This window comes from Streptomyces sp. 63XJN7_1_ISO-PGPR-S23-121 (assembly GCF_056173025.1).
Window position 1 is genome coordinate 4,877,912 of the sequence record NZ_CM149653.1, and the last position, 57,671, is coordinate 4,935,582.

A 57,671-nucleotide genomic window follows, 5' to 3' on the forward strand; every position below is an offset into this window, starting at 1 on the left:
GGTCGGTCTCGCAGGTGGTCGGCCACCCGGCGGAACGCGTCGCTGCGGTCGAGGGAACCGTGCACGATCATCACGGGCCGGGCAGCCTCACCTGTCCCGTCTCCCAGAGCGCTGACCACTGGTCGCGCCCGGTCCGTGTCGGTCTGTATCGCTCTGCCGTTCACTGAGCCTCTCGCCCCTCGCTCACGAGCCGCACCAACCCGGCCAGGGTCGGTTGGTCGAGCAGTCGCTGTACGTCGAAGACCACGCCGAAGCGTTCCTCGGCGGCCGCCATGAACTCGGCCATGGCCAGCGAGTCGCCGCCTGCGGAGAAGAAGTCGGTGTCCAGCTTCACGCGGACCTGCGGCACGCGCAGGCACGACGAGAACAGCTGGGCCAGCTCCCATGTGATGCGGGTGGCCCTTCCGCCGGTGTCCGGCACGGGCGCGGCAGGTACGGACGCGGCGGGTTCGGACGCGGCAGGTACCGCGCGCACCGGAACCGGAGCCGCGGTACCGCCCGAACCCACGATCCGGACGGCTTCGTTTCCGGGCGTCGCCGTCTCGTGCTTCTCCCCCACCTTTCCGTTCGAGGTGAGCGGCAGCTGGTCCGTGACGGTGAACGTCGCCGGAATCATGCCGAGGTGCAGACGCTCGGCCAGGTGGCGACGTACCGCCGACTCGTCCCAGGAACCGGACTGCTCGGGTACGACGAAGGCGTGCAGCCTGTGGTCGCGCTCGACGGCGTGGCAGGAGGACACGCCGGGGGCCTTCTCCAGCACGCGCTCCACCTCGTACAGCTCGACGCGCTGCCCCCGGATCTTGACCTGGCGGTCGCGGCGGCCGACGTAGTCCAGAGAGCCGTCCTCCCGCCAGACGCACAGGTCACCGCTCCGGTACATCAGCCGTCCGGCCCGCCCCGCGAAAGGGTCGGGCACGAACGAGTCGGTCATGAGGTCGGGGCGCCCCAGATAACGGCCGACACCGATACCGGCGATGTACAGCTCGCCCGGGATTCCGGGCGGCAGCAGCCGGTGTTCGTCGTCCAGGACGTACACACGCTTGCCTGCCACCGGACGCCCGATCGGCGGGTCGTCCTCACCGGCGCACTCGTGCCAGGTGGACCAGACCGCCGTTTCGGCGGGCCCGTACAGGTTGAGAAGTCTGCGGCCCGGCGCCGTCCAGCGGCGGACCAGGCCGCCGGGCAGCCGCTCGCCCGCGAAGGCCGCGATGCGCAAGTCGGGCAGCGGATCGTGCGCGAGCACCGACCACACCGACGGCGTCATGATGGCGGCGCTCACCCGTCGCTCACGCAGCAGCCGTAGGAGCGGCGGGCCGGGGGTCAGATGTGCGGTCCGCGCGACGACGAGCGTCGCCCCGCACAGCAGAGCGAGGACGACTTCGGAGATGCAGCCGTCGAAGTTCAGCGACAGGAACTGCAGCACCCGGTCCTGGGGCCGGATCCGGAACACCTTGCGCTGGGCGATGTGCAGGTTCGACAGCGCCTCGTGGCTGTTGGCGATGGCCTTCGGCCGGCCGGTGGTGCCGCTGGTGAACACGACGTAGGCGGTGTTGCCCGGCGCAACGCCGGTGATCGGCGGAACGGAGGCGCGTACTGCCGGATCGAGTCGCACGACGCCGGCCCGGACACCCAGACCCGCGATCCGGTCGCCGGCGGCGTCGTCGGCGATGACGAGCCGGGCAGAGGTCTGCTCCAGCATGGTCTTGAGGCGCTCGCCGGGGCAGTCGGCAGCGGCGAGCAGGAAGGCGCCTCCGGCCTTGGCCACGGCGAGGATGGCGACGACGAGCCGCACGGAGCGTTCCATGCTGATCGCGACGACCGTCTCGGGCTCCACGCCCAGGTCACGCAGCCGGTGAGCGGCCCCGTTGGCCAGTGCGTCGATGTCCGCGTACGAGTAGGCGACGCCCTCGTCCTCGACCGCCGGGCTGTCCGGCGTCAGTCGGGCTCGCTCCTCGAAGAGCAGGTGCCAGCAGATCTGGGCGGCGCCGTCGTCGGCGCCGGTGTCGTTCCACTCGGTGATGATCTGGTGCCGTTCGAGATCGCTGACCGTCTTGGCTTCCGGCACCGCGTCGGCCACCGGGGCTCCCGTTGCCTCGGCTGCGGAGGGAAGGCCGGCCGACGGGCCGTCCTGTGTCTCGGCCTGTGGCGTACGGCCGATCCACACCGCTGCCCGGTGCCGGGAGCGGGTGTTGCAGTGAGGCCCCCATTCCACCGGGTCCGGGTCCACCGGCGAGAGCCCGAAGTGCTGGTAGCGCTCGATGAAGCCGACGATCGCCCAGCGCGCCAGGCGTTCGGCGAACGGCGCACCGAGGCAGTAGTGCGGGCCGGAGCCGAATCCGAGGTGGCGGCCCTCGCTGCGTGCTATATCGAAGGCGGTGGGGTCGGTGAACTTGCGGGGGTCGAGGTTGGCCGCGGCGAGCAGGACGAGGACTCCGTCCCCGGCCTTGAGCCGCGCCCCACCGATCTCGATGTCGCGCACGGCATGCCGGCCCACGTACTGGCTCGACCCGTCGATCCGCAGTGTCTCGGCCACGGCGGAGTCGACGAGCGCGGGGTCCTGCCGTAGCCGCCGCAGTTGCTCCGGGTTCTCGGCGAGCAGCAGCAGTCCGGTGGAGACGAGGTGCGTCAGGGTCTGGTAACCGCCGGCGACGAGGACCAGCGCGTTGGCGGCGACGAGGTGGAGCAGTTCGGCGGGCGGTTCCTTCGAGGGATCGGTCTCGAAGTCGTCCCGCAGGGCCGTCGCCAGGGTGGTGACGAGGTCGTCGCCGGGCGCCGCGAGGCGATCGGCGGCCAGCTCGCGCAGCCCGGCGAGCGCCTTCTCGAGGAGCGGGACCGTCTCCAGGTCGGCCCGGCTCGGAAAGGTGGAGACACTGCTCAGCAGTCGCTCGTAGGAGTCGGCCCACTCGGTGAGTTCCGCACCGCGGCCTGCCATGCCGAGCAGATGGGTCATCAGGTGCTCGGGCAGCCGTTCCGCGAAGTCCGCCACCAGATCGATGGTTCCGGCGTCGGGCAGCGTGTCCAGTACCTTGCCGGCGATCGCACGCAGAACCGGGTCGTGCCGGCGCATGCTGGCTGGTGAGAACTCGCCGCGGAGGGCGTTCCTGACCCGGGTGTGCTCGGGCGGGTCGTTGAAGAGGAACTGCGCGGACAGCATCTCTGCGGTTGGCGCGATGCCGCTCATGCCGCGTGCCGCCAGGTCGTCCGGGGCGTGGTGGCGCGCGGACGAGAACACCCGGTGGTTGGCGAGGATCTCGACCGACTCGGCGTATCCGGAACAGACCCAGACGCCTCCCACCTCGTCGTAGAAGACGGGCGGAAGCTCGGAAATCGCCTTCCAGTAGAGCCGGGGGTCGGCTATGACCTCGGCGCGGCGCAGATTGTGGATGCCGTGCCGCGCACGGTCGTAGCCGGCAGCGGAACGGGGGATCGGGGACCGCACGCTCTTCCCCATCTCCTTACTTGTCGGCCATGCGCTGCGCGAGGCTGCGCGGACGCATGTCGGTCCAGTTCTCCTCGATGAAGCGCAGGCATGCCTCGCGCGTGTCGCTCGGGTGCGCGATGGTCCAGCCCGCAGGAACGTTCACGGAGACCGGCCAGACCGAGTGCTGGTTCTCGTCGTTGACGAGCACCACGTACGTGCCGTCCGGGTTCTCGAAGGGGTTCGTCATGCCGGGCTCCTTGATGGCGTGATGGATGGGGGCTTGATGGATGGGGGCTTGCTCACGGGTTCTGGTTCCGAAGGGCGCGGGAGAGGATCCCGCCCACCGGCTCCAGGATGTGCGGCATCAACATGTCGTCGTGGCTGCACGGAACTTGGTGCTCGTCGACCCGTCCAGTGACGTGCGCCGTCCAGGCGTCGCGTCCCTTGCCGGGGGCGGTTCGGGCACCGTCCCGGCGTAGCGCCGCCGTCAGCAGGAGCAGGTCGCCGCGGAACACAGCCGGTGTGAACGCCGCGCCGATGCCGGCGTTGTGCCGCAGCGTGTGCGCGAACGTACGGAGGTCGTCCGCCGTCAGGTTGGCCATCACCGCACCGACCTGCTGGAAGAACGCGCTCAACGCGTCCGGTGTCAACGGCTCGTTCGCACCGACCGTGGGGATGGCGTCAGGATCGTAGCCGGCGTTCGCGGCGATCATCCTCAGCATCTTGTCCTCGTCCGCAGGCACCGGCTCGTCGCCGTCCTCTGCCGCGGCCGGGAAAGCGTCCAGCAGTGCGAGGAGTGCGATCTCCTCACCCTGTTGCTGGAGTTGAGTGGCCATCTCGAAGGCGACGAGGCCTCCGAACGACCACCCGACGAGGTGATACGGCCCCTTCGGCTGCACCGAGCGCAGCTGCTCGACATAGTCCGCGGCCATCACCGAAAGCGTGGCCGGGGGTTCCGCGCCCTGCAGCAGGGTGCGGGCCTGGAGGCCGTACAGCGGGTGGCCCGGCGGCAGATGATCCTTGAGGTGGTAGTAGCCCCAGCTGTGTCCACCCGCCGGGTGGACACAGAAGATCGGTGCCCGATCCCCGTCCAGGTGCAGCGGCAGCAGGACGTCGCCCTGTGCCTTCGTCGCCCCGCGCAGCCGCTCGGCGAGCCCGGCCACGGTGGGCGCCTCGAAGAAGTCCCTGGGCTGCAACCGCGCGCCGAGGGCGGCACGGATCCGCCCGATCAGGCGCATCGCGAGCAGGGAGTGCCCGCCGAGGGCGAAGAAGCTCGAGTCGCTGCCGACCCGGGCGACATCCAGTCCGAGGACCTCGGCGAAGAGGACGGCGATGATCTGCTCGCGCGGGGTGCTGGGGACACGGGTGGGGGTGGTGGTGCGGGTGTAGTCGGGTGCGGGGAGTGCCTTGCGGTCCAGTTTCCCGTTGGGTGTCAGTGGTAGTGCGTCCAGGGTGACGACGGCCGAGGGCACCATGTATTCGGGCAGTGTGAGCCTCAGCTGGTCCCACACGTTTCTCTGGTCGAGGTCCTTGCCGTCCTCGGGCACCACGTATCCCACGAGTCGGTGGTCGGTGGGCCGGTCCTCGCGGATCACGACGGCGGCGCCGGCGACGGCGGGGCATGCGGTCAGCGCGGCTTCGACTTCGCCGAGTTCGATGCGGAAGCCGCGCAGTTTGACCTGGTCGTCGGTGCGGCCCAGGTAGCGCAGGGTGCCGTCGTTGTTCCAGGAGGCGAGGTCGCCGGTGCGGTACATACGGGATCCGGCGGGGCCGTAGGGGTCGGCGACGAACCGCTCCGCGGTCAGTGCCGGCCGGTTCAGGTAGCCGCGGGCGAGTCCTGCCCCCGCGAGGTACAGCTCACCGGCCACGCCCGGCACGACCGGACGCAGCCCGGCATCCAGCACGTACACCCGTGTGTTCGAGATCGGACGGCCGATCGACGGAGCCGTTGCGTCATCGGCACGGTTCAGCTCGGCGGCCGTCGACCAGATGGTCGTCTCGGTGGGCCCGTACACATTCGTCACCGACCGGCCGAGTCCGCGGAGCGTCTCCGCCAGGGCCGCGGAGACGGCCTCGCCGCCCACCAGCACACGGCGCAACCCAAGGCCCGTCGCGCCGGACGCCGCCGACAGCTCCCGCCACAGCGAAGGCGTCGCCTGAACGACGGTGACCTCGGCCTCGGCGATCAGCGCGACCATGGCGAGCGGCTCGTTCGCCACCGTGGCCCCGGGCAGCACGACCCCGGCGCCGCACAGAAGCGGCAGGTAGATCTCGAGCCCGGCGATGTCGAATGCGATCGTCGTCACGGACAGGAACCGGTCCCCTTCCGTGACACCGATCCGGCTCTTCATGTCGTCCATGAAGTTGGCGAGGCCTCGGTGGGGGACGGTGACGCCCTTGGGTGTGCCGGTGGAGCCGGATGTGTAGATGACGTAGGCGGGGTGGGCGGGGTCGGGTGTGGTGTGCGGGTCGGTGGGGTCCAGTGTGGCTGTGCGGGCTTGGAGGGCGGGGTCGTCGAGGTAGACGGTCGGGGTGTCCTGGCTCCAGATGTCGGCGGTGGTGGTGTGGGTGAGGACGAGGGTGGGCTGGGCGTCCTGGACCATGAAGCGGATGCGCTCCACGGGGTAGCCGGTGTCGATGGGAAGGTAGGCCGCTCCCGCCTTGAGGACCGCCAGGAGAGCGGTGATCATCTCGGGTGAGCGGGGAAGGGCGAGGGCCACGATGTGTTCGGGGCCGACGCCCCGCTCGACCAGGAGCCGCGCCAGGCGATTGGCGCCGGTGTTGAGCTCGTCGTAGGTGATGTGGGTGCCGTCGCAGATCAGGGCGACGGCGTCCGGAGTGGCCTCGGCCTGAGCCTGGAACAGCTCCACAAGCGTGCCCGAAGGGAGAGGAGCGGCGGTGTCGTTCCACTCCTCCAGCAGGCGGTGCCGCTCCTCCTCGGACAGCACCTCGACCGCGGCGACACGCTGAGTGGGATCGTCCGTGACAGCGCGCAGCACCCGCAGCAACCGCTCCACCAGCGCCGTCATCGTGGCCCGCTCGAACAGGTCGGTACGGTAAGTGAGGGAGCCGACGACCCCGTCCGGCGAACCGTCCCCGCCGTACCGCTCAGCCAGGCTCAGCGCCAGATCCGTGCGCGCCGCATGGACGTCTGTGGGCCGCATCGAGGCCTGCGCCCCCGCGAACTTCAGTGTCGTGCGCGGGGTGTTGTTGAGGGCGAGCATGACCTGGAAGAGCGGGTGGTGGGCCAGGGACCGCGTGGGGTTGAGTGCTTCGACCAGACCCTCGAAGGGCACGTCCTGGTGGGCGTAGGCGTTGAGGTCCGTCTCGCGGACACGGTCCAGGAGTTCGGCGAAGGTGGGGTCGCCGGACAGGTCGGTGCGCAGGACGAGGGTGTTGACGAAGAAGCCGACCAGGTCGTCCAGTTCCTCCTCGCCGCGGCCGGCGACCGGCGTGCCGATGGGAATGTCGGTCCCGGCGCCGAGGCGGTGCAGGAGCACGCTCACAGCCGCCTGCAGCACCATGAACACCGTCGTCTGCCGCGACCGCGCCAGGCCGCTCAGGGCCTGGTGCAGCTCGGCGTCGATCCGCACCGGAACCGACCCACCGTCATACCCGGCCTGATCCGGATACGGGCGGTCGGTCGGCAGCTCCAGACGCTCCGGGATTCCGGTCAGAGCCTGCTTCCAGTGGTTGAGTTGGGCGGAGAGCAGGCTGTCGGGGTCGTGTTCGTCGCCGAGGAGTTCGTGTTGCCACAGGGTGTAGTCGGCGTACTGCACGGGCAGCGGCGTCCAGGCCGGAGCACGGCCCGTGCGCCGAGCCGCGTATGCCGTGCTCAGATCGCGGGCCAAGGGGCCCATCGACCAGCCGTCACCGGCGATGTGGTGGATCACCAGGACCAGCACGTGCTCGTCCACGGCCTCGTCGACGCTGAACAGGGCTGCGCGGAGCGGCAGTTCGGTCGCGAGGTCGAAGGGGTGGCGCACGGCGCGATCCACCGCGCCGGCCAGTTCCGCCTCGGTGACCGACTCGACGTCCATCGCCGGCCGCGCCTCGGCGACCGGGCGGATGTCCTGGTAGGGCTGGCCGTCGTTGTCCGGGAAGACCGTGCGCAACGCCTCGTGGCGCGCCACGACATCCTGGAGGGCGGCTCGCAGAGCATCGATGTCCAGGGCGCCGGACAGGCGCAGGACGACGGGAACGTTGTAGGTGGCGCTGGGGCCTTCGAGCCGGTGCAGGAACCACAGGCGGCGCTGCGCGAACGACAACGGCATCCGCTGCGGACGCACCCGGGGCGTCAGCGCGGGACGCTCGGCCGGGTTCGTGCTCGTTTCGACCGTGCGTGCCAGGGCGGCGACGGTCGGGGCCGCGAACAGGTCGCGGATGACGAGGTCCGCCCCGATCACGGCCCGGATACGGCCGATCAGGCGCATCGCGAGCAGGGAATGCCCGCCCAGGTCGAAGAAACTGTCGTCCACACCGATCCGGTCGACGCCCAGAACCTCGGTGAACAGCCCGGCCAGAATCTCCTCACGCGCATCGCGCGGAGCCCGCGACGATGCCGCCGCACCGCTGTACTCGGGTGCCGGCAATGCCTTGCGATCCAGCTTCCCGTTCGGCATCAACGGCAGCTCATCGAGGGCAACCACCACTGCGGGCACCATGTACTCCGGCAGCCGCACGCCAACGGCCTTCCTCACCTGAGCGACGTCGACGGACCCGTCGGCCACGACATAGCCGACCAGACGCCGGTCACCCGGCCGGTCCTCACGGATCACGGCGACAGCACCTGCAACACCCGGGCACGCCGCCAACGCCGCTTCAACCTCACCCAGTTCGATGCGGAAGCCGCGTAGTTTCACCTGGGCGTCGGCGCGGCCCAGGAACTGCAGCGTGCCGTCCCGGTTCCACCGCACCAAGTCCCCGGTGCGGTACATCCGCGACCCGGCAGGCCCGTAGGGGTCGGCGACGAACCGCTCCGCGGTCAGCCCCGGCCGGTTCAGATAACCACGCGCGACACCCGCCCCCGCCACATACAACTCACCCGGCACCCCCGCCGGCACCGGAGACAGAGACTTGTCCAGGACATAGGCGCGCACGTTCGCGATCGGCCGGCCGATCGGCGGCACCACCGCACCCGACAGCGCCTCGCTCAACGTCGCACAGACCGTCGTCTCCGTCGGGCCGTACGCGTTGACCATCCGCCGGCCCACGGACCAGCGCCCCACCGTATCCGGGTCACAGGCCTCGCCACCCACCACAACCGTCACCGACTCCGGGACCCGCGCCACATCCAGCACACCCAGCGCCGAAGGCGGCACCATGCAATACGTCACGCCCGCCTCGGACAGCACACGGGCAAGCGCGGCACCCGGAGCCAGCTCCCGCACATGCGCCACCACCAGCGCGGCCCCCGACAGCAACGCCAGGCTCCAGTCCCAGGTAGCCGCATCGAAACTCGGTGACGCGAACTGCAGCACACGGCTGCCCGGACCCACACCGAGACGGGGCCCCGAAGCCTGCACCAGATTCACCAGACCGGCATGCGTCACCACCACACCCTTGGGCACACCCGTCGACCCCGACGTGTAGATGACATAGGCAGGATGCGCGGGCTCAGGCCCGCCTGCAGCCAAAGCCGCCGAATCGGCGCCAGCCAACTCGGCCCGAACAGCGGGGTCGTCGAGCCGCACCACGAACGTACCCTGCTCCCACAGATGCGTCGTCGACGCGTCCGTCACCACCAGCGCCGGGCGGGCATCACGGACCATGAAACGGATCCGGTCCACCGGATAGCCAGTATCGACGGGCAGATACGCCGCCCCCGCCTTCCACACCGCAAGGACCGCCACCACCAGCTCCGGCGACCGCGGCAACGCAAGCGCCACCAACTGCTCCGGCCCCACACCCCGGTCCACCAGCAACCGCGCCAGCCGATTCGCCCGCACATCCAACTCACCGTAGGAGAACACGGTGCTGCCGTCCCCCGACACCACCGCCACCGCATCCGGCGCCTCCGCAACCCTGCCCGCAAACAAGGCCGGCGCCGTACCCGCCCGCACCTCCCCCACCGGACCGGCACCCCACACACCGATCACACGCTCCCGCTCACCAGCGGAAAGCAACTCCACCGCCCCGACCCGCTGCCCCGCATCTCCAGCCACCGCCGTCAGGATCCGCACAAGGCGATCGAGGAGCGCGTCCGCGTCCGGGCGGGTGATGCTGTCGTCGCGGTAGTCGAGGCGCAGCCGCAGTTCGGGGCCGGGGACGACGACGAGGTTCAGCGGGTAGTGGGCGCCGTCGTAGCCCGTGGCTCCGGTGACGCGCAGGCCGCCGGTGTCGTCGGCGGCCTGCCCGGTGCGGTCGGCCAGGTAGTTCTCGAAGGCGACGACAGTGTCGAACAGGTTGCCCGTACCGGCGGCCCGCTGGATCTCCGTCAGGGACAGGTGCTGATGCGGCAGCAACGCCCCCTGTTCGGACTGGACACGCACAGCCAGATCGGCCCACGTGTCCCCCGCCCCCAGCCGCACCCGGACCGGCACCGTGTTGATGAACAGGCCGATCATGCTCTCGACACCCGGAATCTCGGGCGACCGCCCCGACACCACGGCACCGAACACCACGTCGTCCTGACCGGTCATCCGGCCGAGGAGCACACCCCAGGCGCACTGCACCAGCGTGTTGAGGGTCACGCCGGCCCGGCGTGCCTGGGCATCGAGGGCCTCCGTGGTCTCCGCGTCCAAGTGGGACACCAGCCGCTCGGGCAGAGGCGCGGGCCCCGGGTCCGCCGGGAATGCGGCCGCCGCCGCATACGTCGGTTCGGCTCCCGCCATCGCCTGGGTCCAGGCGTCGAGTGCCGCCGTCCGGTCACGCTCCACGAGCCAGGTCAGGTAGTCGCGGTAGGGCGTCGGCCTGGGCAGGGAGGAGTCGTCGCCACCGGCTGCGTACAGCCGGTACAGAGCGAGGAGTTCCTTGATGTGGAGGGTCGACGACCAGCCGTCCGTGAGGATGTGGTGCTGGGTGATGGCCAGGCAATGGCGGTCTTCGCCCAGGCGCACCAGTGCGAACCGCATGAGCGGCGGCTGTGCGAGGTCGAAGCGCCGCGCCCGCTCCTTGCGGAGGAAGTCGTCCAGCGCGGCGTCGGCGTCGGCGCTTGCACGCAAGTCGACTTCCTGCCACGGAAGTCGCGTCCCGTTCTCGATGATCTGCACCGGTCGGTCCAGGCCCTCGTGATGGAATGCCGCTCTCAGGTTGGGGTGGCGCTCCAGCATGCGCTGTGCCGCCGCCTCCAGGGCCTTGCCGTCCACGAATCCGTCGAGACGCAGCGCCATCTGGACCGTGTAGACGTCGAGGGCGTCACGTTCCGCGCTGTCGGCGAGGGCGTGGAAGAGCATCCCCTCCTGGAGCGGGGAAAGAGGCCAGACGTCAACGAGCTCCGGGTGTCGCTGCTCGAGTTGGACGATCTGCTGGTGGGTGAGGTCGACGAGGTCGAGATCGCTGGGGGTCCGGCCCGCGGGCTCGGGGCCTTCGGCGTGCGTGCTGAGTGCGGCGAGAGCCACCAGCCAGGCGTCGGCGAGGTCCTGGACACGGTCACGGGCGAAGCGGGCCTCGGGCCACTTGAAGGTGGCGCTCAGCTCGGAGCCGTCCTCGGAGTCCACGGTGACGGCATTGATCATCAACGGGTTCGGGGCCTGCATACGCGGGTCCAGGCCGCCGAGCGACGGGTTGCCGGGGACCTGCTGCCAGTCCGCGGCCGTGGTGTCGGCGCCGCGGGCGGGCACGGTGAACCGGCCGAGGTAGTTGAAGGCGACCTGAGGGTCGGAAAGCCGGGCGAGGAGGGGGGCCGTCTCCGGGTTGAGGTGGCGCAGCAGTCCGTAGGCGAATCCGTTGTCGGGGACGGCGCGCAACTGCTCCTTGACCTGTTGCAGCGCACGGCCGACCGCGGGCCCGCCGGCGCGCAGGTCGGCGGCGGGTACGGCGCCGGGGTCGAGGCGGACCGGCGCCATGCTGGTGAACCAGCCGACGGTACGGGTGGTGTCGGTCCCGGCGAGGCCGTCCTGGCGGCCGTGTCCCTCCAGGTCGATGAGGGTGGCGGTGTGGCGGGGATCGTCGCGCCAGGCAGCGAGGGCGACGGCAAGCCCGGTCAGGAGCACTTCGTTGAAAGTGGAGTGCAGCGCGGCGGGCACGCGGGTCAGCAGAGCCTCGGTGAGTTCGGCCGGGACGGCGACGCGCAGCGAGTCCAGCGTGTCGGCGGTGTCGCGTGCGGAACGGTCGTCCGCGTCCTGCCCGAGACAAGGTTCGGGTGGGGAGAGCATCTCGGTCCACTGCGGCAGCGACGCGGTGAACCGGGGCTCACCGGACAGCTCCGTGAGCCTGCGGGCCCACTGTCGGAACGACGTGCCGACCGGAGCCGGCTCGGGGGCCCGCCCCGCGAGTACGGCCGAGCCCGCGACGGCGAGGTCCGGCAGCAGGATCCGCCATGAGACGCCGTCCACGACCAGGTGGTGGATCGTCAGGAGCAGCCGGCCCGGTTCCTCCGGCCCGTTGTCGAACCAGACGGCCTGCAGCATGACCCCGTTGTCCGGGGCGAGCCGTCCTCGTGCCTGTTCCGCGTGGTGGGCGAGGAGTTCGCGCCGTCGCTCGTCGTCGAGACCGGCAGTCGCCACCTGGGTGAGGTGCGGCTCGACCGGCACCGCACCGGCCGGCGGGACGTGGAGCACCCGGTCGGCGTCGGTGCCGTCCCGCCGCACGAGGCGGGCCCTCAGCATGTCGTGGTGATCGACGAGCGCCTGCAGTACGTCGCCGAGCTGCGCGCGGCCGATGCCGGCGGGCACCTGTACGAGGACGGACTGGTGGAAGGCGTCGAAGGGGTGGCCGGGTTCGAGGAGCCAGTGCATGACGGGCGTCAGCGGCACCTCGCCCACTCCGGCCCGATCGGCGTCGGTGTCCTCTCCGCCGTCCCCGCCGTAGGCGCTGGCACCGCCGATCGGCCGTGCCCTGCGGGCCAGTGCCTCGGGTGTCTGGTGCTGGAAGACGTCGCGGGGTGTCAGGTCGAGGCCGTGTTCGCGGGCGCGGCTGACGAGGACGATGGAGCTGATGCTGTCGCCGCCCAGGGCGAAGAAGCCGTCGTCGACGCCGACGCGGTCGGGGTCGAGGCCGAGGACGTCGGCGAAGAGGGCGGTGAGGGTCTTCTCCGTCGGGGTGCCCGGGGCGCGGGTGGGAGCGGCGCGGGTGAGGTCGGGTGCGGGCAGCGCCCTGTGGTCCAGCTTCCCGTGGGCGCTCAGGGGCAGCGTCTCCAGGATCACCACGGCTGTGGGCACCATGTACTCCGGCAGCCGCGCGCCAACGGCCTTCTTCACCTGAGCGACGTCGACGGGCCCGTCGGCCACGATGTAGCCGACCAGGCGCCGGTCGCCGGGCCGGTCCTCACGGATGACGGCGGCGGCGGTCGCGACACCGGGGCAGGCCGTCAACGCGGCGTCGACCTCGCCGAGTTCGATGCGGAAGCCGCGTAGCTTCACCTGGTGGTCCGCGCGGCCCAGGAACTGCAGCGTGCCGTCCCGGTTCCACCGCACCAAGTCCCCGGTGCGGTACATGCGGGACCCGGCGGGGCCGTAGGGATCGGCGACGAACCGCTCCGCGGTCAGCCCCGGCCGGTTCAGATAGCCGCGCGCGACACCGGCCCCGGCCACGTACAACTCACCGGGCACACCGGGCGGCACGGGAGACAGACCCTCGTCCAGGACGTAGGTCCGCACGTTCGCGATCGGCCGGCCGATCGGCGGCACCACCGCACCCGACAGCGCCTCGCTCAACGTCGCGCACACCGTGATCTCCGTCGGCCCGTACGCGTTGAACATCTTTCGCCCCGCGGACCAGCGTTCCACGATCTCCGGACCGCAGGCCTCACCGCCGACGATCAGCGTCAGGGTGCCCGGCAGACTGGCCTCGGACAGCACCCGCAGCACCGACGGCACCAGTGTGCAGTGCGTGATCTCCTCGTCACGGAGCAGATCGAGGAGATCGGGCCCGGGCGTGAGCCGGTCCGCGTCGGCGAGTACCAGCGTGCCGCCCGTCAGCAGGGCAGTGAAGAACTCCGACGCGGCGGCGTCGAAGCTGGGCGACAGGAACTGCAGCACCCGGGAGCCGACACCGATCCCCCATTGCTCGCTCTGCGCGAGCGCGAAGTTGGCCAGCCCTCGGTGGGGGACGGTGACACCCTTGGGGGTACCGGTCGAACCCGAGGTGTAGATGACGTACGCCGGGTGCGCGGGGTCCAGGGCGCCGACCCGGTCGGCGTCGGTGAGGTCGGACGCGTCCAGGCCCGCGAGGTGCTCCCGGACCGCGGGGTCGTCGAGGACGATGACGGCTGCGCCGTCCTGATCCGGCAGGAGTTCACCGGCGCTGGAGTGGGCGAGGACGAGGCTTGGCCGGGCGTCCTCCAGCATGAAGCGGATGCGGTCGCCCGGATAGGTGGTGTCGAGTGGCAGATAGGCGGCGCCCGCTTTGAGCACGGCGATCAGGGCGGTGATCAGGTCCGGGGACCGGTGGAGGGCGAGGGCGACGATGTGTTCTGGGCCGACGCCCCGCTCGACCAGGAGCCGGGCCAGGCGGTTGGCGCGGGCGTTGAGGTCCGCGTACAGGACGTCGACGCCGCCGGCGCTGAGTGCGCTCGCGTCGGGTACCGCGACCGCACGCTCCTGGAACAGCTCCACAGCGGTACCGGCCAGATCCGTCGTGGCCGTGTCGTTCCACTCTTCGAGTACTTGGCGTCGCTCGCCGTCCGACAGCAGGTCGTACGACCCCACGCGGCGCTCCGGGTCGGCGACGCCGCTCCTGAGCACGCGGATGAACCGCTCGGCCATGGCTGTGACCGTGCCGTGGTCGAACAGGTCGGTGCGGTAGGAGATCACGCCACTGATCCCGGAGCCGCTGCCGTCGTCGTCGTGCTGTTCGGCGAGACTGACGGACAGGTCCATCCGGGCGGACTGGGAGCGGACGGCCTGAGGAGTGGCTTTGAGCTCGCCGCCGAACTCCGGTGTCGCGCGTGGGGTGTTGTTGAGGGCGAGCATGACCTGGAAGAGCGGGTGGTGGGCCAGGGACCGCGTGGGGTTGAGTGCTTCGACCAGGCTTTCGAAGGGCACGTCCTGGTGGGCGTAGGCGTTGAGGTCCGTCTCGCGGACACGGTCCAGGAGTTCGGCGAAGGTGGGGTCGCCGGACAGGTCGGTGCGCAGGACGAGGGTGTTGACGAAGAAGCCGACCAGGTCGTCCAGTTCCTCCTCGCCGCGGCCGGCGACCGGCGTGCCGACGGGGATGTCCGTGCCGGCGCCGAGGCGGTGCAGGAGCACGCTCACGGCAGCCTGAAGCACCATGAACACCGTCGTCTGCCGCGACCGCGCGAGTCCGGTCAGGGCCTGGTGCAGCTCGGCGTCGATCCGCACCGGGACCGAACCGCCGTCAGCCCCGGCCTGTTCCGGGTACGGACGGTCGGTCGGCAGCTCGATGCGCTCAGGCAGCGCGGCCAGAGCCTGGTTCCAGTAGGCGAGTTGGGTAGAGAGCAGGCTGTCGGGGTCGTTCTCGTCGCCGAGAAGTTCGTGTTGCCACAGGGTGTAGTCGGCGTACTGCACGGGCAAGGGTTCCCATGCCGGGGGGCCGCCTGCGCAACGGGCGGTGTAGGCGGTGCTGAGGTCGCGGGCCAGAGGGCCCATCGACCAGCCGTCACCGGCGATGTGGTGGATCACCAGGACCAGTACGTGCTCGTCCGCGGCATCGTCGACATTGATCAGGGTCGCGCGGAGCGGCAGTTCGGTCGCGAGGTCGAAGGGGTGGCGCGTGGCGCGGTCCACCGCAGCGGCCAGCTCCGCCTCGGCGACCGTTTCGACACTCACTTCGGGCTCTGCCTCGGCAGCCGGACGGATGTCCTGGTACGGCTGGCCGTCGTGGTCCGGGAAGACCGTGCGCAGGGCTTCGTGACGGGTGACCACGTCGTTCAGCGCGGCAAGTAACGCCTTCGTGTCCAGGGCGCCGGACAGACGCAGCACCACTGGCACGTTGTACGTCGCACTGGGTCCCTCAAGCCGATAGAGGAACCACAACCGACGCTGCGCGAACGACAACGGCACCATAGTCTCTTCGCGTTCCCCTCATGTCATGGCAGCGGCTCTGGCGCCGGTCTGTCCCGCGCGATGTGCATCCGGATCCGGAAAGGTTCAGGTCATCCGGACATGGCCACCAGGACACGGCGCGGTCCGGTGTACGGGCGGCGGCCGTGCGCCACGGCCACGTTGTCGATCAGCAGCAGATCGCCGTCGTGCCAGTCCACGTCCACGGCCGCGGCCAGACCGTTGTCACGCACGTGCGCCACGTACTCGTCCGGAATGGGCGTGCCGTCGGCGAACGTCACCGACTGCGGCAGCTCGTCCTCCGGCATCAGTTCGGAGAGCATCGTCGCGGTGTCGGCATCGAGACCGGCGAGGTGCCACTGGTCGAACTGGTTGAACCAGACCTCGCTGCCGGTGCCCGGATGCCGCACGGTGGCCGGGCGCAGCTGCGTGATGCGGATGCCGCCGTCCGCCTTCCACTCCCAGGTGACATCGGCGTCCGCGAGGTGCGCCTCGACCTCGTCCTTGTCGGAGGTCTCGAACGTGTCCATCCAGCTCCTGCCGAAGCCGGCCCCGCTGTGCAGGTTCTGCGTGTAGCGGATGCCCTTGCTGAAGGCGGCCCTGACGTCCTCGTCGAGGGAGTTCAGCCACACCGTGCAGTCGACCACCGGCGTCGCGCCCCCGGTGACCGGCTGGCGCTCGCAGTAGAAAGCGAGCCGGGACGGCCACCGGCTGGCATAGGAAAGCTCGTTGTGCATCGAGATGGTGAACTCGGCCGGGTACTCGGTCGAGGTGTACACGTTGCTGCCGACCTTGGTGCGGGGCGAGTTGCCGTGCACATAGGCGAGGCGGTTCGGCAGGAGGAGGTCGAGCACCGAGCCGACCTGCTTCTGGGACGTGCCGAAGCCACGGAAGACGAGGGCCTTCTTCGCGAGGAGCAGTTCGGCCGTCTTCGCCGTGTCGTTGATCGCCGTCAGCAGACCCTCATGGTTCGGCGTCACCCCCGCGGTGTCCGGCGTCACCACATGGGGCGTCCAGTCGCTCGACTCACTCACGCCACTTCTCCTCTGTTCCTTGTGACTTTCGGCGCCTTGGATGTCCCGCTGTCCGGGCGTCCGACTGCCCGCCGCCGGCCGGACCCCGCTCATGTGGTCCCGCGCGACCGCGGCCGCAGCTTGGGCCTGGCCCTGCCCGGACTCCTGAGGCTCTCGGCCAGCTCCACCACCGTCGGCTTGGTGAAGACCGTCCGCAGGTCGACCTCTGCGCCGACGACGGTGCGGATGCGGCCGATGAGGCGTGTGGCGAGCAAGGAGTGGCCGCCGAGGGCGAAGAAGTTGTCGTCGATGCCGACCGACTCCAGTCCGAGGACCTCGGCGAAGAGGCCGGCGAGCGCCTCCTCGCGGCTGTTGCGCGGAGCTCGGGTGGGGGTGGTGGTGCGGGTGTAGTCGGGTGCGGGGAGTGCCTTGCGGTCCAGTTTCCCGTTGGGTGTCAGTGGTAGTGCGTCCAGGGTGACGACGGCCGAGGGCACCATGTATTCGGGCAGTGTGAGCCTCAGCTGGTCCCACACGTTTCTCTGGTCGAGGTCCTTGCCGTCCTCGGGCACCACGTATCCCACGAGTCGGTGGTCGGTGGGCCGGTCCTCGCGGATCACGACGGCGGCGCCGGCGACGGCGGGGCATGCGGTCAGCGCGGCTTCGACTTCGCCGAGTTCGATGCGGAAGCCGCGCAGTTTGACCTGGTCGTCGGTGCGGCCCAGGTAGCGCAGGGTGCCGTCGTTGTTCCAGGAGGCGAGGTCGCCGGTGCGGTACATACGGGATCCGGCGGGGCCGTAGGGGTCGGCGACGAACCGCTCCGCGGTCAGTGCCGGCCGGTTCAGGTAGCCGCGGGCGAGTCCTGCCCCCGCGAGGTACAGCTCACCGGCCACGCCCGGCACGACCGGACGCAGCCCGGCATCCAGCACGTACACCCGTGTGTTCGAGATCGGACGGCCGATCGACGGAGCGACCTGCGGGTCGCTGTCCGCGGTGCACGGGTGGTACGTGACGTCGACTGTCGCCTCCGTCGGCCCGTACAGGTTGTGGAGTTGCGCCGCGGGCAGCACGGAGTGGCAACGCGTCACCAGGTGAGCGTGCAGCGCCTCGCCACTGCAGAACACCCGCCGCAGGGACACGCAGCGACCGGCCGACGGTTCACTCATGAACGCGTCGAGCATCGACGGCACGAAGTGCGCCGTGGTGACCCTCTCGCTCTCCACGAGTCCGGCCAGGTACCGGGCGTCCTTGTGCCCGTCGGGCTTCGCCAGGACCAGGGACGCACCCTGCAGCAGCGGCCAGAAGAACTCCCAGACGGAGACGTCGAATCCCGCCGGTGTCTTCTGGAGCACCCGGTCGTCGGCCCCGAGCCCGTACTCGGCCTGCATCCAGCGCAACCGGTTCATCACTCCGGAATGGGGGACGGTGACGCCCTTGGGTGTGCCGGTGGAGCCGGACGTGTAGATGACGTAGGCGGGGTGGGCGGGGTCGGTGCTGGTGTGCGGGTCGGTGGGGTCCAGTGTGGCTGTGCGGGCTTGGAGGGCGGGGTCGTCGAGGTAGACGGTCGGGGTGTCCTGGCTCCAGATGTCGGCGGTGGTGGTGTGGGTGAGGACGAGGGTGGGGTGGGCGTCCTGGACCATGAAGCGGATGCGCTCCACGGGGTAGCCGGTGTCGATGGGAAGGTAGGCCGCTCCCGCCTTGAGGACCGCCAGGAGGGCGGTGATCATCTCGGGTGAGCGGGGAAGGGCGAGGGCCACGATGTGTTCGGGGCCGGCGCCCCGCTCGACCAGGAACCGGGCCAGACGGTTGGCGCGGGTATTGAGCTCGTCGTAGGTGATGTGGATGCCGTCAAAGATCAGCGCGACCGCGTCCGGAGTGGCCTCGGCCCGAGCCTGGAACAGCTCCGCAAGCGTGCCCGAAGGGAGAGGAGCGGCGGTGTCGTTCCACTCCTCCAGCAGGCGGTGCCGCTCCTCCTCGGACAGCACCTCGACCGCGGCGACACGCTGAGTGGGATCGTCCGTGACAGCGCGCAGCACCCGCAGCAACCGCTCCACCAGCGCCGTCATCGTGGCCCGCTCGAACAGGTCGGTACGGTAGGCGAGGGAGCCGACGACCCCGTCCGGGGAGCCGTCCTCGCCCTGCCGCTCGGCCAGGTGCACCGTCAGGTCCATCCGCGCAGCCCCGACGCGCGCCTTCAGTGGAGTCGTACGCGCCCCGGCGAAGGCCGGCTCGCCAGGCGGGTTGTTGTTGAGGGCGAGCATGACCTGGAAGAGCGGGTGGTGGGCCAGGGACCGCGTGGGGTTGAGTGCTTCGACCAGACCCTCGAAGGGCACGTCCTGGTGGGCGTAGGCGTTGAGGTCCGTCTCACGGACACGGCCCAGGAGCTCGGCGAAGGTGGGGTCGCCGGACAGGTCGGTGCGCAGGACGAGGGTGTTGACGAAGAAGCCGACCAGGTCGTCCAGTTCCTCCTCGCCGCGGCCGGCGACCGGCGTGCCGATGGGAATGTCGGTCCCGGCGCCGAGGCGGTGCAGGAGCACGCTCACAGCCGCCTGCAGCACCATGAACACCGTCGTCTGCCGCGACCGCGCCAGGCCGGTCAGGGCCTGGTGCAGCTCGGCGTCGATCCGCACCGGAACCGAACCACCGTCATACCCGGCCTGATCCGGGTACGGACGGTCGGTCGGCAGCTCCAGACGCTCCGGGATTCCGGCCAGGGCATCACGCCAGTATCCGACCTGCTCGGAAAGGAGGCTGTCGGGGTCGTTCTCGTTACCGAGGAGTTCGTGTTGCCACAGGGTGTAGTCGGCGTACTGCACGGGCAGCGGCGTCCAGGCCGGAGCACGGCCCGCGCGCCGAGCCGCGTATGCCGTGCTCAGATCGCGGGCCAAGGGGCCCATCGACCAGCCGTCACCGGCGATGTGGTGGATCACCAGGACCAGCACGTGCTCGTCGGCGGTGTCGTCGACGGTGAACAGGGCTGCGCGGAGCGGCAGTTCGGTCGCGAGGTCGAAGGGGTGGCGCACGGCGCGATCCACCGCGCCGGCCAGTTCCGCCTCGGTGACCGACTCGACGTCCATCGCCGGCCGCGCCTCGGCGACCGGGCGGATGTCCTGGTAGGGCTGGCCGTCGTTGTCCGGGAAGACCGTGCGCAACGCCTCATGCCGTGCCACGACATCCTGCAGCGCGGCCCACAGAGCATCGACGTCCAGGGCACCGGAGATGCGGAGCGCCGCGGCGCCGTTGTAGGTGGCGCTGGGGCCTTCGAGCCGGTGCAGGAACCACAGGCGGCGCTGCGCGAACGACAACGGCATCCGCTGCGGACGCGCAACGGGCACGATCGGTTGGCGCGCCTCGGTGCTGCCGCCGAGTTGCCGGGCCAGGCCCGCCACCGTCGGGGACTCGAAGAAGGCCTTGATGCCGAGCTGCGCGCCCATGGCGCTGCGGATGCGGCCGATGGCGCGGGCGGCCAGCAGAGAATGCCCGCCGAGATGGAAGAAGTCGTCGTCGACACCGACGCGCTCGGGGTCGACACCGAGGACCTCGGCGAACAGGTTGGTGAGGATCTCCTCACGCGGACTGCGCGGCGGCTTGTCCGGACGCCCTCGGGTGTCGGCGATGTAGTCGGGGTCGGGCAGCGCCTTGCGGTCGAGCTTCTCGTTGGCGGTCAGCGGCAGAGCGTCGAGGACGACGACCACGGCCGGCACCATGTACTCCGGCAGCCGCGCCGCGAGGTGGTCCCGCAGCTCGGCGGGGTCGACGCTTTCGCCGGTCTCCGGGACGACGTAGCCGACCAGGCGCCGGTCGCCCTCCCGTTCCTCGCGCACCACCACGGCCGCCCGAGCCACCTGGGCATGCCGAGTCAACTCAACTTCGACTTCCCCAAGTTCGATACGGAAGCCACGCAGCTTCACCTGATCGTCGGCGCGGCCGAGGAAGACGAGGGTGCCGTCGCTGTTCCACCGCGCCAGGTCGCCGGTGCGGTACATCCGTGACCCCGCGGGCCCGTACGGATCGGCGACGAACCGCTCCCCGGTGAGGCCGGGTCGCCGCAGATAGCCCCGGGCCAGGCACACGCCCGCCACGTACAGCTCACCCGGCACACCGGGCGGCACCGGCCGCAGGCCGGCGTCCAGGACGTACACCCGGGTGTTGGCCATCGGGCGTCCGATCGGGATCGGCCCGTTTGGCAGCTCGTCGCCCGGCTCGATCCTGTACTCGGTGCAGTTCACCGAGGCCTCGGTCGGACCGTACACGTTCATGACGGTCACGTCCGGGTGCTTGTCGCGCCACTTGCGCAGCGTCTCGCCGTACAGCGCCTCGCCGCCGATCAGCAGCTCCTTGCGCGGGGAGAGCTCCTCCGGGAGGCCTTCGAGCATCGCCAGGTGGCTGGGCGTGGTTTTGAGGAAGTCGCAGCCGAGTGCACGTATCTCCGCAATCTTCCCGAGGCCGTCCCGCAGCTCCGCGAGTACGACGCGGCCACCCGAGACGAGCGGCGTGAAGAGCGCGGTGATCGAGAGGTCGAAGGACAGGGACGTGTGCAGCAGTGCCACGCCCTGGGCCGCCGGGTAACGCCGGCTTGTGTCGCGCAGATAGTCGACAACGGCCACGTGGGGGACGGTGACGCCCTTGGGTGTGCCGGTGGAGCCGGACGTGTAGATGACGTAGGCGGGGTGGGCGGGGTCGGTGCTGGTGTGCGGGTCGGTGGGGTCCAGTGTGGCTGTGCGGGCCTGGAGGGCGGGGTCGTCGAGGTAGACGGTCGGGGTGCCCTGGCTCCAGATGTCGGCGGTGGTGGTGTGGGTGAGGACGAGGGTGGGGTGGGCGTCCTGGACCATGAAGCGGATGCGCTCCACGGGGTAGCCGGTGTCGATGGGAAGGTAGGCCGCTCCCGCCTTGAGGACCGCCAGGAGGGCGGTGATCATCTCGGGTGAGCGGGGAAGGGCGAGGGCCACGATGTGTTCGGGGCCGGCGCCCCGCTCGACCAGAAACCGGGCCAGGCGGTTGGCGCGCGTGTTGAGCTCGTTGTAGGTGATGTGGATGCCGTCAAAGATCAGGGCGACGGCGTCCGGAGTGGCCTCGGCCTGAGCCTGGAACAGCTCCGCAAGCGTGCCGGAATCAGCGGGCACAGCGGTGTCGTTCCACGTACGGAGGATCTCCTCCTGCTCCGCGGCCGACAGCAGGTCCACCGCCCCCACACACTGCTCGGGGTCCTCGAGGAGGCTCGCGAGGACCTGGCGGAACCACCGGCCGATGGCCTCGATGCGTTCCCAGGAGAAGCGGGCTCCGTCGAACTGCAGGGCCCCGGCGATCCCTTGCGGCGTACCGTCCGGACCGAACCGCTCCCGCAGGGTCAGGGTCAGGTCCCGGCGCACCGCCTGCGTGTTCCAGGAGGAGGCCGTGAGGTCCAGCCCGGGGATGTCGAGTTGCTGCGCCTCGTGGTTCTGCAGCGTGAGCATCACCTGATGCAGCGGCTGGTGGTCCGTGGAACGGGTGGGATTGAGTGCCTCCACCAGGCTTTCGAAGGGTACGTCCTGGTGGGCGTAGGCGTTGAGGTCCGTCTCGCGGACGCGGTCGAGGAGTTCGGCGAAGGTGGGGTCACCGGACAGGTCGGTACGCAGCACCAGCGTGTTGACGAAGTTGCCGATGAGGGTGTCCAGCTCCTGCTGGGCCCGACCGGCCGTCGGTGTGCCGATGGGGATGTCGGTCCCGGCGCCGAGGCGGTGCAGGAGCACGCTCAGAGCGGCCTGCAGTACCATGAACACGGTGCTGCGGTGGCCCTTCGCGACCCGGACGAGTTCCGCGTGCAGATCCGCCGTGAAGGACAGCTCCGCCACTTCTCCCCGCCGATCACTCGATGGCTGCTCGGCGAGGTCGGTCGGCAGGTTGATGCGCTCAGGCAACCCGGTCAGAGCCTGCTTCCAGTGGTTGAGTTGGGCGGAGAGCAGGCTGTCGGGGTCGTGTTCGTCGCCGAGGAGTTCGTGTTGCCACAGGGTGTAGTCGGCGTACTGCACGGGCAACGGCGTCCAGGCCGGAGCACGGCCCGTGCGCCGAGCCGCGTATGCCGTGCTCAGATCGCGGGCCAAGGGGCCCATCGACCAGCCGTCACCGGCGATGTGGTGGATCACCAGGACCAGCACGTGCTCGTCGGCGCAGTCGGCGGCGGTGTCGTCGAGGGTGAACAGGGTCGCGCGGAACGGCAGTTCGATCGCGAGGTCGAAGGGGCGGCGTACGACGCGGTCCACCGCACCGGCCAGTTCCGCCTCGGTGACCGTTTCGACACTCACTTCGGGCTGCGCCTCGGCAGCCGGGCGGATGTCCTGGTACGGCTGGCCGTCCGTCTCCGGAAAGACGGTGCGCAGGGCTTCGTGGCGCGCGACCACGTCAGTCAGCGCTGCAAGTAACGCCTTGGAGTCCAGGGCGCCGGACAGGCGCAGGACGACGGGAACGTTGTAGGTGGCGCTGGGGCCTTCGAGCCGGTGCAGGAACCACAGGCGGCGCTGCGCGAACGACAACGGCATCCGCTGCGGACGCACCCGGGGCGTCAGCGCGGGACGCTCGGCGGGGTTCGTGCTCGTTTCGACCGTGCGTGCCAGGGCGGCGACGGTCGGGGCCGCGAACAGGTCGCGGATGACGAGGTCCGCCCCGATCACGGCCCGGATACGGCCGATCAGGCGCATCGCGAGCAGGGAATGCCCGCCCAGGTCGAAGAAACTGTCGTCCACACCGATCCGGTCGACGCCCAGAACCTCGGTGAACAGCCCGGCCAGAATCTCCTCACGCGCATCACGCGGAGCCCGCGACGATGCCGCCGCACCGCTGTACTCGGGTGCCGGCAATGCCTTGCGATCCAGCTTCCCGTTCGGCATCAACGGCAGCTCATCGAGGGCAACCACCACTGCGGGCACCATGTACTCCGGCAGCCGCACGCCAACGGTCTTCCTCACCTGAGCGACGTCGACGGACCCGTCGGCCACGACATAGCCGACCAGACGCCGGTCACCCGGCCGGTCCTCACGGATCACGGCGACAGCGCCGGCGACACCCGGGCACGCCCTCAACGCCGCTTCGACTTCGCCGAGTTCGATGCGGAAGCCGCGTAGTTTGACCTGGGCGTCGGTGCGGCCGAGGTAGCGCAGGGTGCCGTCGTTGTTCCAGGAGGCGAGGTCCCCGGTGCGGTACATCCGCGACCCGGCAGGCCCGTAGGGGTCGGCGACGAACCGCTCCGCGGTCAGCCCCGGCCGGTTCAGATAACCACGCGCGACACCCGCCCCCGCCACATACAACTCACCCGGCACCCCCGCCGGCACCGGGGACAGAGACTTGTCCAGGACATAGGTGCGCACGTTCGCGATCGGCCGGCCGATCGGCGGCACCACCGCACCCGACAGCGCCTCGCTCAACGTCGCACAGACGGTGGTCTCCGTCGGGCCGTAGGCGTTGACCATCCGCCGGCCCACGGACCAGCGCCCGACCGTGTCAGGGTCACAGGCCTCGCCACCCACCGCAACCGTCATCGCTGCCGGAACGCTCGCCGGGTCCAGGACCCTCAGTGCGGATGGCGGGACCATGCAGTACGTCACGCCAGCGCCGGTCAGCACACGCGCAAGCGCCGCACCCGGAGCCAGCTCCTCCACATCGGCCACCACCAGCGCGGCCCCCGACAGCAACGCCAGGCTCCAGTCCCACGTGGCCGCATCGAAACTCGGTGACGCGAACTGCAACACACGACTGCCCGGACCCACACCGAGACGGGGCCCCGAAGCCTCCACCAAACTCACCAGACCGGCATGAGTCACCACCACACCCTTGGGCACACCCGTCGACCCCGAGGTGTAAATGACGTACGCAGGGTGCGCGGGTTCAGACAGCTCCGTCGCGGGAGCCACCGGGTCAACAGCCGTCAACCGGGCCTGCACAGCGGGGTCGTCGAGCCGTACTACGGGTGTGCCCTGCTCCCACAGATGCGTCGTCGACGCGTCCGTCACCACCAGCGCCGGGCGGGCATCACGGACCATGAAACGGATCCGGTCCACCGGATAGCCAGTATCGACGGGCAGATACGCCGCCCCCGCCTTCCACACCGCAAGGACCGCCACCACCAGCTCCGGCGACCGCGGCAACGCAAGCGCCACCAACTGCTCCGGCCCCACACCCCGGTCCACCAGCAACCGCGCCAGCCGATTCGCCCGCACATCCAACTCACCGTAGGAGAACACGGTGCTGCCGTCCCCCGACACCACCGCCACCGCATCCGGCGCCTCCGCAACCCTGCCCGCAAACAAGGCCGGCGCCGTACCCGCCCGCACCTCCCCGACCGGACCGGCACCCCACACACCGATCACACGCTCCCGCTCACCAGCGGAAAGCAACTCCACCGCCCCGACCCGCTGCCCCGCATCCCCAGCCACCGCCGTCAAAATCCGCACAAGGGATTCGGCAATGACAGTGACCGCTTCGCGATCGATGCGGTCAGCCCGGAAGTCCAACCGCAGTCTGAGTGCGTCACCCGGAACCACGGCGAGGCTCAACGGATAGTGAGTGGCGTCGCGACCTTGCGTAGCCGTGACCTTGAGGTGGGCTGCCCAGCGATCGGCGGTGGTGTCGCGGCCAGCGGGGAAGTTCTCCACAGCCATGACCGTGTCGAACGCGCCATCGAGTCCGGCGGCCCGCTGGATCTCCGTCAGGGACAGGTGCTGATGCGGCAGCAACGCACCCTGTTCGGACTGGACACGCACAGCCAGATCGGCCCACGTGTCCCCCGCCCCCAACCGCACCCGGACCGGCACCGTGTTGATGAACAGGCCGATCATGCTCTCGACACCCGGAATCTCGGGCGACCGCCCCGACACCACGGCACCGAACACCACGTCGTCCTGACCGGTCATCCGGCCGAGGAGCACACCCCAGGCGCACTGCACCAGCGTGCTCAAAGTGACGCCCAGGCGACGGGCCTGGGCTTGCAGCGTGGCCGTGGTCTCCTGCGGAAGATGCGTGACGAAGCGTTCCGGAAAGGCCGCTGTCGCCTCGTCGGATGCCGCGGCGGCGGCCGGCGTGGTCAACAGGGTGGGTTCCGCACCGGTCAGCGCGGCGGTCCAGGCTTCGCGGGCACCGTCGCGGTCCTGCTCGGAGAGCCAGACCAGGTACTCCCGGTAGGGCATGACAGGAGGGAGGTCGCTGTCATCGCCCTTGGCTTCGTACAGGGCAAGCAGTTCACGCACCATCAGCGACGACGACCAGCCGTCGACCAGCACGTGATGCTGGGTGATGACCACTCGACTACGGTCGGCCGCGGCTTCGCCGTCAAGGTGTCTGATGAGCGCCATGCGCAGCAGAGGCGGACTGTCAAGGTCGAAGCGACGGGCCCGCTCGGCATCGGCGAACGACCGCAGCTCGGTTTCCGTCTCCACGGGCGACAGATGGGTGAGGTCGACCTCGACCCACGGCAACTCGACCTCGCGCGCGATGACTTGCACCGGTTCCTCGAGGTCGTCGACCCAGAACGCGGCTCGCAGGTTCGCGTGCCGGTCGAGTAGGGCCTGACCGGCCGCGCGCAGGGCCACGGCGTCCAGGGCGCCCTCGAAGTCCAGGATCAACTGCACGACATAGGCATCCGGTCCCTCACGGTCGGCAAGGGCGTGGTAAACGAGCCCCTCCTGAAGCGGCGACAGCGGCCAGATGTCCTCAAGCTCATGCGACAAGGTCGATCCACTCTCCGTATCGGGCGCTATAACGTGTCGAGGAACCCCATTGCAGTGCGCGCGACCACTTCACCCGAGCTGGTCCGCAGCCGTTCGCCTACCGACTTCCGTGCCGACTGGAGGCGGCGGAAGACTGAGCGGCAGTGTGTCGTACACACCGGTCATCAATCTCTTGAGCAGTCGCATACAAGGAAGAAAAAGGCGCCTGCCATCGGTATGGCCCAAGGATTTCGGGAAGGATGTCGGTCGACTGCCGGCCAATCCGAGTTTCCAGAGAGCAACTCACCGGCCCTTACATGTCTGCGGTACCTCTACGCGGAATCCCTCCACGCCCCCTGTGCATTCAAAGCGATACCCCCGTAACGCAGCCATGAGTTACGGGGAGACTACAACCGTCGACTGCGCCCTGTACATGTGACGCCCGTCACAACGTCTTGCGGCTCAGGCCGGAGTTGGATTTTGCTACTACACAGGGACACAGACACGCAGAGCGGGACGGTGCCACTCAGACCTGCCGTAGAGGGCGCACGCCGGATCTGCGGTGCATTCGAAAACGCCGGAGCCGGCTCGACGCTCTGTGTGATTACATAGACGCCCGGCGAGCGCCGGGGGGACGCACGTCGCTGCGGAGGACTTGGATGTCTGGTCCGATAAATGAGCAATGGCCCTTAACAGCCGCCCAGTCAGGGGTATGGTTTGCCACCTCTTTCGGGCCCGGCTCCCCGGTCTACAATGTCGGCGAGCGCGTCGAGATCCACGGACCCGTTGATCTGGGAATTCTCGAGAAGGCGTACCAGGCGGTCCTCGCAGAAGCCGAAACGCTGCGTTTCGTCATTGCAGAGGGGCCGGACGGCCCGATTCAGTTTCCCGGCCGCACCATTCAAGTCGCCGTGCGACGGCTGGACTTCACCGGACAGGAAGATCCGAGCGCGGCAGCCGAAGCATGGATGGCGTCGGACGTGGAGACCGCGTTCGATCTCGCGCAGGGACCTCTGTACGCGCCCGCGCTGCTCACGGTCGGCCCGGACCTCCATATTCTGTACAGCCGTTACCACCACGTCATCATGGATGCCTGGAGTTCCGCGCTGATCACTCGGCGCACGGCCCAACTCTACTCGGACATGGTGGCGGACCGTCCGGACAGCGGCACCCCGTTCTGTTCGTTCCGCAATCTGTTGGAACGCGAGCAGTCCTATCGGGGTTCGGAAGAGTACGAAGCCGACCGCCAATACTGGCTCAAACGTCTGCAGGATGCACCTGACCCGGTAAGACTTTCCAACCGACCATACCGCCGACCCCAGAGGATTCTCCGCAGGCGGACCACGCTCAGTGCAGACCTATCGGATCAACTGCGTCTCGCCGCTGCTGGACTCGGCGTAAGCCTGTCGGTATTGGCGGTCACGGCGACCGCCGCATACGTCAGCGCTGTCACCGGAGAAAGCGCCATATCCGTCGGACTTCCCCTGGCCGGCCGCCTGGACGAGGTCGAACGAAACACACCGGGAATGACGGTCAATGTCGTCCCACTACGCATCACGGTGAGCCCTGAACTACCCCTGAGGAAACTGGCCAGACACGTCTGGACCCAGACGACCCGAGCGTCACGTCACGGCCGGTACCGCATGGAGGATCTGCGTCACGAACTCCTCCGGATGTCGGCCGACATCCTTCCTTACGGACCCGTGGTCAATGCCATGACGTTCGACTACGACATCCGCTTCGGCGATCAGCCGGTGGAAGCCAGCAGCCTCTCGCAGCGTTACACCGAAGACTTCTCCTTCACCTTCTTCGAAGGCTCCCATGAAGGCCGAATCGAGGTGTACTTCGACGCGAACGACCGTATGTACAGTGGGACGGAGATGGACGCCCACGTCGCGCGATTCCTGCTCTACCTGGAACGCATGACGGGAGCTCTCCCTGACCAGCCGATCGGTTCGGTCAGCTTGCTCAGCGCTGGTGAGCGTGAGCGTGTGGTGGGAGTGTGGGGTAACGGTCCGGCGGTCCCCGTGCCCGAGGCGACGACGTCGGCCTTGTTCGAGGCACAGGTTGCTCAGGCTCCGGATGCTGCGGCACTGATGGCGCCGGATGGCGGCACGATCTGTTCGTATGGCGAGTTGAACGCGCGGGCGAACCGGCTTGCGCGATTGCTGGTCGAACGGGGCGTGGGACCGGAGCAGTTGGTGGCGCTCGCGTTGCCGCGGTCGCCGGAGCTGGTAGTCGGCATGTTGGCCGTACTCAAAGCGGGCGCGGCGTACCTGCCAGTGGACGTGGAGTATCCGGTGGAGCGAGTTCGCTTCATGCTGGAGGACTCCCGTCCTAGCGTGGTGCTGGTGGACTCCGCCTCCACACTGCCGGAGCTTTCCCATGGGTGCGTCGTAGCCTGCGTGAGCGATCCGATAGTTGAAAATTGCCTGGCAAGCTTGTCGGCGGCTGATCTGGCGAACTCGGACCGGCTGGGTGTGTCTGCGCCGGAGCATCCGGCGTACGTCATCTACACCTCGGGCTCGACCGGTACCCCCAAGGGTGTGGTGACGCACCATACGGGTCTGGTGAATCTCGCTCTCGGGCAGAGCGAGCAGTGGGGGATCGATGCGGGTAGCCGTGTGCTGCAGTTCGCGTCGCCCAGCTTCGACGCCGCCGCGTCGGAGATCTTCACGGCCCTGCTGACGGGCGGTGCGCTGGTTCTGACAGGCCTGGAAGATCTGGCTCCCGGGAACGCATTGACGAGTGTGCTGGCCGGCGCGGGCGTGACGCACTGCACTCTCCCGCCATCCGCACTGAGGCTTCTGGACCCGGCGAGCGTCCCGGCAGCGATGACGCTGATCGTGGCCGGCGAGGCCTGTGACCCGGATACGGTCGGGCGCTGGTCCGTGGGCCGGCGGATGGTCAACGCCTACGGCCCGACGGAGACCACCGTCTGTGCGACGTTGAGCGAGGCGCTGTCGGGTGCGGTGGTGCCGCCGATCGGCCGGCCGATCGCGAACGTGCGCACCTATGTCCTGGACAAGTCTCTGTCCCCGGTGCCGGCGGGGGTGCCGGGTGAGTTGTATGTGGCGGGGGCGGGTGTCGCGCGTGGTTATCTGAACCGGCCGGGGCTGACCGCGGAGCGGTTCGTCGCCGACCCCTACGGGCCTGCCGGGTCGCGGATGTACCGCACCGGGGACTTGGTGCGGTGGAACCGGGACGGCACGCTGCAGTTCCTGGGACGCGCGGACGCCCAGGTGAAACTGCGCGGTTTCCGTATTGAATTGGGTGAGGTTGAAGCGGCGTTGGCGGCGTGCCCGGGTGTTGCAGGTGCTGTCGCCGTGATCCGTGAGGACCGGCCGGGTGACCGGCGTCTGGTCGGCTATGTCGTGGCCGACGGGTCCGTCGACGTCGCTCAGGTGAGGAAGGCCGTTGGCGTGCGGCTGCCGGAGTACATGGTGCCCGCAGTGGTGGTTGCCCTCGATGAGCTGCCGTTGATGCCGAACGGGAAGCTGGATCGCAAGGCATTGCCGGCACCCGAGTACAGCGGTGCGGCGGCATCGTCGCGGGCTCCGCGTGATGCGCGTGAGGAGATTCTGGCCGGGCTGTTCACCGAGGTTCTGGGCGTCGACCGGATCGGTGTGGACGACAGTTTCTTCGACCTGGGCGGGCATTCCCTGCTCGCGATGCGCCTGATCGGCCGTATCCGGGCCGTGATCGGGGCGGACCTCGTCATCCGCGACCTGTTCGCGGCCCCGACCGTCGCCGCCCTGGCACGCACGGTCGAAACGAGCACGAACCCGGCCGAGCGTCCCGCGCTGACGCCCCGGGTGCGTCCGCAGCGGATGCCGTTGTCGTTCGCGCAGCGCCGCCTGTGGTTCCTGCACCGGCTCGAAGGCCCCAGCGCCACCTACAACGTTCCCGTCGTCCTGCGCCTGTCCGGCGCCCTGGACATCGATGCTCTGCGAGCCGCCCTCCAGGATGTCGTGGCGCGCCACGAGGCGTTGCGCACGGTCTTCCCGGACAGCGACGGCCAGCCGTACCAGGACATCCGCCCGGTCGCCGAGGCGCGGCCGGTGATGGACGTCGAGTCGGTCACCGAGGCGGAACTGGCCGGTGCGGTGGATCGCGCCGTGCGCCACCCCTTCGACCTCGCGACCGAACTGCCGCTCCGCGCAGCCCTGTTCATCGTCGACGACACCGCCGACGAGCACGTGCTGGTCCTGGTGATCCACCACATCGCCGGTGACGGCTGGTCGATGGGCCCCTTGGCCCGCGATCTGAGCACTGCATACGCGGCTCGACGCACGGGCCGTGCTCCGGCCTGGACGCCGCTGCCCGTGCAGTACGCCGACTACACCCTGTGGCAACACGAACTCCTCGGCGACGAACACGACCCCGACAGCCGGCTCTCCGCCCAACTCAACCACTGGAAGCAGGCTCTGGCCGGAATCCCGGAGCGTCTGGAGCTGCCGACCGACCGCCCGTATCCGGATCAGGCCGGGTATGACGGTGGGTCGGTTCCGGTGCGGATCGACGCCGAGCTGCACCAGGCCCTGACCGGCCTGGCGCGGTCGCGGCAGACGACGGTGTTCATGGTGCTGCAGGCTGCCGTGAGCGTGCTCCTGCACCGCCTCGGCGCCGGGACCGACATTCCCATCGGCACGCCGGTCGCCGGCCGCGGCGAGGAGGAACTGGACGACCTGGTCGGCTTCTTCGTCAACACCCTCGTCCTGCGCACCGACCTGTCCGGCGACCCCACCTTCGCCGAACTCCTGGACCGGGTTCGCGAAACGAATCTGAGCGCGTACTCCCATCAGGACATCCCCTTCGAGGGCCTGGTCGAAGCGGTCAACCCGACACGGTCCCTGGCCCACCACCCCCTTTTCCAGGTCATGCTCGCCCTGAACAACAACCCGCCTGGCGAGCCGGCCTTCGACGGGGTCACGGCCACTCCCCAGGCCGTCCGCTCCCAGTCCGCCCGGATGGACCTGTCCGTCAGTCTCGCCGAACATCACGACGACGACGGCGGCGCCGGGATCAGTGGCGTGATCTCCTACCGCACCGACCTGTTCGACCACGGCACGGTCACAGCCATGGCCGAGCGGCTCATCCGCGTGCTCAAGAGCGTCGCCACGGACGTGGAGCGGCGCGTGGGCTCGATCGAGCTGCTGTCCGACGACGAGCGGCACCGCCTGCTGGAGGAGTGGAACGACGCTGTCGCTCCCCTCCCTTCGGGCACACTTCCGGAGCTGTTCCAGGCCCAGGCCGAGGCCACTCCGGACGCCGTCGCCCTGATCTGCGACGGCACCCACATCACCTACGACCAACTCAACACCCGCGCCAACCGCCTGGCCCGGCTCCTGATCGAGCGGGGCGTCGGCCCCGAACACATCGTCGCCCTCGCCCTCCCCCGCTCACCGGAACTGATCACCGCTCTGCTCGCGGTACTCAAGACAGGCGCCGCCTACCTGCCCATCGACACGGCCTACCCGGTCGACCGCATCCATTTCATGCTGGAGGACGCCCGGCCCACCCTGGTTCTCACCCATGCCGCCACCAGCGGCCTCTGGACCGAGAACGCTCCCACCGTCCTCCTCGACGACCCCGCTCTCCAGACCCGGTTGACCACCCGCGTCGGCACCGACCCGACCGACACGGACCGCGTAGCGCCACTGGATTCCGCCCACCCCGCGTACGTCATCTACACCTCGGGCTCGACCGGCACCCCCAAGGGTGTGGTGACGCACCACACGGGCGTGGTGAATCTTTCTCTCGGACAGAGCGCGCGGTGGGGAATCGGTGCGGGTAGCCGTGTGCTGCAGTTCGCGTCGCCCAGCTTCGACGCCGCCGCGTGGGAGATACTCACAACCCTGCTGACCGGGGGCGCGCTGGTCCTGGCCGGCCGGGAAGAACTGACTCCCGGGGACGCATTGACGAGTGTGCTGTCCGGCGCGAGCGTCACGCACTGCAATCTCCCACCCTCCGCACTGAGCGTCCTGGACCCGGCGAGCGTTCCGGCATCGATGACGCTGATCGTGGCAGGCGAGGCTTGCGACCCTGACACGGTCGGACGCTGGTCCGAGGGCCGGCGGATGGTCAACGCCTACGGCCCGACGGAGACCACGGTCTGCGCAACCGTGAGTGATGCCTTGTCGGGTGCGGTGGTGCCGCCGATCGGCCGGCCGATCGCGAACGTGCGCACCTACGTCCTGGACGAGGGCCTGTCTCCCGTGCCGCCCGGTGTGCCCGGTGAGTTGTACGTGGCCGGGACCGGTGTCGCCCGCGGCTATCTGAACCGGCCGGCACTGACCGCGGAGCGGTTCGTCGCCGACCCCTACGGCCCCGCCGGATCCCGCATGTACCGCACCGGCGACCTCGCCTCCTGGAACGACGACGGCACCCTGCGCTACCTGGGCCGCACCGACGACCAGGTCAAACTGCGCGGCTTCCGCATCGAACTCGGCGAGGTCGACGCCGCGTTGACGGCCTGCCCCGGTGTCGCGACCGCCGCCGCCGTCATCCGTGAGGACCGGCCCGGCGACCGGCGCCTGGTCGGCTACATCGTGGCCGACGGGCCCGTCGACGTCGCTCAGGTGAAGAAGGCCGTTGGCGCGCGGCTGCCGGAGTACATGGTGCCCACAGCCGTGATCGCCCTCGCCGAGCTGCCGCTGATGCCGAACGGGAAGCTGGATCGCAAGGCACTGCCCGCACCCGACTATGCGCCGGCCACCCGCACACGCGCCCCGAGCACCCCGAAGGAGAAGACCTTCACGGCCCTCTTCGCCGACGTCCTCGGCCTCGACCCCGACCGCGTCGGCGTCGACGACGGATTCTTCGCCCTGGGCGGCGACAGCATCAGCTCCATCGTCCTCGTCAGCCGCGCCCGCGAACACGGCCTCGACCTCACACCCCGCGACATCTTCCAGCATCACACGGCCGGACAGCTCGCCGCGAGAACAGAGGTCCTGGCGGAGCCGGACAGTGCGTCGAAGGTGGACGACGGAACCGGCTCGGTGCCATTGACGCCCATCATGCGGTGGCTCGTCGAGCCCGATCACTCGTACGAGGCGTTCTTCCAATCGCGGCTGGTCCAGGTCCCCGCGGATGTCGGACGAGACCGACTGGCGCACGCCCTGCAGTCCCTCATCGACCGTCACGACGTCCTGAGGGCCCGTCTGGTACGGGACGAAGGCCAGGGCGACTGGGCCCTGCACATTCCTCCGCCGCGAAGCCCACACGCGCTGACGGCCGACGCGACCCTGACCCGAGTGGACTGTGCCGGCGGGACCGCGGCCGAGCGCCAGCAGTTGCTGGCCGAACACGCCACGCAGGCACAGAGTCGTCTGGCACCGCGAGACGGAGTCATGCTGCAGGCCGTCTGGTTCGATCACGGCCCCCAGGAACCGGGCCGACTGCTGCTGACGATCCACCACCTCGTCGTGGACGGCGTGTCGTGGCGCATACTCCTGCCCGACCTCGCCGCCGCGGGCGCATCGGTACTCGCCGGCCGCACGCCGGAGCCGGCGACGGTTCCCACCTCCTTCAAGCGCTGGGCGGAGCAGCTCCAGGCACGCGCGGGTGAACTACAGAGCACCGCCTCCCTGCGGCACTGGACCGATACCCTGTCCGTCTCCGAACCTCCTATCGGTAGCCGGAGGGTGGGCTCAGGCGACGACACGGCGGCGCGGCTCGACACGCTGCGCGTGACAGTTCCGGTGGGGTTGTCGGAAGCGCTGCTCACACGGGTGCCCACCGCGCTGCACGCCGGCGTCGAAGACGTACTCCTGACGGCGTTCTCACTCGCGCTGGCCCAGTGGCGGACCGGGCGCGGTGTGCCGAGTGCCTCCGGTGCGACGTCCGTCCTGGTCGATGTCGAGGGGCATGGGCGGGAGGAGCTGTTCGCGGGCGCCGACACCTCACGGACGGTGGGCTGGTTCACCGCGGTCGCCCCGGTACGGCTCGATCCGGGCAGGGTGTCCTGGGGCGAGGTCCAGCGCGGCGGGCCGGCCGCCGGGCGGGCTCTGCAGCGGGTCAAGGAGCAGCTTCGTGCCGCGTCGGAGCTGCGGATCGACTACGGCCTGTTGCGCTATCTCAACCCTGAGACGGCGCCGGCACTCTCCGCGCTTCCCGGAGCACAGGTGGCGTTCAACTACTTCGGGCGGGTCGGCCTGCGTCGTTCCCACACCCAGGGTGACTGGCAACAGGTGAGCGGCGATGCGGCCACCGGTGGACTCGACCCCCGGATGCGTCTCACGCATGCGCTCATGGTGAACGTGGCAGCAATGGAGGGCCCGTCCGGCCTGGAACTGTCCGCGACGTGGTCATGGCCGCGCGATGTCCTGGCGCTCTCGGATGTCGAGCAGCTCAGCAAGGGCTGGGTCACCTACCTCAAGGCGTTGACCGCGCACGCCGACGGACCCGACTCGGTCGGCCGGACGCCCTCGGACCTCTCCCTCGTCAGCCTCAGCCAGAGCCAGATCAACCGACTTGAGAAGAAGTGGCGTGGAAGACGGTGACGCCCTCACGGGTCACGGCCGCCGCCCTGTTTTGATCATGCGAGTAGGAGTGTGATGTCGCAGTGACTGCCGTCTATGAGGACGAAGCCGTCCGATCCCGTGTTCTCGAATTCCTGTCTCGGTACGTGGACGACCCGGCGGAACTGGAAGGCATACAACTGATCACCGGTGGGGTGCTCACCTCGCTGGCGACCGTCTCGCTCGTCAGTCACCTCGAGAAGGAGTTCGGCATCGGCATCGATGACGACGACCTGGAGATCGAGAACTTCGACACCCTGGACAGCATCGTGCGGTTCGTGCGGGGGAAGCAGACATGAGGCAGCCGCCGCTGACCGCGGACGAGCTGGGACGACTGCTGCTGCCGCTGGCCGACGAGATAGAGGCGGCCAAGACGGTGCCTCCGGACGTCATCGCGACGATCGTCCGGTCCGGTGCGATGGCCGCGATGGTGCCCACGGAGTACGGGGGGCGGCCACTCAGCCACCAGGCGTACGGGGAGCTGAACCGGGCGGTGGCCCGTACCTCGGCGTCGTTGCAGAGCCTCTTGACCGTGCACGGAATGGTGTGCGCGAGTCTGAGTCGCTGGGCGTCGCAGGCCACTCGTCAGCGGGTGCTGCCACGCCTTGCCTCCGGGGAACTCGTCGGGGCATTCGGCCTCACCGAGGACGGTGCGGGCAGCGACGCCCGGTCCATCGAGACGACGGCGACACCGGAAGCAGGTCCGGACGGCGCCGGTGCGGCGGCCTCCGTATGGCGCCTGGACGGCACGAAGCGCTGGCTGTCCTTCGGCCAACTCGCCGATTGCTTTCTGGTCTTCGCCATGCACGGCGACCGAAGCGTGGGCTTCCTCGTCCAGCGGGACGACCCGGGCGTCACGGTGGTCCCCAGTCGGCCCACCAGTGGCTTCCGCAGCGCCATGCTGGCCGATCTGCACCTGGAAGGCTGCCGGGTCCCGGCCGACCGCATGGTGGGCCGCCCCGGCTTCGGTGTGTCCCAAGTGGCGGGTGACGCACTGTCGCTGGGAAGGCTCTGCGTCGCATACGGTTCCCTCGGGCTCGCCGAGGCATGCTGCGACGCGATCCTCGGCCACACCAGCAGCCGCAAGCAGTTCGGCGGACGGCTGATCGATCTGCAGCTTGTCCGCGGTCTGGTCGGCGACGCCGTCCTCGGCACCGACGCGGCGCGGCTCCTGTGCGAGCGGGCGGCGCGGTCCATGGACGCGCAGGACGACTGGCTGATCCAGCACGTACTGGCCGCCAAGCTGGCAGCCTCCCGCGCGGCAGAGACGGCGGCGGGCGCTGCGGCCCAACTGCACGGCGCGGCGGGCTTGGTGGACGAGGGCCCGGTGGACCGCTGGGTGCGGGACGCACGGGTGATGCAGATCATCGAGGGCAACACACAGCTGCTGCAGGATCTTCTGGCCGAGCAGAGCCTTCAGCGTTTCCGGGTACGCAGCCGCCACCCGCAATTTCCGTTCGAAGCAGGAGCTGACTGTGCCGAGTGAGCTGGTCAAGTGTGTCGTCTGGGACCTGGACGACACCGTGTGGGACGGCATATTGTCCGAAGGGTCCGGAGTGAGGTTGCGCCCCGGCGTCCGTGAGCTGATCGACACGCTCGACCAGCGCGGCATCCTGCAGTCGATCGTCAGCAAGAACGACGAGAAGGCCGCGCTCACCGAACTCGAACGACTGGGCATTCGCCACTACTTCCTCTTCCCGCACGTCTCGTGGCAGCCGAAGTCGGGACTGATCCACAGCATCGCGCAGAGGCTCGGCATCGGCCTCGAATCGGTGATGTTCATAGACGACTCCGCCTTCGAACGGGCCGAGGTCGAGTTCGCACACCCGCAGGTGCGGTGCGTGGATCCGGCCGCGACCGCGGACCTGCTCGACCGCCCGGAGCTGTCCAGGCCGGTGACCGAGGACGGGCGCGCCCGCCGAACGATGTATCTGCAGGCGGAGGAGCGCAACGAGTACGAGAAGTCCTATGCCGGCCCGCAGGTCGAGTTCCTCCGGTCGCTGCGGATGAGCCTCACCGTCGCGGTGGCCACCCCCGAGGACCTGGAACGCGCTGCCGAACTCACCGAGCGCACACACCAGCTCAACACCACCGGCCTGACATTCTCCAAAGCGGAGCTGCGTGAACTGATGGGGCAGTCGGACCACACACTCCTGGTCGCCCGACTCACGGACCGCTTCGGCACTTACGGCACCATCGGCCTCGCCCTGGTCGGCAAGACGGCGGAAGAATGGCGGATCCGCCTTTTCCTGATGTCCTGCCGTGTGATGGGCCGCAACGTCGGAGGCGCGATTCTGCGGTATCTGGCCCAGTCGGCCGAGGCCGAACAGGTACGCCTGACAGCAGATTTCAAACCGACCGATGTCAACAAGTCGATGTACACCGTCTACCGCTTGGCGGGGTTCAAGAAAACCTCCGTCGATGGCCCTGTGCAGGTGCTGGAAATGGCACCCGGCCTACAGCACACCTATCCCGACTACCTCGACCTGTCACTGCCCGACACCACCGACTGAGAGCTACGGGCTCGGAGCGTCCTTGGTGTGGATCGCCGTGCTGTCGAACCGGCACGGCACCGGCTCGATCTCGAGACATTCCGTTGAGGAGAGTGCCATGACCCTGCTGACCACGTGGTCGGATTCCGACCCCGGCACCGTCGTACGCCGTACCATCGACCCCGGTGAGATCGCCGCCGCCTTGGCGCCTGCCGGGGTCCGCTATGAGCAGTGGGCATTGCGTGCCGGCCTACCCGAGAACTGCGAGCCTGCGGCCGTGCTGCATGCCTATCGGGAGCAGGTGGGCGCCCTGGTCGCCGCTGAAGGGTTTGCCAGCGTTGACGTCGTGGGGCTGCGCCCGCGGAAGGATCTGGGGTGGCGGCTGACCGCCAAGGCCGAGCGGAAGAAGTTCCTCAGTGAGCACACGCACGATGACGACGACGAGGTGCGGTTCTTCGCGGCGGGGGCCGGGGCCTTCTATCTGCACGTCGATCGTCAAGTGCATGCCGTGCTGTGCGAGGCCGGGGATCTGCTGAGGGTGCCGCGTGGGACGAAGCACTGGTTCGACATGGGGGCTTCGCCGTCATTCACCGTCATTCGCTTCTTTCACGAAGAGGACGGGTGGATCGGCAACTTCACCGGTAGCGACATCGCTTCGAAGTTCCCGGATTTCGACGCGCTCGTAGCGGCGCGCACGGCCGTCTGATCCCGGAAGATCAGCGGCACGGCCCCCGATGGGGGTCCGGGTCAGCCCAGGAAGCTCAGCCGCACCTGACGGTTGGGATTGTCCTTGTTCGTGTCCACCAGGCAGACCGACTGCCAGGTGCCGAGTTCCAGGCGGCCGTCGATCACCGGCAGGGTGGCGTGCGGGGGGACGAAGGCGGGCAGGACATGGTCGCGGCCGTGGCCGGGGCTGCCGTGGCGGTGCTGCCAGCGGTCGTCGGCCGGAAGCAGGGTGTGCAGGGCGGCGAGCAGGTCGTCGTCGCTGCCCGCGCCCGTCTCGATGACCGCGATCCCGGCGGTGGCGTGGGGGACGAAGACGTTGAGCAGGCCGTCCCGGCCGGCCGCCACCTCGCGGAGGAAGGACTCGCAGTCACCGGTGATGTCGGCGACCCGCTCCGTGGAGCCGGTGGCGAGGTTGATGACTCGGGTGGTGAAGGCATTCGACATGCCTCCATCCTGACGCACGCGGCGCGTGGCGGGCGGGAGCGTCGGGCCGGGGACACGATCCCGGGAAGATCGGGAGCGGGCACACCGTTGGTAGAAGCGTGAACAACATACGCGAGGTCGAGGTCGTGGTCGTCGGGGCCGGTCAGGCGGGGCTGGCCGGCGCGTACCACCTGCGGCGCACCGGGTTCGAGCCCGAGCGCGACTTCGTGGTGCTCGACCACTCCCCCGGCCCCGGCGGCGCCTGGCGGTTCCGCTGGCCGTCGCTGACGTACGGCAAGGTGCACGGCATGCACTCCCTGCCCGGCATGGAGCTGACCGGCGCCGATCCGGCGCGGCCGTCCTCCGCGGTCGTCGCCGAGTACTTCGCGGCGTACGAGCGGGCCTTCGACCTGAGGGTGAGGCGCCCCGTCGACGTCCGGGCGGTGCGCGAGGGAGAAGGCGGGCGGCTGCTCGTGGAGACCTCGGACGTCACTTGGTCGACACGGGCGCTGATCAACGCCACCGGTACCTGGGACCGTCCCTTCTGGCCGCGTTACCCGGGCCAGGAGACTTTCCGGGGACGGCAGTTGCACACCGCCCAGTACGCCGGCCCCGAGGAGTTCGCCGGGCAGCGGGTGATCGTGGTGGGCGGCGGCGCGTCGGGTACGCAGCACCTGCTGGAGATCGCCCCGCACGCCGCGGCCACCACCTGGGTGACCCGGCGGCCCCCCGTGTTCCGGGAGGGTCCGTTCGACGAGAACGCGGGCCGGGCGGCCGTGGCGCTCGTGGAGGAGCGGGTGCGGATGGGCCTGCCGCCGAGGAGCGTGGTCTCGGTGACCGGGCTGCCGCTCAACGACGCCGTCCGCGCGGGCCTGGAGTCCGGCGTGCTGGACCGCCGGCCCATGTTCGACCGGATCACGCCCGACGGGGCCGAGTGGAGCGACGGCCGGCGGGTGGCCGCCGACGCCATCCTGTGGGCCACCGGGTTCCGGGCCGCCATCGAGCACCTGAGGCCGCTGCGGCTGCGGGAGGCGGGTGGCGGCATCCGCGTCGAGGGGACGCGCGCGGTCGCCGATCCGCGGGTCCACCTCGTCGGTTACGGGCCGTCGGCCAGCACCGTCGGCGCCAACCGGGCGGGACGCGCGGCCGTACGGGACATCAGGCGGCTGCTGGCCGGGGAGCAGGCCGTCGCCGCGTGACGCTCCACCGGATCACCGGCCGCCACCGGCCCGGGACGAGGCGTTTCGCGGGTCGCGGTCGGACTCGGCGACATTGCGCCGGTGCTCGGCGTAGTCGGCGGTGAAGCGGGTGTCGCCGGGCTTGACCGTGACGAAGTACAGCCAGTCGCCCGGGGTCGGGTCGATCGCGGCGCGCATCGCGTCGTCGCCCGGGTTTCCGATGGGCGTGGGCGGCAGGCCCATCCGCTGATACGAGTTGTACGGGCTGTCGATCCGGGTGTCCTGCTCGGTCGTCGTGAGCGTGGAACGGCCCAGGGCGTAGTTGATGGTGGAGTCCATCTGCAGCGGCATGCCGCGCTCCAGCCGGTTGAAGATCACCCGGGCCACCTTGCCCATGTCGTCCTTGGTCGCGGCCTCCGCCTGGACGATGCTGGCGACGGTGACCGCCTGGTAGACGTTCAGCGCGTTGCGCTGGGCGCCCGCGGCGACCGGGGCGCCGTGGAACTTCTTCTTCGCCGTGTCGACCATGGACGCCAGCAGTTTCTCCGGGGTCGGCTGCCCACCGAGCGGGTAGGTCGCCGGGAAGAGGTAGCCCTCGGGGTTGCCCTCTGCGTCGTTCGGCAGCTTCAGGTCGGCCCTGGCCAGGGACTTCCTGGCGGTGCCGGCGGGCAGGCCCAGGGCCTTGTCGACGGCCTCGTAGACCTGGGTCGCGCGCCGGCCCTCGGGGATCACCAGGGACGTGGGCCTCGACCCCCCCTCGTCGTCCGTCAGCAGCAGCGGCACCGCCACGGCGGCTCCCACCACGAGGGCACCGGTCGCGATCAGGGCGATCCGGCCCCGGCGCGTCAGCCGGACCGTGCCCCTCGGTGGACCCGGGAACCTCGGGGGACGCGGGGGTCCCGGAGGGCCCGGAGGTCCCGGGGGTCCCGGGGTGTTCGGGAATCCCGGGGTTCGCGGACTCCTCGGACTCCTCGCGCTCCGTCGCGGAGTGTTCATCTGCATGCGGGCACGGTAACCCCCCAGTCACCACAAACCCGACATATCGTCATCCTGTCGGCTCCAGTCGGGCGTCTCGCCGCACCAGGGCCGCGTAACGCCCGTCCAGCGCCAGCAGCTCGTCGTGCGTGCCCTGCTCGGCCAGGCGGCCCGCGTCGAGGACCACGATCCGGTCGGCGCCCCGGACGGTGGACAGGCGGTGCGCGATGGTGATGGTGGTGCGGTTGGCGGACAGGGCGTCGATGGCGTCCTGCACGGCGGCCTCGGTGCGGGTGTCCAGGGCGCTGGTCGCCTCGTCGAGAACGAGGACGGGCGGGTCGCGCAGGATGGTGCGGGCGATGGCGAGGCGCTGCTTCTCCCCGCCGGAGAAGCGGTGGCCGCGTTCGCCGACGACCGTGTCGTAGCCGTCGGGCAGGGCGGCGATGTGGTCGTGGATCTGGGCCGCCCGCGCCGCCGCCTCGAGTTCCTCGTCGGTGGCGTCCGGCTTGGCGAAGCGCAGGTTCTCGGCGACCGAGGCGTGGAAGAGGTACGTCTCCTGCGAGACGACGCCGACCGCCCGGGCGAGGGTGTCGAAGTCCAGGTCGCGCACGTCGACCCCGTCGAGGGTGACCCGGCCGCCCGTCACGTCGTACAGCCGCGGCACCAGGTAGCCGAGCGTGGACTTGCCCGCGCCCGTCGGTCCGACGACGGCGAGCCCGCTGCCCGCGGGAACGGTGACGTCGATGCCGTCGAGGACCGGGCCGCTCTTCGCGTCGTAGCGGAACTCGACGTTCTCGAAGCGGACCTCGCCCTTGACCCGGTCGAGGTGGACGGGCTCGTCCCGTTCGGTGATGTCGACCGGCAGGTCGAGGTACTCGAAGATGCGCTGGAAGAGGGCGAGGGAGGTCTGGATCTGGACGCCGGTCGACAGCAGGCTCACGGTCGGGCGGAACAGCCCCTGCTGGAGCGAGACGAAGGCGACGATGGTGCCGAGGGAGACGTCCGGGCCGCCGAGCCGGAGGGCGATGCCGGCCGTCCAGTAGATGACGGCCGGCATGGCGGCCATGACGATCGTGATGACGGCCATGCGCCAGCGGCCGGCCATGTTCGACCGCACCTCCAGGTCGACCAGGCTCTCGGACTCGTCGGAGAAGGCGCGGGTGAGCGAGTCGGAGCGGCCCATGGTGCGGCCCAGCAGGATGCCGCTGACGGAGAGCGACTCGGTGACCGTGGCGGCCATCGCCGCCATCTGCTTCTGGCGCCTGGTGGTGATCCTCCGGCGTTCCCTGCCCACCCGGCGGCTGATCCACACGAAGACCGGCAGGAGCAGCAGGGAGACGACGGTCAGGCGCCAGTCCAGGACGACCATGGCCACGATCGTGGCCACCACGCTGGTGAGGTTGGAGACGAGGGACGTCGCCGTGGAGGTGACGGTGGCCTGCATGCCGCCGATGTCGTTGGCGATGCGGGACTGGACCTCGCCGGTGCGCGTGCGGGTGAAGAAGGCGAGGGACATGCGCTGGAGCCGGCCGTAGACGGCGGTGCGCAGGTCGTGCATGACGCGCTGGCCGACGGTCGTGGAGATCAGGGTCTGCAGCACGCCGAAGACGCTGGTGAGGACGGCACCCAGGATCATGCCGAGGGCGAGCAGGCTCAGCAGTCCGGTGCGCCCCTGGGGGATCGCGACGTCGAGGATCTCCCTGAGCAGGAAGGGCGTGGCGACCGAGACCAGTGACGCGGCGCCGACGAGCAGTCCGACGATCGCCAGACGGCCCCGGTAGGGGCGGAAGAGCTTCAGGATGCGGCGCACCTGCCGGGGCTGTTCCTTCGCGTCGGCGGGTGGCGTCCAGGCGGTTTCACGATCGGGATGCATGGGCTCCTACGGGGGCGAGTGGGAGGACCGTCGGGACCTCACGGGCCATGGGTCCGACGGACGAGGACGGACCATAGCTCATTGTTACCTATACTCACAATGAACGCTGCCCTGTTATTGTTCCCGCATGACCGCCCCCGACCCCGACGGCCCGCTCGCCGAGCAGTTGCTGCGGCTCACCCGCAGGGTGCACCGCATCCAGAAACGCCACCTCGAACGGCGTGACCTCGGCATCACACCGGCCCAGTCCCGGCTGCTGCGCACCCTGGCGCACTACGGCTCCCCGCCCCGCATGGCCGATCTGGCCGAGCGGCTGGAGGTCGTGCCGCGGGCGGTCACGACGCTGGTCGACGGGCTGGAGGCGGCCGGGAAGGTGCGCCGGGTCCCCGATCCGGCCAATCGCCGGGTGATCCGGATCGAGCTCACGGACGACGGTCGCGCGGCGCTGCGGGAGGTGCACGGCGCACGCCGGCAGGCGGCGGAGGAGATCCTCGCCCCGCTCACGGACGAGCAGCGCACGGCGCTCGGCGGCCTGCTGGACACGCTGGTGGACGGGCCCGGGGCGGAACCCGGGAACGGACGCGGGGCCGGTCCGGCCTAGCCGGGGGCGCCCCGCGCGCCGGTCAGGCCTCCAGGTCCGCCTTGTCCCCCATCACCACCACGGGATGCCGGTCCCGGTCGAGCGTGCGCAGCAGGTACTCCATCCCCTCCTTGGGGAGGCTGACGCAGGCGGACGTGCCGCTGCCGTGGTCCATGTGCAGCCAGATCGAACCGCCCTTGGCCGTCCCCTCGGGGCGCGTCGGGTCGTTCGGCGACGTGCCCCTGACCCGGTTGTAGTCGATGGCGATGACGTAGTCGAAGTCGTGCCAGTACGACCTGCCCCACGAGCGCGGCGTCGCGAAGGCGGCGGACCGGGTGTAGGGCAGTCCCGCGCCGGGAGCCGGGTCCGGGTCGGGGAGCACGCCGCCCGCGTCGCTGAGCGTGAAGACACCCACCGGGCTGCGCTTGTCGTCCTCGTGGTGGTCGGTCGTCCACCCCTTACGGCCGTTGTGCGCCGCCCAGCTCCGGGTCCGGTGCCAGGCGGAACCCTCCTTCGTGTACAGCACGACCGTGGACGCGGCGGAGTCCCTGCCCTCGCCGTACACCGCGACGACCTGACGCGACTCGGCGGGGATGCGCTGCTGCAACCGGTCGCCGACGCCCGGGATGCGGGTGGGATCGGCCGGGGCGCCGCTCGTGCCGGCCGCGCCGCCGGCGGGCCGGCTCGTATCGTGCCCGGACGGCCCTCCGCCGCAGCCGGACAGCACCGTCAGAAGAGAACCGAGGGCCACCGCCGCGACCGCCGTACGCCGTGCTCCACCACTTCGCATCGGTCCATGGTCGCACTCGCCGCCCGGAACGCCCCCGGCCGCCCCGGACGTTGTGCGGGCCCCGTCGCCGCGCGCCTCGCGCACAGCAGCCGGATTCGTTCCCCATCGCGGAAAACCGCTTGATTTTGGGCGTGCCGCGACGCGAACCTGTCACGGTTTGCAGCCTCTTGATGCCGTGTTGCGCGGCACCCCCTGACACGAGCCTCTGGGACGTCATGCAGATCCAAGACCTTCCGTATCCCGACCCGGGCGTGCCCGACGCGCGTTCGGGTCCCCGATTCCTGTGGTGGCTGTTCCGCAACCAGCTGGGTGGCCAACTCAAGTCGCTGGCCTGGGGGCTGCTGCACTTCGCCTCCGTCTCCGCCCTGCCGTTCTGCGTCGGCCTGGCCGTCCAGGCCGTCGTCGACCGGTCCGGTGCCCGACTGGCCGCGGCGGGTGGGCTGATGGCGTTGTGCTGCGCCGGCAACGCGCTCGGCGACACCTTCCTGCACCGTTCCGCGGTCACCAACTGGATCACCGCCGCCGCCCGCGTCCAGCAACTGCTGGCCCGCAGGACCGCGATGCTGGGCTCGGCCCTGACGCGCCGCGTCGCGGCCGGCGAGGTCGTCGCCGTCTCCACGGGCGACGTCGAGAAGATCGGCTGGTTCGTGGAGGCCCTGTCCCGGTTCACCGCGGCGGCGGTGACCATCGTGCTGGTCTGCGTCGGCCTGGTCCTCTACGAGCCGTCGCTCGGGATCGTCGTCGCGGTGGGACTGCCGGTGCTGGCGCTGGCGGTGCTGCCCCTGCTCCCCCGCGCCACCCGGCGGGCCGACGTCCAGCGCGAGAAGGCCGGACGCGCCACCGAACTGGCCTCGGACACCGTCGCGGGACTGCGGGTGCTGCGCGGCATCGGCGGCGAGGAACTCTTCCTCGACCGCTACCGCGGCGCCTCCCAGGAGGTGCGCCACGCGGCCGTCCGCAGCGCCCGGATGTGGTCCCTGATCGCCGCCATCCAGGTGCTGCTGCCGGGGCTGCTGCTGGTCGCGGTGGTCTGGCACGGCGTGCGCCTGGCCCGCGAGGGCCGCATCGGCGTCGGCGAACTCGTCACCGTCTACAGCTCCGTCATGATCCTCACGTATCCTCTGCGGCACTTCGAGGAGATCGCCATGGCGTACTCCTTCTCCCGGCCCTCGGCCAGGCGGGCCGCACGCGTACTGGCGCTGGAGCGGGCCACGGACACCGCCGGCTCCCGCCCCGCCGAGGTGCCGGCCGGGGACCTGTACGACCCGGCCACCGGTCTGCTCGCGCCGGCGGGCCGGCTCACCGCCGTGGTGTGCGGCGACCCCGACGCGGCCGGCCGCCTGGCGGAACGCCTCGGCGGACACCCCGCCGAGGAGGGCACCTCGGCCCTGCTGGGCGGGGTGCCGCTCGACGACCTGCCGCTGGACTCCGCGCGCACCGCCGTCCTGGTCCAGGACAAGGACCCGGTGCTGCTCTCCGGCACGCTGCGGGACCTGCTCGGCGTACCCGCGTCCGGCGCCGTCGCCGCCGAGGACGCGCTGGACGCGGCCCAGTGCGGGGACGTACTGGCTGCGCTCGCACAGGGGTCGTCGGGCGCCGGCGATCCGCTGGACGCCCGCATCACCGAGCGGGGCCGCTCCCTCTCGGGCGGGCAGCGGCAGCGGCTCGCCCTCGCCCGGTCCTTGATCACGGACCCGGAGGTGCTGGTCCTGGACGAGCCGACCTCCGCGGTGGACTCGCACACCGAGGCACGGATCGCGGAGGGCGTGCGGGGCCTGCGCGCGGGGCGCACGACGGTGGTGTTCACCTCGTCGCCGCTGCTGCTGGACCGCGCGGAGCGCGTGGTCTTCCTGCACGAGGACCGGGTGGTGTCCGTGGGCGCCCACCGGGACCTGCTGCGCGCCGAACCCCGGTACCGGGCCGTCGTCACCCGCGAGACCGACGAGGAGACCGCGGCGCGGCACACCGGGGACGTGCCGCACCGCGGCGGCTCCCGTCCGGCCGAGCCGCTGGACGACGTACTGCACCGACTGGAAGAGATCGAGGAGACGGCATGATCGGCGTGGCGCCACCGTCGTACGACCCGGCGGCCCCGACGACGGCGAACACCCTGCCCGTCGGAGCTTCCCGCGACCGTACGCGCCTACGCGGGCGAGCTGCTGCGCCGGCACCGCCGTGCGTTCCTCCTGCTCGTGACCGTGAACACCGTCGCGGTGATCGCCTCCATGGCGGGTCCCGCCCTGCTGGGCGGACTCGTGGAACGCGTCTCGGACGACACCCGCGAGCTGCGCCTCGGGCTCACGGCCACGCTGTTCGTGCTGGCGCTCGTCGTCCAGGCCGCGTTCGTGCGGGAGGTGCGGTTGCGCGGTGCCGTGCTCGGCGAGCGCATGCTGGCCGACCTGCGCGAGGACTTCCTCGTGCGGTCGGTCGGGCTGCCGCCCGGCGTACTGGAGCGGGCCGGCACCGGTGATCTGCTCTCCCGGATCACGACGGACGTCGACCGGCTCGCCAACGCCATGCGCGAGGCCGTGCCCCAGCTGTCCATCGGCGTGGTGTGGGTGGTGCTGCTGCTCGGCGGGCTCGTGGTCACCGCGCCGCCGCTCGCGCCGGTGGTACTGCTCGCCGTACCACTGCTGGTGATCGGCTGTCGCTGGTACTTCCGCCGGGCGCCCGCCGCCTACCGCTCGGAGGCCGCCGGGTACGCCGCCGTGGCCGCCGCGCTCGCCGAGACCGTGGACGCCGGACGCACCGTCGAGGCCCACCGCCTCGGCGCCCGCCGCATCGAGCTGTCGGAGCGCAGGATCAAGGAGTGGACCGCCTGGGAGCGGTACACGCTCTGGTTGCGGTCGGTGCTCTTCCCCGTCATCAACGTCACCCATGTCACCGTGCTCGCCTCCGTCCTGCTGATCGGGGGCGTGTTCGTCCTGCAGGGGTGGATCGGGGTCGGCCAGCTGACCACGGCCGCGCTGATCGCGCAGATGCTCGTCGACCCGGTCGGGCTGATCCTGCGCTGGTACGACGAGCTCCAGGTGGCCCAGGTGTCGCTGGCCCGGCTGGTGGGCGTGCGGGACATCGAGCCGGATGCCGGTGACGCCTCCCTGGCGCCCGACGGACGGCACGTGCGCGCGGACCGGGTCCACTTCGGTTACCTGGAGGGCGTGGACGTCCTGCGCAAGGTGTCCCTGGAGGTCGCGCCGGGGACGCGGGTGGCCCTGGTGGGTCCCTCGGGCGCGGGCAAGTCGACGCTGGGCAGGCTGCTCGCCGGCATATACGGGCCCCGCGAGGGCAGCATCACGCTGGGCGGCGCGGAACTGTCCAGGATGTCCGCCGAGCGGGTCCGCTCGCACGTAGCGCTCGTCAACCAGGAGCACCACGTCTTCGTGGGCTCCCTGCGCGACAACCTCCGCCTCGCCCGCACCGGCGCCGGCGACGCCGAGCTGTGGGCGGCGCTGGGAGCGGTCGACGCGGACGACTGGACCCGTGCTCTCGACGAGGGCCTGGACACCGAGGTCGGCTCCGGCGGGTACCCGCTCACGCCGGCGCAGGCCCAGCAGATCGCGCTCGCCCGGCTGGTGCTGGCCGACCCGCACACCCTGGTGCTGGACGAGGCGACGTCCCTGCTCGACCCGCGGGCCGCGCGGCACCTCGAACGGTCCCTGGCCCGCGTCCTGGACGGCCGCACGGTGGTCGCGATCGCGCACCGCCTGCACACCGCCCACGACGCGGACGTCATCGCCGTCGTGGAGAACGGCCGGATCAGCGAGCTGGGCAGTCACGACGAGCTGGTCGCGGCGGACGGCGCCTACGCGGCGCTCTGGCGGTCGTGGCACGGCTGACCGGGGTTCGGCCGGGGCCACGGCGAAGGCCCGTGGGCCCGCGTACGTGACGGACGGGAACGCCCGCGTCACCGGCGGGGGGCCGCCGGGCCCCCGGCCGGGCCCGTGCCGTTGCGCGGTCCCGAACGGGAGTGGAAGGCTGGAAGAAGGCACCGGCTCGGGGAACGCCCGGGAACCGCGTGATCCGGCGACGGGTGGCGCCAGTGCCCCCGTGCAGCGGCGGCCCGCCGCGGTCCACGGTGAGAAGGGGACGCCCCCCACCCCCTGGAGGTACCCGTGAACAGCGCCGACGGATGGGGAGATGACGTCTACCAGCCCGACGCCTCCGAGCAGAGGGAGGACACCGGGGTACTCGACAGCGAGGACACCCTCGAGTACGACGGTGTCGACGATCCCCTCGACCGGGGCTGGTCCCCGCCCGAGCGCCCCTGGGCGGTCGAGCACACCGGTGTGACCGCCGCCGAACGGCGCCGGGGCGAGACGCTGGAGCAGCGGCTCGCCGAGGAGCGGCCGGATCCGCGCGCCCCCGACGGCGACGGCCTGGGCGACTCCGACGGCACCGACGGCGAACTGCTGGACGACGAGGTCGGCGCGGACCGCTCCGGCCGGCTCGTGGCACCCGACGAGGGGGCGCACGAGGACGAGGAGCCGGCGCTGGTCGCCACGGACGTGGGCATCGACGGCGCGGCGGCGTCCGCCGAGGAGGCCGCGATGCACGTCGTCGACGAGGACACCCTGCCCGGCTGACACCGCTCGCCGCGGCGTCCCCGCCCCGCCGCCCCGAAGATCCGCGCCGCGCCGTAGGAGGAGCAGCCATGCAGCAGGACAAGCACCCCGGCTACCGGCCCGTCGTCTTCCGCGACCGCGCCGCGGGATACGCCTTCCTCACCCGGTCCACCGCCACCAGCGAGGAGACCATCGCGTGGGACGACGGGGAGACCTACCCGGTGGTGGACGTCGAGATCTCCTCGGAGAGCCACCCCTTCTACACGGGCAAGGCGCGGACGGTCGACTCGGAGGGGCGCGTCGCCCGCTTCGAACGGCGCTACGGGAGCGGCGAGGGACAGGGCGGCACCGGCTGAGCCGCCGGGGCGCGCGTCCAGGGGGCCGGAGGCCGGTCCGGGCCGGACACGGCCGGGGCCCGGCGGGCGCCTCAGATGAAGTTGAGCGCCGCCGCGCAGCCCACTCCGCCGAGCACCATGAAGGCCGGCATCAGGACCTTCAGCTCCACCCAGCTTCCCGCCCGGAACCGCATGGCCTTCGGCGGACCGATGGGATACCAGCGCTTGCGGCCCACGGGTATGGGCCACAGGATCGGGCAGCCCGAGACGGTCAGGGCGTCCCCGATGTCGTGCACCAGCGCGCCCAGCACGATGGGCAGCCCCAGCCACAGGTACTCCTGGCCGGGCGCGGTGAACAGCCAGTCCGAGCCGCCGTCCGGCCGGTCCAGCGTCCCGGCGAGTATCCAGGCGCTGGTCGCGGCGAGCAGCCAGACCAGCACGTCGGCGCTGGAGCCGCGGGTCGCCCGCCACAGCAGGCCCTCGATGGCGAGCACCATGTGCACGAAGAGGATGGCGAGCACCGCCCAGCGTCCGCCGGTGAGGGCCAGGGCCGAGGCGCCCGCCCCGATCAGGACGGCCCACAGCCAGGTGTGCGTCAGCGTGCGGTGACCGCCGGAGCGGCGCGGGTCGCCCCGCTTCTTCGTGGCCTTGTAGACGGCGTACGACAGCTTGTCGACGATCTCGCACAGCCACCGGGAGACCGGCCCGAAGGCCCGCGAGATGGTGGCCGCCTTGTGATCGAGGTCCGGGGCGAGCGCGGCGCCCGCGCAGATCAGGGCCCCGACGAGCAGGACCGGCCACGGCATCGCGTGTCCGGCCGCGGCGGTCGCCGCTCCGACGCCGAGCCAGGCAGCGGCGCCCGACAGTGAGTGCGCTGGTCCCATCATCGCCGTTGCCCGCCCCATTCCTCGTCTGCCGCTGTCCAGTTGTCCGGGTCCGATACCGGGTCCGGTGACGCGCCGTCGGCGACCCAGCGTAGCGGTCGTGATCTTCGTTCCGGCAACCGATTCCCGCATCCCGGGCCGGGCCAGGCAAGATGGGGGCGTGACCCTCATCGACCAGCTCCCGCCGACCGCCGACCCCGATGCCCTGTACGAAGCCTTCGAGTCGTGGGCGCAGGAGCGCGGTCTCACGCTCTACCCCCATCAGGAGGAGGCGCTGATCGAGGTGGTCTCCGGCGCCAACGTGATCGTGTCGACGCCCACCGGCTCCGGCAAGAGCATGATCGCCGCGGGTGCCCACTTCGCCGCCCTGGCCCGGGACGAGGTCACCTTCTACACGGCCCCCATCAAGGCGCTGGTGTCGGAGAAGTTCTTCGAGCTGTGCAAGCTCTTCGGCACCGAGAACGTCGGCATGCTCACCGGCGACGCCTCGGTGAACGCCGACGCCCCCGTCATCTGCTGCACCGCCGAGGTACTGGCCTCGATCGCGCTGCGCGACGGCAAGCACGCGGACATCGGCCAGGTCGTCATGGACGAGTTCCACTTCTACGCGGAGCCCGACCGCGGCTGGGCCTGGCAGATCCCGCTGCTGGAGCTGCCGCAGGCACAGTTCGTCCTGATGTCGGCCACGCTCGGTGACGTCTCGTTCTTCGAGAAGGACCTGGCGCGCCGCACCGGCCGCCCCACCTCGGTGGTCCGCTCGGCCACCCGCCCGGTGCCGCTGTCCTACGAGTACCGGTACACGCCGCTCACCGAGACGCTCACCGACCTGCTCGAGGCCCGGCAGGCGCCCGTCTACATCGTCCACTTCACGCAGGCGCAGGCCGTGGAGCGGGCGCAGGCGCTGATGAGCATCAACATGTGCACGCGCGAGGAGAAGGAGAAGATCGCCGAGCTGATCGGCGCCTTCCGCTTCACCACGAAGTTCGGCCGCAACCTTTCCCGTTACGTCCGGCACGGCATCGGTGTGCACCACGCCGGCATGCTGCCCAAGTACCGGCGGCTGGTGGAGAAGCTGGCGCAGGCCGGTCTCCTGAAGGTGATCTGCGGGACCGACACGCTCGGCGTGGGCGTCAACGTGCCGATCCGCACGGTGCTGTTCACGGCCCTGACCAAGTACGACGGCACCCGGGTGCGCACCCTGCGGGCCCGGGAGTTCCACCAGATCGCCGGGCGGGCCGGGCGCGCGGGATTCGACACCGAGGGCTTCGTCGTCGCCCAGGCGCCCGAGCACGTCATCGAGAACGAGAAGGCGCTCGCCAAGGCCGGCGACGATCCGAAGAAGCGGCGCAAGGTCGTCCGCAAGAAGGCCCCCGAGGGCTTCGTGGCCTGGTCGGAGAGCACGTTCGAGAAGCTCATCGCCTCCGAGCCGGAGCCGCTGACCTCCCGTTTCCGGGTGACGCACACGATGCTGCTGTCGGTGATCGCCCGGCCCGGCAACGCCTTCGCGGCGATGCGGCACCTGCTGGAGGACAATCACGAGCCGCGCAGGCAGCAGCTGCGGCACATCCGGCGGGCGATCGCCATCTACCGCTCGCTGCTGGACGGCGGCATCGTCGAGAAGCTCGACCAGCCGGACGCCGAGGGCCGCATCGTCCGCCTGACCGTGGACCTGCAGCAGGACTTCGCACTGAACCAGCCCCTGTCCACCTTCGCACTGGCCGCGTTCGAGCTGCTGGACCCCGAGTCGCCGTCGTACGCCCTGGACATGGTGTCGGTCGTGGAGTCCACGCTGGACGATCCCCGGCAGATCCTCGCCGCCCAGCAGAACAAGGCGCGCGGCGAGGCCGTCGCCGCGATGAAGGCGGACGGCGTCGAGTACGAGGAGCGCATGGAGCGCCTCCAGGACATCACCTACCCGAAGCCGCTCGAGGAACTGCTCTTCCACGCGTACGACACGTACCGCAGGAGCCACCCGTGGGTCGGTGACCATCCGCTGTCGCCGAAGTCGGTCATCCGCGACATGTACGAGCGGGCGCTGACCTTCACCGAGCTGGTCTCCCACTACGAGCTGGCCCGCACCGAGGGCATCGTGCTGCGCTACCTCGCCAGCGCCTACAAGGCGCTCGACCACACCGTCCCCGACGACCTGAAGTCCGACGACCTCCAGGACCTGATCGAGTGGCTCGGCGAGATGGTGCGCCAGGTCGACTCCAGCCTGCTGGACGAGTGGGAGCAGCTCGCCAACCCCGAGGTCATGACCGCCGAGGAGGCCCAGGAGAAGGCCGACCAGGTACGGCCGGTCACCGCCAACGCGCGCGCCTTCCGCGTCCTCGTCCGCAACGCCATGTTCCGCCGGGTCGAGCTCGCCGCTCTCGACCAGGTGGAGGAGCTCGGCGAGATGGACGGCGACGCCGGCTGGGACGCCGACGCGTGGGGCGAGGCCATGGACAAGTACTGGGACGAGTACGACGACCTCGGCACCGGTCCCGACGCCCGCGGTCCGAAGCTGCTGGTGATCGAGGAGGAGCCGAGGAACGGCCTGTGGCGCGTGCGGCAGATCTTCGACGACCCCGACGACGACCACGACTGGGGCATCAGCGCCGAGGTCGATCTCGCGGCCTCGGACGCCGAGGGCCGGGCGGTCGTCCGCGTCACCGATGTCGGCCAGTTGTGAGCACAGGAGAGTTCCACCGATGACGAACCCGGCAGAGAGCCTCGTCGCCCTGCTCGACCTGGAGCAGATCGAGGTCAACATCTTCCGCGGCCGCAGCCCCGAGGAGTCGCTGCAACGCGTCTTCGGCGGCCAGGTGGCCGGCCAGGCGCTGGTCGCCGCCGGCCGCACCACGGAGGGCGACCGCCCGGTGCACTCGCTGCACGCGTACTTCCTGCGCCCCGGGCGCCCGGGCGTGCCGATCGTGTACCAGGTCGAACGGGACCGCGACGGGAGGTCGTTCACGACCCGTCGGGTCACCGCCGTGCAGCAGGGCCGCACGATCTTCACCCTCACCGCCTCCTTCCACAAGCCTGAACAGGGGAGTTTCGAGCACCAGCTGCCGCCGGCCCGCAAGGTCCCGGACCCCGAGTCCCTGCCGACGCTCGCCGACGAGATCCGGGCGCATCTGGGCGCGCTGCCCGAGCAGTTGGAGCGGATGGCCCGCCGTCAGCCGTTCGACATCCGCTACGTCGACCGGCTGCGCTGGAACGCCGACGAGGTGGCGGACGCCGAACCGCGCAGCGCCGTGTGGATGCGCGCGGTCGGGCCGCTCGGCGACGACCCGCTCGTCCACACCTGCGCCCTCACCTACGCCAGCGACATGACCCTCCTCGACGCCGTGCGCATCCCGGTGGAACCCCTGTGGGGGCCACGCGGGTTCGACATGGCGTCGCTGGACCACGCCATGTGGTTCCACCGGCCGTTCCGCGCCGACGAGTGGTTCCTGTACGACCAGGAGTCCCCGATCGCGACCGGCGGGCGGGGACTGGCCCGTGGGCGGATCTACGACGTGGAGGGACGCCTGCTGGTGTCCGTCGTCCAGGAGGGGCTGTTCCGGTCCCTGTAGGTCAGGTACAACCGCGCCGGAGCCTGCCGAGCAGGCCGCGCAGCCGTCCGGGCTCGGCGGCCCGGTGCCGCGCGGGCACCGGAGCGGACGGGTTCGGCACGGGCTGGAGGGCGGGGTGGGCGGCCCGGGGCCGGTGCGCCGTCGGCACCCGGCGATGCCCGTGCGGTGCGGATGCGGATGCGGATGCGGGCGTCGGCGCCGGTCGGTTCCGGTGCCCCCGCGGGGCCGGGCGCGGTGCCGGGCGGAGTGCGCGCGCGTGGCGCACCGCACGCGCCAGGTCGGCCCGGAGCCGGTCGATCTCGTCGGGATCGGCCGCCGTCATGAGCTCCTCGGCGAGTTGCGCCGCCAGGGATCCCGGTGAGCCGTGGGACGGGCGGGAGGGGCGGAACCGGCTCAGCCGGGAGCGTTCGTAGGGGTCCCCGACGACCTCCGCGACGTCGACGGGGCCGAGGAGCGAGGCCACCGAGGCCGCCCGCGCCCACGGGGCGTCCGTGCGGCGGAGCAGACACTCGAGGTGCCGGCCCCGCCAGTTGCGGGGGCGCAGGTCCAGCCCCTCCGCCAGCTGGCCCCGCAGGCCTTCCGGCATGCGCCCCGTCAGCAGCGCCGCGTTCCGCCCGTCGGCCGCGAACGCCTCCAGGTCGTCGGCGAGATACCTCCAGACGACGGCCCCGTAGCGGTTGAGGGAGAACGTCGTGGGCACCAGCAGCCCCAGTCGGGCGAGGCGGGTGAACCGCGCCTTGGTGACCTCCAGGAGCGCGGCGCCGTCCGTCGTTCCCACCGTGCGGACCGCGCGGCGCAGGGCGTCGGGGAAGCCCGGGTCCGCGCGGATCCGCCGGATCTCGGCACGGGGCACCCGCCGCCCGCCTCCCCCGTCGTCGGGCAGGGTGCGGATGCGTCCGAGCTGCACTGCGATGTCGAACTCACCGCGCCGCAGGCCGAGTTCCCGTGCCGCCCGGCTCGGCGCGAAGGCACCCTCCCGAGCGGTGGTGATCGGCTCGGCGGTCGCCGTGCTGTCGTACCCGATGGTCTTCGCGGACATGGTCGTCTCCCCCGTGGAGTGTGTCGGCCGGCGCCGTCCCCGGCCGCCGGACACAAAACCGTAGACGCTGCCGCGCACTCCGTGGGGAGCCTGTGTACAACTCCGCACGCACTCCCAGCGGGCTGTGGAAAGACCTGGTCAGAGGTCTATGGGCGGATGCCGGTCAGGCTGTCGCGCGTCGACGTCGAGGTGTTCGCCGACCCGGTTGACGAGCAGCGTCATCTCGTAGGCGATCTGCCCGATGTCGGACTCCGCCCCGCTGAGCACGCACAGGCAGCTCCCGGAGCCCGCCGCCGTGACGAACAGCACCGCGTCGTCGAACTCGACCATCGTCTGCCGTACTCCGCCGGCCCCGAAGTGCCGGCCCGAGCCCTTGGCCAGGCTGTGCAGGCCGGACGAGACGGCGGCGAGGTGCTCGGCGTCCTCCCGCCGCAGTCCGGTGCTCGCTCCGGTCACCAGCCCGTCGTTGGACAGGACCAGCGCATGCCGTACGTGTTCCACCCGCTCGGTCAGGTCGTCCAGCAGCCAGCCGAGTCCCTGCTTCTGCCCCATGATCCGGTCTCCCCGTGTTTTCCCCGTATGCGTCGTCTCCCCCTGCCCGGGGGATCTGCCCGCAAGCCTTCCCCACACCCGTGCCGCGGGCAAGGAGGATGGGTGCATGGCACAGAAGATGACCGATGACGAGTGGCAGGCGTTCGCCTCCCACGGCACCCGCACGGCGAAGCTCTCCACCGTCCGCGCGGACGGCAGTCCGCATGTGGCGCCGGTCTGGTTCCTGCTGGACGGGGACGAGGTGGTGTTCAACACCGGCCGGGACACCGTGAAGGGACGCAATCTGACCCGGGACGGCCGGGTGGCGCTGTGTGTGGACGACGACCGGCCCCCCTTCGGCTTCGTGGTGCTCCAGGGCCGCGCGAGGATCTCGGAGGACCTCGGGGAGCTCCGGCACTGGGCCACGCGGATCGCGGCACGGTACATGGGCGAGGATCGCGCCGAGGAGTTCGGGGCCCGCAACGGCGTCCCGGGTGAGCTTCCTGGTCCGCGTCACCGTCGACAAGGTCATGGCGCTGAAGGACGTGGCCGACTGAGTCCCCTCCGGCGGGGGCAGTGGTGCGGCGGCGTCCACAGGCCGCTCGCCGCCGCGTGCGGGAGGCCGGTCACCGCACGGAGTCGAGCAGCCGGGCGGCGTGCACCCGCCCGGCGTACTCGATTAGCCGGATCAGCACATCCTTCCCCGAGTCGCGTTCCCGCGCGTCGCACGGCACCACCGGCGTCGCCGCGTCGAGGTCGAGGGCGCGCAGGACGTCGTCGTCGGCGTGGCGGCGAGCGCCCGGGAAGCGGTTGACGGCCACCACGAACGGGAGGTGCCGGTGCTCGAGGTAGTCCACCGCCGGGAAGCAGTCCTCCAGGCGACGGGTGTCCGCGAGGACGACCGCGCCGAGGGCGCCCTGCGCGAGTCCGTCCCACAGGAACCGGAAGCGGTCCCGGCCGGGGGTCCCGAAGAGGTGGAGGGAGAGCCCGGACCGGAGGGTGATGCGTCCGAAGTCCATGGCGACGGTCGTGGTGACCTTCCGTTCGTCGCCGCCGGTGTCGTCCGCTCCCCGGGCGGGCTCGCCGAGCGGTTCCTCCGTGCGCAGCGGTCCGATCTCGCTGACCGCGCCCACCAGGGTGGTCTTGCCCGCCCCGAAGCCTCCGGCGACGAGGATCTTCACCACCAGGGCGGTCGTGTCGCCGCCGGCGGCGTCGGGGTGCTCGGAGACCATCGATCACTTCTCTCGGGGGTGCGGGCGGTGACCGGCGGCCGTGGGTGCGTGCGGCGGCCTCGGTGTGCGCGGGCGGGCTGTGCGGGCGGCACGGGTGCGGGCCCTCGCGTACGGCAGGGCGGGTGTCCGTCGGCCGGGGGCGGCGTGGTCCAGGTGTCCCATGGCCCCGGGACGCTAGTCCTGCCGAAGGCGCACAACGGGGGCGCGTCCGAAAGCTGCCGGGATCTGACACGGAGAGGCTCTGGAACGATCGCGTCACGCTCGAACGTGTGCGCCGCGGCATCCCCGGTGCCGGTTGGGGGATCATGCGGAACATGAGCGACGACCACACGCACGTGCAGGAGTTCTTCGCGGCCCGCGCCGCCGGCTGGGACCGCCGGTTCCCCGACGACGGCCCCGCCTACGCGGCCGCCGTCGCCGAGCTGGGTCTGCGCGCGGGGGACCGGGTGCTCGACGCGGGCTGTGGCACCGGACGTGCCCTGCCGCCGCTGCGGGCGGCCGTGGGTCCGTCGGGAGTGGTGGTGGGAGCCCGATCTGACCCCGGCCATGCTCGAGGCCGCCGTACGGGCCGGGAGGGACCGGGACGGGCGACTGCTGCTGGCCGACGTGGCCGCGCTGCCGCTGCGGTCCGGCTCGCTCGACGCCGTGTTCGCGGCGGGGCTGATCGCCCATCTGCCCGATCCGGCGGGCGACCTGAGGGAACTGGCGCGGGTCGTGCGTCCGGGCGGCGTGCTGGCGCTGTTCCACCCGATCGGCAGGGCGGCGCTCGCGGCCCGGCAGGGGCGGCGGATCACCCCGGACGACCTGCGGGCCGAGCCCAGCCTCCGGCCGCTGCTGGCGGGTTCCGGGTGGCGCATGACTTCCTACGCCGACGAGGACGCCCGGTTCCTCGCCCTGGCGGTCCGCGAGGGCTGACCTGCTCGGTCCCGGCCCGCGACGGCCGCCGCGAAGGCGTCGGGGTTGTCGAGCATCACGTTGTGTCCGGCGCCCGGCACGGTCACGACGCGGACGCCCGCGGCCTCCAGGGCCCGCCGCCCGGGCAGCTCCCCGCTCAACTCGCCCTGCAGGTACACGCGGTCGATGTCCAGTCCCTCGAGCAGGGTGCGCATCACGGGTTCCGATCCGCGTCGCAGGCCGACGGCGGAGCGGTGCAGGGCGCGCGGGTCGGCCAGCCTCATCGTCGCCGCCCACTGGGGGCCGACGCGCTCCAGCACGCGCGCGTGGGCGCCGTTCACGAAGTCGTCCTCGTCGTGGGCGGCGATGCCGCTGCTGCCGGCGCCCGGTGGCGGGCAGGCGTCGAGGTTGGCCTCCGTGAGGACGAGGCGGGAGACCAGTTCCGGCCGCCGGTGCGCCAGGACGACGGCGACGGCTCCGCCCATGCTGTGCGCGACGAGTTCGGCGCCGGCGGCACCGGCGGCGTCCAGCGCCGCGGCCAGCGCTCCGGCGTGGTCGTCGAGGGTGTACCCGAAGTCCTGCGGCCGGTCGCTGATGCCGTGGCCGGGAAGGTCGACGAAGAGGCTGCGGCGGCCGGCGAGTTCGGGGCGCGCCGCGATGTGCGCGTGGTAGACGGCCGACATCGACCCGAGCCCGTGCACGTACACCCGCGCCGGATCCGTCCCCGGTGCCTCCGTCCAGCGGATGCGGCTTCCCCTGCCGTCGAACTCGGTCTCTCTCATCCCGTCTCCCCTCGTCCGGCGTTCCCCGGCGTTTGCCGGCGTTCCCCGCCTACCGAGGGACAATAC

At 70.7% G+C, this 57,671-nt stretch carries 26 protein-coding genes and 4 pseudogenes (1 of these 30 cut by a window edge); 15 read left to right on the forward strand and 15 right to left on the reverse strand.

Annotated features, from left to right (window positions below):
• The 6 genes and pseudogenes from AC0VYN_RS21750 to AC0VYN_RS21775 form a co-directional block, all read right to left on the reverse strand.
• Positions 1–71, reverse strand: the 5' end (the start) of a protein-coding gene (locus AC0VYN_RS21750) for an alpha/beta fold hydrolase (RefSeq protein WP_475536953.1). Its footprint begins 652 nt before the window's first position; 71 of the gene's 723 nt are visible here — the first part of the coding sequence; it begins with the start codon at positions 69–71; its stop codon lies beyond the left edge, outside the window.
• 89 nt (positions 72–160) lie between these two features.
• The gene (locus AC0VYN_RS21755; RefSeq protein WP_475532317.1) at positions 161–3,439 is read right to left on the reverse strand and encodes an amino acid adenylation domain-containing protein; all 3,279 of its coding nucleotides are present in this window, start codon (positions 3,437–3,439) and stop codon (positions 161–163) included.
• Positions 3,440–3,455: 16 nt separating this feature from the next.
• The gene (locus AC0VYN_RS21760; protein WP_385467232.1) at positions 3,456–3,668 is read right to left on the reverse strand and encodes an MbtH family protein; all 213 of its coding nucleotides are present in this window, start codon (positions 3,666–3,668) and stop codon (positions 3,456–3,458) included.
• Positions 3,669–3,720: 52 nt separating this feature from the next.
• A pseudogene (locus AC0VYN_RS21765) lies at positions 3,721–15,561 on the reverse strand (amino acid adenylation domain-containing protein); the annotation flags it as partial.
• Positions 15,562–15,635: 74 nt separating this feature from the next.
• Entirely contained in the window at positions 15,636–16,577 is a 942-nt protein-coding gene (locus AC0VYN_RS21770) for a TauD/TfdA family dioxygenase (RefSeq protein ID WP_475532318.1), read from the reverse strand.
• An 89-nt stretch (positions 16,578–16,666) separates the two neighbouring features.
• A complete protein-coding gene (locus tag AC0VYN_RS21775) occupies positions 16,667–26,248 on the reverse strand; it encodes a non-ribosomal peptide synthetase (RefSeq protein WP_475532319.1) in 9,582 nt (3,193 codons plus the stop codon).
• A 638-nt stretch (positions 26,249–26,886) separates the two neighbouring features.
• Between AC0VYN_RS21775 and AC0VYN_RS21780 the strand changes: the two genes are divergently transcribed.
• The 5 genes from AC0VYN_RS21780 to AC0VYN_RS21800 all read left to right on the forward strand — a co-directional run bounded on the left by AC0VYN_RS21780 (position 26,887) and on the right by AC0VYN_RS21800 (position 37,947).
• Positions 26,887–34,731 carry an amino acid adenylation domain-containing protein gene (locus AC0VYN_RS21780; RefSeq protein ID WP_475532320.1) on the forward strand — a complete coding sequence of 2,615 codons (7,845 nt, stop codon included), beginning with the start codon at positions 26,887–26,889 and terminating at the stop codon, positions 34,729–34,731.
• 125 nt (positions 34,732–34,856) lie between these two features.
• Positions 34,857–35,048, forward strand: coding sequence for an acyl carrier protein (locus AC0VYN_RS21785; RefSeq protein ID WP_475532321.1), 192 nt, complete (start codon positions 34,857–34,859; stop codon positions 35,046–35,048).
• Positions 35,045–36,235, forward strand: a complete 1,191-nt coding sequence (locus AC0VYN_RS21790) for an acyl-CoA dehydrogenase family protein (RefSeq protein ID WP_475532322.1) — start codon at positions 35,045–35,047, stop codon at positions 36,233–36,235. The genes AC0VYN_RS21785 and AC0VYN_RS21790 overlap by 4 nt, the downstream gene beginning before the upstream one ends.
• The gene (locus AC0VYN_RS21795; protein ID WP_475532323.1) at positions 36,225–37,262 is read left to right on the forward strand and encodes an HAD-IIIC family phosphatase; all 1,038 of its coding nucleotides are present in this window, start codon (positions 36,225–36,227) and stop codon (positions 37,260–37,262) included. The genes AC0VYN_RS21790 and AC0VYN_RS21795 overlap by 11 nt, the downstream gene beginning before the upstream one ends.
• A 97-nt stretch (positions 37,263–37,359) precedes the next feature.
• Positions 37,360–37,947 carry a 1,2-dihydroxy-3-keto-5-methylthiopentene dioxygenase gene (locus tag AC0VYN_RS21800; RefSeq protein WP_475532324.1) on the forward strand — a complete coding sequence of 196 codons (588 nt, stop codon included), beginning with the start codon at positions 37,360–37,362 and terminating at the stop codon, positions 37,945–37,947.
• A 41-nt stretch (positions 37,948–37,988) separates the two neighbouring features.
• On the opposite strand, the gene AC0VYN_RS21805 is transcribed toward AC0VYN_RS21800, so the two are convergent.
• The gene (locus AC0VYN_RS21805; protein ID WP_475532325.1) at positions 37,989–38,411 is read right to left on the reverse strand and encodes a YjbQ family protein; all 423 of its coding nucleotides are present in this window, start codon (positions 38,409–38,411) and stop codon (positions 37,989–37,991) included.
• A gap of 98 nt (positions 38,412–38,509) precedes the next feature.
• Here AC0VYN_RS21805 and AC0VYN_RS21810 point away from each other — a divergent pair, with 98 nt between their 5' ends.
• A complete protein-coding gene (locus tag AC0VYN_RS21810; RefSeq protein WP_475532326.1) occupies positions 38,510–39,589 on the forward strand; it encodes an NAD(P)-binding domain-containing protein in 1,080 nt (359 codons plus the stop codon).
• Positions 39,590–39,601: 12 nt separating this feature from the next.
• On the opposite strand, the gene mltG is transcribed toward AC0VYN_RS21810, so the two are convergent.
• Both mltG and AC0VYN_RS21820 read right to left on the reverse strand, forming a co-directional pair.
• Entirely contained in the window at positions 39,602–40,417 is an 816-nt protein-coding gene (mltG, locus tag AC0VYN_RS21815; protein ID WP_475536954.1) for an endolytic transglycosylase MltG, read from the reverse strand.
• Between the two features lie 196 nt (positions 40,418–40,613).
• Entirely contained in the window at positions 40,614–42,416 is a 1,803-nt protein-coding gene (locus tag AC0VYN_RS21820) for an ABC transporter ATP-binding protein (RefSeq protein ID WP_475532327.1), read from the reverse strand.
• A 127-nt stretch (positions 42,417–42,543) separates the two neighbouring features.
• On the opposite strand from AC0VYN_RS21820, the gene AC0VYN_RS21825 reads away from it, so the two are divergent.
• Positions 42,544–43,017 carry a MarR family winged helix-turn-helix transcriptional regulator gene (locus AC0VYN_RS21825; RefSeq protein ID WP_475532328.1) on the forward strand — a complete coding sequence of 158 codons (474 nt, stop codon included), beginning with the start codon at positions 42,544–42,546 and terminating at the stop codon, positions 43,015–43,017.
• Positions 43,018–43,039: 22 nt separating this feature from the next.
• Here the strand turns inward: AC0VYN_RS21825 and AC0VYN_RS21830 are convergent, their stop codons facing one another.
• On the reverse strand, positions 43,040–43,786 hold the full coding sequence (locus tag AC0VYN_RS21830; protein ID WP_475532329.1) for a hypothetical protein: 747 nt from the start codon (positions 43,784–43,786) through the stop codon (positions 43,040–43,042).
• Positions 43,787–44,001: 215 nt separating this feature from the next.
• Between AC0VYN_RS21830 and AC0VYN_RS21835 the strand changes: the two genes are divergently transcribed.
• The 4 genes and pseudogenes from AC0VYN_RS21835 (at position 44,002) to AC0VYN_RS21850 (ending at position 48,704) form a co-directional block, all read left to right on the forward strand.
• Positions 44,002–45,843, forward strand: coding sequence for an ABC transporter ATP-binding protein (locus AC0VYN_RS21835; RefSeq protein WP_475532330.1), 1,842 nt, complete (start codon positions 44,002–44,004; stop codon positions 45,841–45,843).
• Positions 45,840–47,622 (forward strand): annotated as a pseudogene (locus tag AC0VYN_RS21840) (ABC transporter ATP-binding protein). The gene AC0VYN_RS21835 and the pseudogene AC0VYN_RS21840 overlap by 4 nt, the downstream one beginning before the upstream one ends.
• 276 nt (positions 47,623–47,898) lie before the next feature.
• A complete protein-coding gene (locus AC0VYN_RS21845; RefSeq protein ID WP_475532331.1) occupies positions 47,899–48,369 on the forward strand; it encodes a DUF5709 domain-containing protein in 471 nt (156 codons plus the stop codon).
• 68 nt (positions 48,370–48,437) lie between these two features.
• Complete coding sequence (locus AC0VYN_RS21850; RefSeq protein WP_475532332.1) at positions 48,438–48,704, forward strand: type B 50S ribosomal protein L31; 267 nt, start codon at positions 48,438–48,440, stop codon at positions 48,702–48,704.
• A gap of 71 nt (positions 48,705–48,775) precedes the next feature.
• On the opposite strand, the gene AC0VYN_RS21855 is transcribed toward AC0VYN_RS21850, so the two are convergent.
• Positions 48,776–49,570, reverse strand: a complete 795-nt coding sequence (locus AC0VYN_RS21855; RefSeq protein ID WP_385465951.1) for a metal-dependent hydrolase — start codon at positions 49,568–49,570, stop codon at positions 48,776–48,778.
• 157 nt (positions 49,571–49,727) lie between these two features.
• Between AC0VYN_RS21855 and AC0VYN_RS21860 the strand changes: the two genes are divergently transcribed.
• Together AC0VYN_RS21860 and AC0VYN_RS21865 are read left to right on the forward strand one after the other, a co-directional pair.
• The gene (locus AC0VYN_RS21860) at positions 49,728–52,241 is read left to right on the forward strand and encodes a DEAD/DEAH box helicase (RefSeq protein ID WP_385465948.1); all 2,514 of its coding nucleotides are present in this window, start codon (positions 49,728–49,730) and stop codon (positions 52,239–52,241) included.
• Positions 52,242–52,260: 19 nt separating this feature from the next.
• On the forward strand, positions 52,261–53,127 hold the full coding sequence (locus AC0VYN_RS21865; RefSeq protein ID WP_385465945.1) for an acyl-CoA thioesterase: 867 nt from the start codon (positions 52,261–52,263) through the stop codon (positions 53,125–53,127).
• 1 nt (position 53,128) lies between these two features.
• Here AC0VYN_RS21865 and AC0VYN_RS21870 read toward each other — a convergent pair whose 3' ends face one another.
• Entirely contained in the window at positions 53,129–54,166 is a 1,038-nt protein-coding gene (locus AC0VYN_RS21870; RefSeq protein WP_475532333.1) for a DUF6397 family protein, read from the reverse strand.
• A 138-nt stretch (positions 54,167–54,304) separates the two neighbouring features.
• Positions 54,305–54,718 carry a roadblock/LC7 domain-containing protein gene (locus AC0VYN_RS21875; RefSeq protein ID WP_385465939.1) on the reverse strand — a complete coding sequence of 138 codons (414 nt, stop codon included), beginning with the start codon at positions 54,716–54,718 and terminating at the stop codon, positions 54,305–54,307.
• Positions 54,719–54,824: 106 nt separating this feature from the next.
• Between AC0VYN_RS21875 and AC0VYN_RS21880 the strand changes: the two are divergent.
• A pseudogene (locus AC0VYN_RS21880) lies at positions 54,825–55,254 on the forward strand (PPOX class F420-dependent oxidoreductase).
• A 69-nt stretch (positions 55,255–55,323) separates the two neighbouring features.
• Here AC0VYN_RS21880 and AC0VYN_RS21885 read toward each other — a convergent pair.
• Positions 55,324–55,929, reverse strand: coding sequence for a GTP-binding protein (locus AC0VYN_RS21885; protein WP_475532334.1), 606 nt, complete (start codon positions 55,927–55,929; stop codon positions 55,324–55,326).
• A 314-nt stretch (positions 55,930–56,243) separates the two neighbouring features.
• Between AC0VYN_RS21885 and AC0VYN_RS21890 the strand changes: the two are divergent.
• A pseudogene (locus tag AC0VYN_RS21890) lies at positions 56,244–56,844 on the forward strand (class I SAM-dependent methyltransferase).
• Here the strand turns inward: AC0VYN_RS21890 and AC0VYN_RS21895 are convergent.
• Positions 56,793–57,605, reverse strand: coding sequence for an alpha/beta fold hydrolase (locus AC0VYN_RS21895; protein WP_475532335.1), 813 nt, complete (start codon positions 57,603–57,605; stop codon positions 56,793–56,795). The pseudogene AC0VYN_RS21890 and the gene AC0VYN_RS21895 overlap by 52 nt on opposite strands.
• Between the last annotated feature and the right edge of the window lie 66 nt (positions 57,606–57,671).

Bases quoted from the DNA above. Each gene is read 5' to 3' on its own strand.
- AC0VYN_RS21760 (WP_385467232.1), bottom strand. From the start codon at position 3,668: ATGACGAACCCCTTCGAGAACCCGGACGGCACGTACGTGGTGCTCGTC.
- AC0VYN_RS21780 (WP_475532320.1), top strand. From the start codon at position 26,887: ATGTCTGGTCCGATAAATGAGCAATGGCCCTTAACAGCCGCCCAGTCA.
- AC0VYN_RS21790 (WP_475532322.1), top strand. From the start codon at position 35,045: ATGAGGCAGCCGCCGCTGACCGCGGACGAGCTGGGACGACTGCTGCTG.
- AC0VYN_RS21800 (WP_475532324.1), top strand. From the start codon at position 37,360: ATGACCCTGCTGACCACGTGGTCGGATTCCGACCCCGGCACCGTCGTA.
- AC0VYN_RS21805 (WP_475532325.1), bottom strand. From the start codon at position 38,411: ATGTCGAATGCCTTCACCACCCGAGTCATCAACCTCGCCACCGGCTCC.
- AC0VYN_RS21820 (WP_475532327.1), bottom strand. From the start codon at position 42,416: ATGCATCCCGATCGTGAAACCGCCTGGACGCCACCCGCCGACGCGAAG.
- AC0VYN_RS21825 (WP_475532328.1), top strand. From the start codon at position 42,544: ATGACCGCCCCCGACCCCGACGGCCCGCTCGCCGAGCAGTTGCTGCGG.
- AC0VYN_RS21830 (WP_475532329.1), bottom strand. From the start codon at position 43,786: ATGCGAAGTGGTGGAGCACGGCGTACGGCGGTCGCGGCGGTGGCCCTC.
- AC0VYN_RS21835 (WP_475532330.1), top strand. From the start codon at position 44,002: ATGCAGATCCAAGACCTTCCGTATCCCGACCCGGGCGTGCCCGACGCG.
- AC0VYN_RS21850 (WP_475532332.1), top strand. From the start codon at position 48,438: ATGCAGCAGGACAAGCACCCCGGCTACCGGCCCGTCGTCTTCCGCGAC.
- AC0VYN_RS21855 (WP_385465951.1), bottom strand. From the start codon at position 49,570: ATGATGGGACCAGCGCACTCACTGTCGGGCGCCGCTGCCTGGCTCGGC.
- AC0VYN_RS21865 (WP_385465945.1), top strand. From the start codon at position 52,261: ATGACGAACCCGGCAGAGAGCCTCGTCGCCCTGCTCGACCTGGAGCAG.
- AC0VYN_RS21870 (WP_475532333.1), bottom strand. From the start codon at position 54,166: ATGTCCGCGAAGACCATCGGGTACGACAGCACGGCGACCGCCGAGCCG.
- AC0VYN_RS21875 (WP_385465939.1), bottom strand. From the start codon at position 54,718: ATGGGGCAGAAGCAGGGACTCGGCTGGCTGCTGGACGACCTGACCGAG.
- AC0VYN_RS21885 (WP_475532334.1), bottom strand. From the start codon at position 55,929: ATGGTCTCCGAGCACCCCGACGCCGCCGGCGGCGACACGACCGCCCTG.
- AC0VYN_RS21895 (WP_475532335.1), bottom strand. From the start codon at position 57,605: ATGAGAGAGACCGAGTTCGACGGCAGGGGAAGCCGCATCCGCTGGACG.